A 57,076-nucleotide genomic window follows, 5' to 3' on the forward strand; every position below is an offset into this window, starting at 1 on the left:
GTGCGGGACGGCCAGCACCCGCCGGCTGACCCGGGCGACGGCCGCGTACCGCTCCCCCGGTTCCAGATGCTCCTGGTGCATCTGCGGCCCGGGCGCCAGCCAGTACCAGAACAGGTCGGACAGGCCGGCGCCACGGCTGCGCCCGTCCGCGGCCGGATGCTCGTAGACGCGCGCGAAGTGCTCCGCGCCCACCAGCGGGCCGGGCACCGGAATCCCCTCCGTGCCGTTCACCCGCGTGAAGATCCACTCACGCAGCCGGACCACCGCCGGCGGCAGCAGCCGCGGCAGAAACCAGAGCACCACCAGCAACGGAGGTACGACCAGGGCGCTCATGCCGCGCTCCCCACCACGCCGCGGTATCCGTGTGGCCGGCGCTGAGCCGATGATTCGCTCGCAAGCTCGCTCATGCCGCGCTCCCCACCACACCGCGGTATCCGTGTGGTCGACGCTGAGCCGATGATTCGCTCGCAAGCTCGCTCATGCCGCGCTCCCCACCACACCGCGGTATCCGTGTGGCCGGCGCTGAGCCGATGATTCGCTCGCCAGCTCGCTCATGCCGCCAGCAGATCCCGCGTCAGGTCCGCCACGGTGGCCGCTCCGCAGAGCGCCATCGCGCCGGTCAGTTCCTCGTGCAGCAGGCTCAGCACCTGCCGTACGCCGGCCTCCCCGTCGTGCGCCAGGCCCCAGATCACCGGCCGGCCGACGAGCACCGCGCTCGCGCCCAGCGCCAGCGCGGTCAGCACGTCCGTGCCGCGCCGGACGCCGCCGTCCAGCAGCACCGGAATCCGGCCGTCCACCGCCCCCACCACGGCCGGGAGCGCGTCGATCGCGGCGACCGCGTTGTCCAGCTGCCGGCCGCCGTGGTTGGAGACGATGATCCCGTCCACGCCGCGCGCGACCGCCTCGCGCGCGTCGGCCGGATGCAGCACCCCCTTGAGCAGCACCGGCAGGCCGGTGCCCGCGCGCAGCCGGTCGATGTCGTCCCAGCCGAGCGACGGGTCCATGACGATGTCCCGGACCTTGCCGGTCACCGGGTCGCGCAGGTTCTCGCAGGCCAGCCCGGGCGGCAGGTCCAGGAAGCCGTTGCGCAGGTCGCGGGCGCGGCGGCCGAGGACCGGCGAGTCCACGCTGACCACCAGCGCCGTGCACGCCCGCTCGGCCCTCTTCACCAGGCTCGCGGTGAAGTCCCGGTCCGGCTGCGGGTAGAGCTGGAACCACAGCCGCGCGCCGGTCGCCGCGATCTGCTCCAGCGGCCGGGTGGCCGCCATGCTGACCGTCATCACCGTCCCGGCGGCCCGGGCCGCGCGCGCCGTGGCCACCTCGCCGTCCGGGTGCGCCAGCCGGTGGAACGCGGTCGGCGCGATCAGCACCGGCCCGCTCAGCTCCGTGCCGAACAGCTCCACCCGCGGGTCCGGGACCCCGGCCGCCCGCAGCACCCGGGGCCGCAGCCGCCACCGGTCGAACGCGGCCCGGTTGTCCCGGAGCGTGCGTTCCTCGCCCGCGCCCCCGGCGAAGAAGTCGTAGTGCGCCGGTACGAGCCGGCGGCGGGCGCTGACCGCCACGTCCCGCAGGCTGACGAGCGTCATGCCGCGAGCCGGGCGGCGACGAAGGCGCGCAGCGGCGCCACGTGGACGTCCGGCCGGTCCCAGCGGTTCTCCAGGTTCTCCGCCAGGTGGTGGGTGCCGGTCAGCGTCCCGTCCCGGTAGTGCCGGACGACCGGATGCAGGTAGGCCGCGTCGTGTGCCTGCCCCGGCGTGTCCTGGCTGATGCGGGCGACCTCGATGTCGAACGGGTCGACCGCGTCGTGCTCCGGCCCGTACTCCAGCGTCACCACGAACGCGTCCCGGTGCGCGCCCAGTCCACCGTGGGCGTGGTACGCGACCGGCACCTCCTCGTGGTAGCCGGCGCGGTCGCCGTCGGCGGTGACCACGTCGGCGAGCACGCCGAACTGCTGCCACAGGCCGGAGCTGCGGTTGACCCGGGCCACGACGGCGTCGGCGATCGCGGCGGGGTCGACGGCGAGCGGGGCCGCCGGCCAGCCCTCGCCGGCGTACCGCTGCCGGAGGATCTTGTGGAGCGCGCGGACCGCGTAGCGGAAGCCGTGGATGAACCCGTTGGTGGACTTCTTGAAGTCTCGCTCCTGGCTGAGCGTGCCGGCGACGTAGAGGCCCGGCACGCTGACCGACTCGAACGCCGGGGTCTGCGCCGGGAAGCGGTCCCGGATGGTCAGCGCGGGCCGGGCGCCCTCGCCGAAGACGCCGGCGTCGAACGCGAACCCGGTGCAGGCGATCACCCGGTCGTAGCGCAGCTCCTTGGTCACCTCGTTCACCCGGGAGAAGGCGAACGTCACCCGGAAGCCGTCCGCGTCCTTCTCGATGGCCCGGACCGTGCCGTCCAGCACCGCGTTCGCGGACTTCAGCTGGTACGTGTCGAGGAAGTTGTTGTTCACCGCGCGCAGGTGCCCGACGTAGTGCGTGCGCCAGGCGAACCGGACCGGGCTGGGGCCGGCCACGTGAATCACCGCGGTCGTCTCCATCAGCGCGTCCGCGGTCTCGAACGCGGAGTTGCCCTTGCCGATGATCAGCACCCGCTGGTCCCAGTAGTCCTTCGGGTCGGTGGAGATGCCCGCGTAGTTCTCCGCCAGCTCGATGCCGGGGATCGGCGCGGTGTACGGCTTCGACACCCCGGTCGCGACGATGAGCCGGCGGCCGCGGAAGGTCCTGCCTGACTGATCGGTCAGCGTGAAGACGCCGTCGTCGGCGCGCTCCACCCGTACCACGTCGGTGTTGTAGTGGATCCGGTCCTTGAGCGGCTCGGCGAAGTCGGCCAGGTAGCGGACCAGGTCCTCGGCGTCCGGGAAGTAGCGCTCGCTGTAGCGGGTGAAGCGCAGCGACGGATCGCCGGACAGCAGCGAGTTCCAGTCCATCCGCAGGTTCAGCTCCGGATCGTCCGAACCGGTCCGCGGCTTGTTGATCGAGATCAGCGTCCGGTGCCGCGGATAGCGGGTGAAGAACGCCCCGGGCACCGGCGCCCGCTCCAGCACCAGGAAGTCGTCGCCGGCGGCCTTCATGAGGGCGGCCAGTTGCAGACCCGCCGGGCCGGCGCCGAGGATGAGGTAGTCGCGCGTCGATTCGTCCACCTCGGCGACGCTAGGGACGCGGTTTCAGAGAAAACTCAACGGCCGCGTCCTCGCACAGGCCGGCCGCCAGGCGCACGTCCGCGTCGAGCGGACGGTCCGGGTCGACCGGCGCGATCGCGGCCTCCAGGCGGGCGAGCACGGCGGCGCAGGCGGGCGCGGTCGGCCGCCGGGCGCCGACGTGCACCGCCTGGCGCAGCCCGAGCGCCAGCGAGCCGCAGAGCAGGTGCAGCAGCTCGGCCTGGTCGTAGGCGCGCAGCGCGGCCTGGGTGCCGAGCGGCACCACGTCCTGGTTGTGCAGGTTGGTCGGCAGGCTCTGCATGCCGGCCGGCGTCGCGTCCCGGCGGATGTGCGCGGCGAACGCGGTGGTGGCCAGCTGCACGCCCTGCAACCCGTGCTGCCGGCCCGGCCCGGCCGCGAGCATCGGCGGCAGGCCGGTGTTGCGGGCCGGGTCGACGAGCAGGTCCAGCTGCCGTTCGGCGAGGTTGGCGAGCTGCGCGACGACCACGGCGAGCAGATCGGCGGCGAACGCGGCCGGCTGGCCGAAGAAGTTCCCGCCGTGCAGGACCGCCTCGTCGCCGGGGAACAGCAGCGGGTTGTCGCTGACCGAGGCGAGGTCGGCGTCGAGCACGCCGTCGACATAGGACAGCGCGTCGTGGGCGGCGCCGAGCAGCTGCGGCGCGCAGCGGATGCTGTACGGCTCCTGCAACGGCCGCGTGCCCGAGGCGGACATGCCCGCGAGCGCCGCGCGCAGGTGATCGGCGACCACCGCGGCGCCCGGATGCGCGTAGGCCGCGATCAGCCGCGCGTCGAGGAACTGCGGGTCGCAGCCGAGCAGGTCGGTCAGCAGCGCCGTCAGCAGTTGCAGCGCCAGATGCGATCGCCGGGCGGCGCGCTGGGCCAGGCCGAGCGCGGCCGTGGTCACCGAGACGCCGTTGACCAGCGCGAGCGCGTCCCGGCCGTCCAGCACCAGCGGCGTCAGGCCGGCCTTCGCCAGCGCGTCCGCGGCCGGCATGCGCCGCCCGTCGAGGTAGGCGTCGCCCCGGCCGCGCAACGCCTGCGCCGCGTACGCGAGCGGGATCAGGTCGCCGGACGCGCCGACCGACCCGAAGCGCGGCACCGCCGGGGCGAAACCCGTGCCGAGCGCCGCGGTCAGCGCGGTGATCACGTGCGGGGAGACGCCGGACAGCCCGCGGGCCAGCGACCCGGCGCGGACCAGCAACGCGGCGCGCACGACCGGCGGCGGCAGGTCCGGGCCCTGGCCGGCGCCGAGGTGGGCGAGGGTGTTGTCGGCCTGGTCCGCGGCGGTGTCCCGGCCGGCGTAGCCGACCAGCGCGCCGAATCCGGTGGTGGCGCCGTAGATCGGGCCCCGGGCCGCGGCGAGGAAGTCGCGGCCGGCGGCCACCGCCTGCGACACCGGCTCGGGGAACTCGACGATGATCGGGAGTGCGGCCGCGTGCAGGTCGTCGACGCGCAGCGGTCCGGGCAGGGCGATCGGCATCCCGGCGAGGCTAGGCGCGGATTATCAGAGCGGTCTCAGCGAGCCCCGGGTCTGAATTCGCTCTGAGAACCGTTGCCTAGCGTCGCCGGGCATGACGCGCGACTATCTGATCATCGGTGCCGGACCCGCTGGTTTGCAGCTCGCCGCGCTGCTGGAGCGGGACGGCCGCGACTTCGCCGTGCTGGAGGCCGGGCCGGGGCCGGGCACGTTTTTCCGGACGTACCCGCGGCACCGGCAGCTGATCTCCATCAACAAGGTCTACACCGGACAGTCCGATCCGGAGCGGGCGATGCGGATGGACTGGAACTCGCTGCTGAGCGACGATCCGGCGCTGCGCTTCGCGCGGTACAGCCGCCGCTACTTCCCCGCGGCCGACGATCTGCTGCGCTACCTCGCCGACTTCGCCGCGCCGCTGGCGCACCGGATTCACTACGACACCGCCGTCACCGGCGTGCGGCGCGCCGCCGACGGCACCTTCGAGCTGACCGATCAGTCAGGTGAGGTGCACCGGGGCCGCCGGCTCGTCGTCGCCACCGGCGTGTCGCGGCTGTACGTGCCGGAGATCCCGGGCGCGGAACTGGCCGAGCGCTATGACACGGTCAGCGTGGACCCGGAGGACTTCGTCGACCAGCGGGTGCTCATCATCGGCAAGGGCAACTCCGCGTTCGAGACCGCGGACGCGCTGATGGAGACCACCGCGGTCGTGCACGTGGCCGGCCCGCACTCGATCCGGTTCGCCTGGCAGACCCACTACGTCGGGCACCTGCGCGCGGTGAACAACAACTTCCTCGACACGTACCAGCTGAAGTCCGGCAACGCGGTGCTGGACGGCACGGTCGAGCGGATCGAACGGGTGCCGGCGGGCGGGTTCCGGGTCGAATTCCGCTACGCGCGCACGGTCGAGGCGGTCCGGGTGCTGCACTACGACCGGATCATCCTCTGCACCGGGTTCCGGTTCGACGCCTCGATCTTCGACGGCACCGCCCGGCCGGAGCTGGCCATCAACGACCGGTTCCCGGCGCAGACCCCGGCGTTCGAGTCGGTCAGCGTGCCGGGCCTCTACGTCGCGGGCACGCTCACCCAGCAGCGCGACTTCAAGCGGTCCACCAACGGTTTCATCCACGGCTTCCGCTACGCGACCCGGGCCCTGCACAAGATCCTGATGCAACGGTACGAGGACACGCCGTGGCCGGCCGCGACGCTGGACCCGGCCGGGGTCGCCGATGCGATCATCACCCGGGTCAACCGCTCCTCCGGCCTGTGGCAGCAGTTCGGCGTGCTCGGCGACGTGGTCACGGTCGACGGTGAGACCGCGGCCTACCACGAGGAGGTGCCGGTCGCGTACCACCGCGAGGGCGGGCTCGGCGAGCACCGGCACGCGTTCGTGGTCACCCTGGAGTACGGCCCGGACCACGACGCCGTCGACCCGTTCGACGTGTCCGTGCCGCGCATCCCGGAGAACGACCCGCTCGCCGCGCACGACGCCTCCTACCTGCACCCGGTGGTGCGCCACTACCGGGACGGCCTGCCGGACGGGGAGCACCACCTGGCCGAGAACCTGGAGAACCACTGGGACCTGCCGGCCGTGCACCGGATGCCGCTGGAGGTCTTCGTCAAGCAGTGCATCGGCGATGACTGACCGGCCGTACCCCCAGGTGATCCTGGACGTGCTCCGCGCGGCCGGCGACCGGACCGTGTTCGAGGACGGCGACCGGCACACCAGCGGCGCGCAGCTGCTCGACCTCGTGGGCCGGGTGCGCGGCGGCCTCGATCGGGCCGGCATCAAGCCGGGCGACGGCGTCGCGCTCGCGGTCGGCGTCACCGCGGAGGCGTTCGCGGCGATCGTCGCGGCGCACACGGCCGGCGCCCGCGTCACCGGCGTCCGCCCCGGCCTGCCCGGCGCGCACCTGGCCCACGTGATCGGGGACGCCACCGTGGTCGCCGACGCCACGCGCGCGGCGGACCTGCCCGGCGTGGACCCGCTGCCGCTCGGCGCGCTGCTGGACGGGCCGGCCGTGGACCCGGTGCCGGCCGCCCGGCCCGGCGACATCGCCCGGATCATGCACACCAGCGGCAGCACCGGGCTGCCCAAGGGCTGCCTGCAGACGTACGCGGCGATGGCGGCCGGCTGGGCCGCGCACCCCGGCCGATGGCCGCTCGCGCTGCGCCGGCTCGGGCCGCGGCTGCGCCGGCACCTGGTCTTCGGCACCCTGGCGAGCCAGGTGATGTTCGAGTACGGCGTGATGGCGATCGCCGCCGGCGGCACCCTGGTCGCCGCCCGCCCGGACCTGCCCGGCGCGATCATCCGCCACCGCGCCACCTCCACCGTGATCACCGTGGCGAAGCTGCGCGCCGTGGTCGAGGCCGCCCGCGCCGACCGGTCCGGGCTGGAGTCGCTGCGCGCGCTGATGGTCTCCGGCTCGCCGCTCGACCCGTCACTGCTGGCCGACGCGCTCGACGTGCTCGGCCCGGTCGTCTTCCACGGGTACGGCCAGACCGAGACCGGGATGATCGCCATGGTGTCGCCGGAGGAGATGGGCGAGGCGCGGGTACGGGCGTCGGTGGGCAGGCCGCCGCCGGAGAACGCGGTCGAGATCCGCGACGCGGACGGGCGCCCGGTGCCCGCGGGCGAGGTCGGTGAGGTGTTCGTGCGTACCCCCGCGCAGGCCTGCGGCTATCTGGACGATCCGGTGGAGAGCGCGGCCGTGTTCGCGGGCGGCTGGGTGCGCACCCGCGACCTCGGCTTCCTCGACCCGGACGGCTACCTGCACCTGGCCGGCCGCGCCCGGGACGTGATCATCGTGAACGCGACCATCGTGTACGCGGTGCCGGTCGAGCGGGTCCTCGCGGCGCACCCGTCGGTGGCGGAGGCGCACGTGGTCGGCGCGCCGTCCGAGGCCACCGGCGAGGCGGTGCACGCGTTCGTCGTACCGGCCGGCGGGGTCGTCGATCCCGCGCCGCTGAGGGAGGCGGTGCGCGCGGAACTCGGCGAGGCGGCGGTGCCCGCGACCGTCACGGTGATCGACCGGACGCCGTTGACGGCCGCGGGCAAGCCGGACAAGCGGGCGTTGCGGCGCCCTATCGCGGGTCGGTGAACGACCACTCGACGGTGACCGTCGCCGTCAGCGCCTGCGTGCCCGGCTCGATCGGCACCGCGGCGTCCGCCGCGCCCGCGCCCAGGGCGTAGGACTGCTTGTCCGCTCCCGAGTGACCGGGGGCGTCCTCGGTCACCCTGACCACCCGGTCCAGCGCGCGGCCGGCCTGGTGGGCGTACAGCTCGGCCTTGGCGCGGGCGTCGGCGAACGCCCGCTGCCGCGCCTTGGCCAGCACCGCGGCCGAGTCCTCGATCACGAACGACACGCCGTCCAGCCGGGCGGCGTCACCGCCGGCCGCGATCGCCGCGGACATGATCGCGCCGGCCTTCGGCAGATCCCGCACGGTGGCGTCGAGCTCGTACCGCGCGCTGTACCCGGTGACCTTCTGCTCGTCGTCGACGGTGGAGTCGACGGTGACGTCCGACGTGCGCAGGTCGGCCCGGGCCACCCCGGCCCGCAGCAGGGCGTCCCGCATCCGGACCGCCGCCGCGCTCGCGTCGTCCATGGCCTTCGCGACGGTCGGCGCGCTGGTCTCCACCGCGAGGCTGACGGCGGCCGTGTCCGGCTCACCGTAGGCCTCGCCGGTGCCGGTGACGACCACGCCCTCGACGGGCGGAGCGGTGGTGGAGGCGTGCGCCGGGGCGGCGGGCAGCCACGCCGCGGCCAGGAGAAGGGTCGCCAGGGCAACGCGCATATCGTTCATTTCCACCCTCTAGTGTCGATTTACCCCCATTTAACGCCGTGGACGGCGACTTCATCGGCTTTTCGGCCACCGCCGTGCCGCCGCCGTCCCGGGACAACCGGTCAGGCGGGCTTCTTGCCGGCGGGCTTGCCGGGCTTCTTGTCCGTGGGCTTCTTACCGGCCGGCTCCGGCTTGGCGGCGGGCTCCGGCACGGCGGCGGGCCCCGGCTCAGCGGCGGGGGCGGGGGCGGGGGCCTGCGGTTCCGTGCCGGTCGCGGCCGGTGGCGCGGACGACGGGGCCGACGTGGGTGGGGCCTGGACCGACATCTCGGCGCCGCAGACCACGTCGTTGACGGTGAAGGACGCCGGGAGCATCACCGTGGTGCGGTAGGAGGCGTCGAACGAGGCGCTGGTGGCGGCGCCGGGGGCGAGCGCGGCGCCGGAGGCCTCGACGAGGTCGCCGGTCTGCCGCCAGGTGACGTCGGAGCCGCGCAGCAGCTTCTGCTCCCCCGGCAGCCGGAACGACAGCGTCCACCCGTCGACGGCGCCGGAGCCGGTGTTGGCGACCGTCACCGCGGTCTCCGCCTCCCCGGCGGAGGTGATCTGCGTGGTGTAGGTGACCCGGCAGGTCAGCGCCGGCGCGGCGGCGGCCGGCTCCGGCCTCGGCCCACCGGGCCAGTAGATGACGGCGGTCGTGGCCGCGGCGGCGAGCAGGGCGCCGCCCACGGCTATCCGGTGGCGTACCGGCAGGTGTGGAATCTTCCGGGCGCGGACGGTCGGCGGCCCGGTCACGGGCGCGGTGGCCTCCCGCTCCTCCAGCCCGGTGCGCAGCGTCGACGGCGGCAGCCCGGTGATCAGCGTGGACGGCGGCAGCCCGGCGGCCCGGCGGAGCACGCGGACCGCGGCGATCGCGGCGGGGCGCTGCGCGGGCGCCTTGTCCAGGCAGTGGCGCACCAGGTCGACGACCTCGTCCGGAAGGCCGGCGATCTCGGGCAGCGGCGCCGGCTCGCGGTAGCGGTGGGCCTTGAGCATCTGCGTCGTCGTGGACGCGTTCCACGGCATCCGGCCGGCCAGCATCAGGTAGAGCAGCAGGCCGAGCGCGTACACGTCGGTGGCGGGCCGGACCATCCCGCCGGCCAGGCGCTCCGGGGCCAGGTAGGCGGGGGTGCCGAGGATCTGGCCGGAGTCCGCCTCGAGCTCGCCGACGGCGGCGGAGATGCCGAAGTCGACCAGCTTCACGCCGCCGGAGTGGACCATGACGTTGGCCGGCTTGACGTCGCGGTGCACCACGCCCCGGTCGTGCGCGGCCGCCAGCGCCGCCGCCACCTGGGCGCCGATCACGACGGCGACCTGCCAGGACAGCGCGCCGGCGCGCAGCAGGGCGCTCAACGGACGGCCGCCGACGAGCTCCATCACCACGTACGGCATGGGCACGCCGTCGATCTCGGTCTCGCCGTAGTCGTACACCTCGACCACGTTGTCGTGGCGCAGACTGGCGGCGGCGCGCGCCTCCGCGTACATCCGGCCCAGCGCCTCGGGATCGGCGGACACGTCGGCGGAGAGAACCTTGACCGCCACCTCACGCCCGAGGACGGTGTCCTCGGCCCGCCACACGACGGACATGCCGCCATCACCCAGCGGCTCACGCAGCAGGTAGCGCCCGCCGACCTGTCGTCCATCCCACACCGCGCTGCTATGCCCCCGCCGCGGTGCGGGCAAACGCGCCCACGTTTGCCGCCCGGAAAGCGTGGTAACCGACGGCTCCTGACCAGTGATTTCTCCACTCAGCGAAGAGGTGACGGCATGAACCTCGACAACCTGCGGCCACTACTGCTCCGCCCCGGCACCTGGGCATCCGTCTACCTGGACGCCACCCGGGCCGGCGAGAACGCCGGCCACGAGATCGAGCTGCGCTGGCGCGCCCTCCGGGAACGGCTGGCGGAGCAGGGCGCCGACGCGGCCACGCTCGACGCGGTGAGCACGGCCATCTCCGACCATCCCTACCAGCCCGGCCGGTACGGACTCGCCGTGTTCGCCTGCGACGGCGAGGTGGCCATGGTGGAGACGCTGCCCGCTCCCCCGCCCGCCGACGAGGCCGAGCTGGCACCGCTGCCACACGTCATGCCGCTGCTCAGGCAGCGCCACGCCCAGGTGCCGTACGTCCGGGTCCTCACCGACCGGACCGGCGCCGACCTCGAGGCCCTGTCCGCCGGCGGCGTACCCCGGCACCAGCAGGTCGAGGGCAGCGCCACGTTCCCGCTGCGGAAGGTGCACGCCGGCGGCTGGTCCCACCGGCACTACCTGCAGGCCGTCGAGGAATCCTGGAAGCGCAACGCCGGCGACGTGGCCGCGGCCGCGGCCGATCTCGCCGACGCCGTCGGCGCCGAGTTCATCGTGGTCGGCGGCGACGTCCGGGCCGTGCAGACCTTCACCGGCCGGCTGCCGAAGCGCTGGCAGGACCGGGTCATCGCCACCGACGCCGGATCCCGGCACGCCGGCGCCGACGAGTCCGCCCTGGACGACGTGATCATCCAGGCCGTCGCCGACCGCTCCGACCAGCACACCCGCGAGATCCTCGACCGCTACCGGGCGCAGGAGGCCGACGGTACGGCCGGCAGCGGCCTGACCGACGTGGTCGCCCGCCTCCAGCGCCGCCAGGTCGACACGGTCCTGCTCGCCGACGACCCCTCCTCCACCGACACCCTGTGGATCACCCCCGACGACCCGGCCCTCATCTCGGTCGACGACCACGTCCTGCGCGAGGCCGGCGTCGAGAATCCCCGGAAGGTACGGGCGGACGCCGCGCTGACCCGCGCGATCGCCGCCTCCGGGGCCACCCTCGTCCTACTCGACCCGGACGACACCCCACTGGACCACGGCATCGGCGCCGTCGTCCGCTACCCGGGCGGCTGAAGCCACCTACCCCGTTCCTCGGCCGCGCGGCGATACTCCCTGTGTGATCGAATTGCCGCACGGCCCGTCCGGGCTCTCCCGGGCGACCTGGACGGATGCCGACTTCGCCACCATGGGCTGGCACGACTGCCGGATTCACGCGATCAGTATCGGCGAGTACGACGACGGCACGCTCCCACCCGCGAGGATGCTGCTGGACGTGGACTACATCGTGCGCTGGGTGCCACCGGCCCGCGGAGCGAAACACTTCACGTTCTGGATCGCGCCGGCGACGCTGGTGTTCCACCAGGCGTGGGCCATCAGCGGCGACCTCGGCCCGCTGCACGAGGCGCTGGAGATCTCGGGCATTCACCGGACCGACGCGACCGACGGCACCGTCGATCCGGTCTGGCACATCGAGGGCCACAATTTCGATCTACGGCTGCGTGCCGCCGGTTACACGCAGTTCATCAGGATGCCGCCCCGGCACGTCCCCCGGCAGGTTCTCACCTCGGCCGAGCGGTCCGGGATCAGTTTCGCCGAGCGGCCGTTCGCCTGACCGCGCCGAACGGTTCGGTCCTACGCCGGCCAACCGGCGGATCAACGCGATCACTTCGGCGGCGCGGTCCCCGCGCCGCCGAAGTACGCGTTGCCGCCCCGCCGGTAGCGGAACGGGACCGGTTCCTCCCACCGCGAACGCCCGCGGAGGCTAGAGCGCGAGCGACACGGTGGGCTGCACGTCGAACGCGAGCCGGCCCTCGTCCTCGGCCAGGATGTACGGCGTGAAGAACGGATGCCGGGTGCCGACGGCGACGTCCCGCCAGAAACGCTGCAGCGGGTTGTCGTCCGCGAACCCGCTCGCCCCGTGCAGGTCGAGCAGCAGCTCCATCGCCTCGCGGCACTCCCGGGCGGCCGTCGACAGCTCGACGCGCAGCTCGACCCGCTCGGCGACCGGCAGCCGTCCGCCCACCGGCAACTCGTCGAGAACGTCGGCCACCCGGACCGTACGCCGCATCGCCGTATCGGTACGCCGCATCGCCTCGGTGAACCAGTACCGCCCGAGCGGGGAGTCCGCGACCCGGGCGTAGGTCGTCAAGTACGGTGCCCGGCCGCCGGCGACCGCCGCCGCGACCAGGTCCCGGGCTCCACGGGTCGCCCCGATCATCGGGGCGAGCGCCGCCAGTCCGCCGGTGAACATCGATTCCGGCGGAATCGACCGCGCCGGGCCGGCAGCACCCGGGACGTTCACGAACCCGTCCGGCACGAAAACGTCCTCGGCCACCAGAGTGTGGCTGCTCGTACCGGCGAGGCCGGCCGCCCGCCAGGTCCGCTCCACCGACAGGTCGGAGACCGGCACCAGGGCCATGGCCACGGCCGGCGTCTCGCCGTCCGGCAGCGGCACCCCGACCATGGCCAGGGACGCCAGTTCGGAACCGGACGCCATCGCCCATCGCCCGGAGACTCGCAGGCCACCGGGCACCCGTACCCCGCTGCTCTGCCGCGACATCACGTTGGAGGCGCAGCACACGGCGTCCGGGTCGGCCAGGACGGCGTCCTGTCCCTCGGCCGACAGCATCAGCCGGGCCACGCCCTTGTTCGAGGCGTTCAGGCCGACGACCCACGCGGTGGACGGGCAGCCGCGGCCGAGTGCGGCGAGCACCTCCACCAGCGTACGCAGATCGGCCTCCTGCCCGCCCGCCGCGCGCGGCACCGTGAGCGCGAACAGTCCGGCGGCCCGGACCGCCGCCACACTGTCCGGCGCCGGCATCAACTCGCGTTCGGTACGCGCCGCGTTAGCCGCCAGCGTGGGCACCGTCTTGCGGGCGGCGTCCAGCAATGCTTCGTTCATGGCAGTCGTGTCTTCCTTCGTACGGGGGAACGTCAGCCCAGGCGGTTGTGCTGGGCCAGGGCGGTGGCCAGGCGTACGGCGTCGATCGAGCCGGGCTCCGCGGTGTACACGACCGCACGGAGGTCACCCTCGTGGATCGTCATGATGTCGCAGTCCACCGTGAGCTCGCCGACGACCGGATGACGCGTGGTGAGCCGATGGGGCCGGTCCTCGTAGTCGACCCGTGACTCCCACATGGCGGCGAACGGCTCGCTCACCGCCCGCAGGTCGACGACCAGGTCCGTCAGCCAGTCATCGTGCGGATAACGCAGGGCGGTGGCCCGCAGGTCGGCGACGATCGCGTGCTGGAATCGCAGTTCCGTCGCGTCCCTCGCCTCGCTGGTGAAGGCGCGCCAGGCCAGGTTGCGCCGCCGGCCGTCGGCCAGCATCGAGTCGGCGCACAATGCCTCGCAGGCCGCGTTCCAGGCGAGCAGCGTCCAGGCGGCGTCCAAGACACAGATCGGTACGTCGCCGAGCCGGTCGAGCAGGTGCCGCGCGCTGGGCCCCACCTCGTACGGGACCCGGCCCGCGCGGGACGGCACGTGCCCGGCGAGCGAGCAGAGGTACTCGTACTCGGCGCTGGACAGGCGCAGGGCCCTGGCGAGCGCGTACAGCACCTGGGCGGACGGCCGCCCGTGCCCCTGTTCGAGCCGCTTGACGTACTCGGCGGACACGCCGGCCGCGGCGGCCAGTTCGTCCCGGCGCATTCCAGGCGTACGCCGGCGCGAGGCCGAGCCGAATCCACCCGGCGACGGGGTCGCGCGCTCACGCCAGCGCCGGAGCGCGGCGCCGAGATCGTTGCCTGGGATCACCCAAGAATGATCACCCACCGCCGCCGCCCCAGCCTGGCCCGGAAACTACCAGCCTGCCCCGACGTCACCGGCGAACCGACTCGGCCCTGGATTGGTGCTGATCGGCCGGCCCGAGCTAAGCGCGATCGGCGGGGGAACTTCCGCCCTCCGCCGATCGTCTCGCCGAACGAGTATCGTTTTTACATGTTCCGGCGCCGGAAGGTTGTGCAGGACGAGACCGTGGCACGCTACATGCGGTCGTTCTTCCGCAACGGCGTCATCCTCGGCTGGCCCACGCCCGAGGCGGTCGCCACAAGCTACGGCGAGTTCATCTGGCACCGACTGCAGGACGGCGCCGACGGGCGCGGCCCCCGCGCGCCGCACCGGTCACGATTCAGCGTGAACCTGTCCGCCCCGGGAGACAGCGCGCTGACCTTCACGCAGCTGACCAAGCGCGTCTCGCTCGTGTCGGACACCCTGCTGCTCACCCACGACAAGGCGGGCCCGTTCCGTCAGCTCGGCTTCCTGGGCGGCGACAGTACGACGGCGGTGGCCACGCCGCTCGGGACGCAGTTTCCCGCGTCGACGTACGACCCCGACGGCCCGTCGACGAGATACGGCATGTACTGCCCGGACCTCGCCGCCCTGGGACAGTGGATCCTGGACTTCAAGCCGCTGCTCAAGGCGGGCCTGGCCTGGTACGTCCCGACCTACTCGATCCTGCGCACCGGCGGCGTCCTGAAGGGCGCGACGCACACCGAGGACCGGGACTTCCGGGCGGCGGTCGACTTCCTCGTCGCGGACGGCCGCGCGGTGGACGGCTCCGGCGCCGACCCGATCAAGAGCCAGTTCGTGCGGCCGATTCTGGAGATCGACCTGCCCTTCATCGAGGGCGTCGACGCCCGGACCTTCAGCAAGGTCACGATCGGCGAGTTCGGCGCGTACTCGGCCTTCCGCGACTACCTGCGCCGCAGCCTGCTGGAGATGGACGACTCGCTCAACGCGGTCCAGTCCGAGCGGGAGATGATCAAGCTCGGGCTGGAGATCAAGGACCAGATCCGGGCGGTACGCGCCGACATGCGCGCCACCCGCCGCAAACGCGTCCTCGACGCCAGCGGCGCGGTGGTGGGATCGTCCGGTGCGATGCTCGTCGCGGTCTACGGCCCGGCCCTCGCGGCCGTCGTCACCGCCATCGGCGCCGGCAGCGTGTGGACCATGCTGCACGCCGCCGCACAGTCCAGCCCGCGCGTCCTCGGCGAAGACGCCTGGTACTACGTCTGGGTGCTGGCGAAGAGGAGCAACACCCACACCATCTGATCCGGCGCCACGACGGTGACGCTCGACCCGGACGTTGTAGTGATCGAGGGCCGGCCGGTGCACGACTCTGCCGCTGACAGCGCTTCCACCGCGACGCGGAATCGGCGACTCCACATCGGAAGCGGCTTCGCTCTATCCGGTCTTCTGCATCGGTGCGGCCTTCGTATCCCGGCGCGGCCTGGGGACCATGCGCTCCACCATGTGCGAGACCGCAGCACCAACGATGAGCGATCCTATGAGCACCACCAGATCGAGCCACCCGAAGTCGGGACGCGACAGACGGATTTCGGCCAGTTCCGGACAGCGGTTGACGGGAACGTCAATCACGGTGACGCCCGGCGGCAAGTCGCTGGATTCCGGAAGGCAGACGCGTTGCGGCAACAGACTGACGGCCTCGATTTCTATACCATGAACCTTCACCCTATGGCCCGCCACGATGCACAATGTACTGCCACGAACCTCGACTCGCAGAACGTCACGGCCGGTAGTTCCGTCGCTCCTTTCCCTGTATGCGTCCAGCGGTCGTATTTCCCCGCACTCTCGTTCAACATCCGCCGATTTGCTGTTGACTCGAAAGCTTCCGGTCGCCTTTACGCTTACGGACCCGTACGAGTCCGCCTGCGACGTCTTATCGCTTGAGGGCACGACGATTACTGCGGTCGACGAGTCGGATGCCTTATCTCTGTTGACGATCACGGCAATCGCAAGTGCAGAAAGAAGAATGACGGTGACTGAAATCAAACCCCGATTCGCCACGAGCCACCGTTTCACGCTGCTGGTGGACGTCTCACCCATGCACGCTCCGCTCACGAAACTATCGATCGTCACAGCCGACCGCGGCGAAGATACTTTCTCCGCCGCGCTGATTCCCGCAGGAGCGTATGGCGCGACGTACAGGTATCGGCCGGTTCTTGCACATCACTCGCAGGCCGGCAAGAAAGCCCGCGGAGGTCAGCGGTCCGTGCTGTCCAGCACGTGGCGCGGTTTCCTCAACCACCACGCCGCCGCAACCCGAACGGCGGGCTCACCCGCGGGATCGGAGCTGAGTCGCCGCAGCATCGCGGTGTCGCGGCTGACGCCGAGTCCGTACACCAGACCCCGCGTGGCCGACCGCGCGAGCAGCGACGGGCCGGCCGGGCGAATCGTGATCTGTCGCGCGAGTGCCGCAGCCCAGAAGGCGGCCGGACTCTTTCCGCGGAGGTGTCCGAGGGACCACGCTGCCGCCTCGGTCACCGCGGGCGGTACACCGGTGTCGAGAACAAGGCGCTCCACCAACGGCCGAGCATCAGGGTCACCAAGCGTGCTCAGCGCCTGAAGGATGGAACAGACCAGACCGACGGATGACGAAGCGATCCGATTGCGCAGTTCGGCGATCAACGCGGCGGCAACCGGCGTGCGATACGGCGTGGCCTCGATGAACTGCGCGGCAAGGAGCCGCCGGGAGATCTGCGGATGGAAGAGCATCTCCTCGAGCAAGACCTGAAGCACCGGGTCCTCGGCGAACCCGTCCCGCGGCAACCGGCTGATCGCATGGGAGGCGAGGCGGTCGGTCACGATCGTCGCCGTCTCGGCGGCCGCCATCTGACCACGGCGCAACACGTGCCGCGTCACGTCGTCATCGGCGGCAGCCGTCCGCAGCACTCGAGCGATCCCGGGCGCGACAGGCGCATGGGCCTGCCGCAACAAGTCCGCCGCGGCAACCCGACAAGCGGGGTGCGTCGTCTCACCGGTCAACAGCTCGGCGGCCTGACGACTCAGCCGGCTCAACTCGGCAGGGCTGAAATGACCCCGCCGGATCTTCTCAGCGGCCGAGCACCAGGCCCCGCGCAGAGCGTGCTCGTTCGTCGGATTGACGATCTGGCGCAGAAGGTGCCTGGTGGCGTCGGGGTGGGAGACCGATTCCAACAGAGTCAGCGGGTCGACGAAGATCTGGTTGGTGCCGTCCCCGATCAGGTCACCGACGGCGCGGATCACCGCCGGCTTACCGTTGGGGTGCACGAGCAGGCGGTGCAGCGCCTCGATGCGCTGCAGATAGCCGGTGCTCTCCGCGATGATCATCTCGCCGAGCAATCGCTCCGCGAGCCGCGCCCAGGCGTCTCGCGGAAACAACACGATCTGCGGCATAGCGAGCAGGCTGTCGGCCAGATCGGCCCATTCGCTGCCGTCCATGACCTCGCCGCCCACCGCCCGGTACAGCAACTCCTCGGTGCGTCGCGGCACTGCCACACCGCCCTGACCCGCGGCGCGCCGTGGCGCAGGCCCTCCATCCAAGGATTGCGCGGCGTCCGCGACCGCTACCAATAGACGGTCGGGCAGCCCAAGGAGGTGTTCATAGGCGCGGAGCACCAACTGGTCAGCCGGGCGGCGGCCCGCCTCCCAATGCGCGATCGTCGGCCCGTCCACCGGACGCCCGAGGCACGTGGCGCCGAAACGCCGCCCGAAGCCTGCCGCGACCGCGGCACTCTCGTCCCGCCCGAACAGGCGGTTGATCCGCAGCAGCCACCCGATCCGCGGGCGATAGCCGCCGGAGACCGGAGGCGGCGGTTTAGGCGGTCGGCCACGGCGGGCTTGCGAGGACGCCATGACCACATCGTATCGAGCATCGAAGATACGCAGGTGTCAGCTCGCGCCCGGCGGTCGTCGTCACCTCGCGTGCCTCCACGGCAGCGGATATGGCGTCGCCACTGCGCCTCGAATGCACGGTGGTCCCCCTCCAGGCGGCCGGGCCCACACCGCGCCAGGGCCAGACCCACCGCTGCCCGGTACATCGATCGAACACGCTCGGCTTTCATCGAACCTCCGCCACTTCGGCGAGTGGCCGTCCGCCAGTAGGCCGAGTCTGTCTGACTTCCGACAGTTAGCATGTTCGCCCACCTCTGCATTGCGCGGGTGAGATCTTTGGTCGTATCGGGCTGACCGGAAAGCCGCCAGCACAGACTCCGCTTTGACCGTTCACCGCGTCGCTGGTGAGGTGAATAATGCGTATCTTTGCACGGCATCATGGCCGCAGCGATCCTTCGCGGCCCTTTCCAGGGCGTCACCGCCTCTTCTCCTTTCGCGGCACACCCTTACCTAGCTCGGTAAACGACCTGCCCATTGCCTAACAGAGGTGCAATCATGGCGAACCGCAAGAATCTCACGTTGTTCCTGGTTTCAGCTCGACGGTCGGCCGTTGTGGCGGCCGCGTGGCTGACCGTGCTGGTTTCGGCGCCCGCGGTCGCCGCACCAGGTGACCGCTCCTCACCGGAGGCGGAAGGGCGGGCCGCGGTGTCCGCAAAGACGGCATACTCGTCGTGCACTGGAGGTCAGTGGACCCAGGTGCATTGGTATGTGACACCATTTTGGACGGCGAGCTATCAATATCGCGTAGCAAGTGGCGTGTCCGTACGGTGGCGGTGGTTCTCAGCCGGTGTTCCGCCGTACTGGGAGGGAAGCTTCACCGGCGTGGCGACGATCTGGACCCCGCCGAGCGGGTACACCAGCCTCGAGTTTCTCTGCAGTCAAAGCTCGACTGTGGCAATCACGCCAGCCTGACGTAAGCCACGGAACCGCGACACCGGCCCGTTGAGGCGCGACGTGCTTCCTGAAAGGCGAAGTCGCCTGTTGGCCGCTTCCGCTTTCGACTCGCATCAGTCAATCGTGACTGTCTTGAAACCTGTGCACTCTTCTGGCCACGGTCCGGGCGGCCACGCCGGTCCGCCGCCGCCAGCGCGAGGCGGCGGATCGTGTCTACGGTGGGGGGATGACGAGCACTCCGACCGGCGTCGCATGGCGCCTCTACCTACGCACTCTCGCCGAGGCCGGGCTTGACGTTGCGTCCGTCGGCGCCTGGATCGCCGCCGGCGAATTGCGCCCGGCCCGCCGGCGCCTCGCCCGCGGGGCGTTGGTGGCGGTCACCGTCGCCGCGGCGATCCCGGGGGTCCGTGCCATCCGTGCCGATCTCCAGGGCGCCGCCGAGCCGGTGATTCCGGGCGCCCACTCCGGACTGCCGTTCGTGGACGCCGGTATCAGGGTCCCCGCCGGTGAGCCGGCCGCGGGGAAAGCATCAGCGCGGCGGCAGGTCGTCCTGACCGGCGCCGCCGGACTCACCACCGCCGTGGCCATCTCCGCCGGCGCGGCCATGGCCGTCCGCCGGCTGGAGCGACGCTGGTTGGAGCGGCTCACCCGACAGGGCCACCCACACCCGCACCGGGCGCTGGGCGTGCGGATGGCCGCGTTGTACTCGGTAGTCGTCGTGCCCAGCCGGCTGCTCGCAGCCCGGAAAGCCGCGGAAGCCGACCGCCGAGAGAACGCGGCGGGCGGCAGACACACCACCACCGGCACCGAATGACCTGCTGCGGGTGACGTGAGCCGCCGGGACCGTTGCCGATACGAGTGGGCCCGTCCGGCCGTGCCCCGAGAGGAGACAGCCGGGTTTGCCGCGACCGCGCGAGTTCCTCGCGTCGACGTGATGCACGTTCACGTGGATCTCGACGTGCACGATCCCTCGATAGCGCCGGCGAACAGCTGCGCCGCCCCGCACGGGTGACGGCCGACGAGGTACAGCCGGTGGTACGGCAGTTCGCCGTCCGGCTCCCGGTCGCCTCGGCATCACTGGCCTCCTACGACCCGCACGGCCGGATGGCACATGCCGCCTTGGATCTGCTGGCGCTGCTCGCCTGCCTTGCCCACGAGCCAACAGTCTGAGCTGGTCTCGCTGTCCTCAGCGGATCTGGATCGTGGTCGGCGGTACGGCGCCGTGCTGGAGGCCGCCGGGTCCCTCGACGTAGCCGGAGGCACTCCACGTCGCCGTCGCCCGGCGGAAGGCGCTGCCGTCGACGGTGGTCACGCCGGCCGCGAACCATTGCGGGGTACCGTCGCACACGGTGGGGGTGAGGTATCCGGTGCCGCGGCGGATCGCGCCGTTGACGCGCTGGTCGACGCTCAGGTCGATGACGCCGCGGTCCGGGACGCCGCCCGGATACGGGCCGCAGGTGTACTTTCCGACCAGGGCCACCGTGGCGGGATCGTCGCTGAGCAGGGCCCACTGGCCGCTGACCGTGAGGTCGGCGTCGGGGACGGCGGTAGCGGCCGGTGCAAGGGTGAGGACGAGGGAGAGGGACAGCATGAGGGTGGTCGCGATCCGGCGCATCACACCCCTCCTATCTGGTCTCGACGGCTGAGGTTCATCAGGTTCGGCACCGAAGCATCAGGCGGCCACGCGATGACACCGGCGTCGCCGTCGACCTGCGTGCCGACGAAAACGCACGACGGTGCCACCTTTCGACGTCGTGGTGGTCGGACTTCGATCGACGCCTTCAGGCGATCGCCCAGCGCTGGCAGTTTATCCACAGTCGTGGATTGTTCGGGTCGGCCGTTCGGCTCGCATCCGTGAGGAACGGTCGTGCTGGCCGCGCTTGATCGCACATCCGCTCATGCCGCGACCCGCGCATCGGCGGGCGATGCGGGTGCTTCCCGAGGCCGTTAGGTTTATCGGGCGCCCTGTCCACCCGTCAACTGCACCACGTATCCGGCGAACCTGAGGTCACCGCGGTCGGGTATCCAGCCGTCCGCCGACCGAACGGTGTCGACAACACCGGATCCGGCCACCGGAACAAGCCGAGTCCCCGCTTCGTCGGATAGCGGGGCATAGCGGCAATGCACGGCATGGATCGCGACAACGGTCCCCACGGTGGGCACAGCGTCCTCGCTCACGCCTCCATGATGTTCCTCTGCTCCGCCGATGCCGCCGGCCACGTCCTTGTCGAGCACCGCTTCCAGCCAGGCGGTGTCCGGTTCTCGTAACGTCCACGACACCTCGTCGCCTACGGAAAACGGCGCGCCGCAGCACTGCATCTGCCAGTCGTCGACCCAGACCTTCAGATCCACCACGCCATTCTGGCACTCGACAGGTCGCACCCCCATCTAATAGGACAGCCCAGACTCGCGATCATCCACATCAGGGGGTCTCGCTGGTGCCGGAACTCAGCAACGTCCGGTGCCGGCACCAGCGAGCGACACCGGTCAGTCGTTCTCGCCGACGACCACCCGTACCCGTGAGTGCCGGCGGCGGATGTCCTTCAGCGGCTGGTACTCCGGCGAGTCCCAGAAACGCTGGACGGCGGCCCGGTCCGGGAACTCGTGGATCACCAAGGTGGACGGCCGCCAGTCGCCCTCCAGCACGAGGGTGTCGGGCTCGGTCAGCACGTTGCGGCCACCGGCCCGCTCCATCAGCGGGACGACGCCGTCGAGATATTCCTGGAAGCCCTCGGGGTTGTCCACGTCGAGATCGATGACGACGTACGCGGTCATGTCCTTCTCTCCTTGCCGTATCGTCCGGTGATCTCCACGCTAAGCCGCCCCGGCGGGCGTTCCCATGCGTCAGACGCGAGCAAACATACGCGATCGTCCCGCTATCCTGGACGCGTGGATGTGCTCAGTGACGTCATAGCGTCGATGCGGACCGGGCGTGCCAAGTTCGCCCGCACCCGGCACCTGGGGCGGTGGGGCAACCGCTTCGGGCCGTACCCGGGAGCCGGTTTCCACGTCGTGCTCGCCGGGTCCTGCTGGCTGCTGCCGCCCACGGGCGAGCCGGCCCGCCTCACCGCCGGTGACGTCGTGTTCCTGCCGCACGGCGCCGTGCACGGGCTCAGCGACACACCCACGCGGGCCCTCGACCGGCTCGCACCGCAGCTCCCCGACGGCCCCGACCTCGGTGACGGCGACCCGGACGCCGGTGACGCCCTGTTGCTGTGCGGCGCCTACCGGCTGGACCACGGCAACACGCACCCGTTCCTGCGCCAGCTGCCGGAGGTGATCCACCTGCCCGCGCAGCTCGGCCGGCACCCGGCGCTGCGGGCCGCCGTCGACCTGCTCGGCGCCGACCTCACCGCGTCCCGGCCCGGCGCCGACGCCGCCCTGCCGGCACTGCTGGACCTGTTGCTGATCTACGTGTTGCGGGCCTGGCTGGACGAGCAGACCGGCAACGGCGCCACCGAGGGCTGGTCGGCGGCGCTGGCCGATCACGCCGTGGCCACCGCCCTGCACCACATGCATCGGGACCCGGCGCGGCCGTGGACCGTGCAGCAGCTCGGCGCGCTGACCGGGCTGTCCCGGACCGCGTTCGCACGCCGGTTCACCGCCACCATGGGCCAGGCACCGCTGGCGTACCTGACCTGGTGGCGGCTGAACACGGCGGCTCGGCTGCTCAGCCGCGACGACGCCGCGCTGGCCACGATCGCGCGCAGGGTCGGTTACTCGTCGGAGTTCGCGTTCGCCGCGGCGTTCAAACGGCAGTACGGCGTGTCCCCCGGCCGGTACGGCCGCGAGCACCGGGCGCATCCGACACGGTCCGATCAGGAGCTGGACGACGCGAGTGTGCTGTCGTAAACCCTACCGGCAGCCCGGATCCATGGCGTAGACGTCGTAGTCGCCGTTCGTGTCGTCGGCGGTCAGCGCGGCGGCGGTCTCGAAGACGACCGTGGCACCGTCCGGCGTGAGCCGCGGGCTGTATCCGTAGCCACCGTAACCGTTGCCGGTCAGCCGCGTGGTGGTGCCGGCGACGCGGTCCCGGACGAAGATGTCGTAGCTGGCGTTGGTGTCGCCGGGGACGAGCGTGGTGGCGCCGGACGCCCAGACGACGCACCTGCCGCTGAGACCGACCGACGGATCGCGGCTCTCCGCGTCGCCCTGCGTGCCGTCGTCCGCGACGCTGATCAGCTCCGTGACACCGGTCCGCAGGTCCCGGAAGAAGACGTCGGGCACGCCGTTGACGTCGCCGGGCACCACGCCGGACGCGTCCGTCTCGAACGTGAGGTAGCGGGTGTCCGGGGAGATCGTGTACTCGAAGATGCCCACCGCCGGGCTGCCGGTCGAGGTCCGCGCCGCACGCGTGGTGATCCCGGACGACATGTCGCGGATGAAGACGCCGTACCCGTACGTGGCGTCGCCGACCAGGTCACGCGAGGACGAGATGAACGTGATGTACCGGCCGTCCGCGCTGACCTGCGGATTGAGGTGGGTGCCGGTGCCGCCGAGCCCGTTCGGGTCCAGGCTGACCTGGGTGGTGGTGCCGAGCAGCAGGTCGCGCACGACCACGTCCGGCAGGCGGGTGCCGTTGCGGTGGCTGGTGAGCAGGTTGGACGCGTGGGTGGAGAAGGCCACGTAGCGGCCGTCCGCGCTCAGCGACGGCGTGTAGCTGTTCCGGTTCGCCTGCGCGCCGCCGCTGGTCAGGCTGGCCAGCACGGTCGTACCGGTGAGCCGGTCGTAGACGAAGACGTCCGCCTCGCCGTTGACGTCGCCGGGCACCAGATTCTCCGCGTACGAGTCGAACGCCACGAACCGCCCGTCGCCGCTGATCGCCGGGCTGCTCGCCCCGTCCGGATTGTCGCTGCCGTCCCAGGCTGCGCTGACCAGCACCGTCGTGCCGAGCACGCGATCGCGGAGGAACACGTCCCGCACCCCGTTGGTGTCCCCCGGGACCAGATCGCCCGCGGCCGACTCGAACGCGACGAACCGCCCGTCAGCGCTGATCGACGGCTCCACGCTGCTCCCGGCCGCGCCACCACCCCCGTCCACCACGCTGATCAGCTCAGGAACACCCGGCGCGGCGACCGCGACCCCCGGCGCCACCACCAGCAGGACCGCCGTCGCACCGGCCACCCACAAGCTCGCCCGCATAACGACTCCCCTCGATCGGCCAGTCCACAGTAGGCAGGTTCGCCGACGGCCGTTGTCACCTTGCCGACGGTCATCACCAGCCATGGGTACGCCGTGACTGCGGACGGCCGGCCGCGGATAGCGTGGTGGGTCAGGTGATGCGGTGGGTGCGGTAGGCCCAGATGGCGAGTTCGACGCGGTTTCGGGTGGCCAGCTTGGTCATCAGGCCGGCCAGGTGGAATTTGACCGTGCTCATGCTGATGTGCAGATCGCGCGCGATCTCGGCGTTCGTCGCGCCTCGGGCGACGCGGCTCAGGACGTCCTCCTCCCGGTCGGTCAGCGGCACGACGGGTTGCGCGGGCGGGACGGCGGGGTCGGTGGCGGCGAACGTGGCCAGCAGCCGGCCGGTGACGGCCGGGTCGATGAGCGCGTCGCCGTGCACGGCGGCGCGGATCGCCCGCACCAGTTGATCCGGGTCGGCGCCCTTGAGCAGGAAGCCGCGGGCGCCGGCCCGGAGGGCGCCGTAGATGTGCTCGTCCGTGTCGAACGTGGTGATCACGACGACGGCGAGCGGATCGGCGACGTCCGGTCCGGCGAGCAGCCGGGTGGCCTCGATGCCATCCAGGACCGGCATCCGGATGTCGAACAGGCACACGTCCGGCCGCAGGCGGCGGGCGAGCGCGACGGCCGCGCGCCCGTCGGCGGCCTGGCCGACGACCTCGATGCCCGGCTGTCCGTCGAGGATCGTCGACAGCCCGGCGCGGACGATGTCCTGGTCGTCGGCGATCACGACGCGGATGCTCATGCCTCGGCGCCCCGGCGGGGAAGAACGGCCCGGACGCTCCAGCCACGATCCGGATTCGGCCCGGCGGAGAGCGTACCGCCGAGGAGCGCGACCCGTTCGGTCATGCCGATCAGCCCGAAGCCGGACCGGACGGCGGCGGGCACGACCCGTGCGCCGTCGTCGGTGACGGTCAGCCGGACGTCGGTGGCGCTGCCGATCACGTCGACCTCGACCCGGGTGGCCAGCCGGGCGTGGCGCTGCGCGTTGGTTATCGACTCCTGCGTCACGCGGTAGAGCGCGCCCTCGACGGCCGGCGGCAGGTTCGCCAGGTCACCGCGGAGTGCCACGTCGATCCGCAGCGCGTCGGTGCCGCCGGCGGCGAGGTCCGCGAGATCGGCGATCCGGCGCCGCACCGCCTCGGCCGGCTCCCGCTCGCGGTCACGCAGCGCGCTGACCATCGTGCGCATCTCCGCGAGGGTCCTGGCCGCCTCACGGTCGATGATCTCCAGGGCGTCGGTGGCCCCGCTCAGCGACGACGACCGCGCCAGGAAGAGGCCCGCCTGCGCCTGTATCGCGATCGCCGACACATGGTGGGCGACGGTGTCGTGCAGCTCCCGGGCGAGCTGCTCGCGTTCCTGGAGCTTGGCCTGCACGATGAGCTGCGCGCGGGCGGCGTTCCGGTACCGCACCGACGCACCGAGGGCGACCACCATCAGCACCAGCGCGACCCCGGCGACGGCCTCGGCGATCCCGGGGAAATCCACGCTCACGATCACGGCCACTCCCGCGATCAGCACCGCGACCCCGACGGCCACATCGTGGCCGACGCCCCACCGCCCCAGCGAGTACGCCAGCAGGAGCACGACCCACCCGCCGGACAGCTCCACCGGCTCGCTGCCCACGGCGAACGCGACGAGTTCGAGCACCGCGAACCCGCCGAAGGCGAACACCACCGCCCCCAGCGGATGGGTACGCCGGACGAGCGCCGCCAGCGCCAGCCCGCAGCCGAAGAGGACCGCCACCGGCGGCCACACCAGCTCCCGGAAGGCCACATCGAGCACGAGCGCGGCCAGCACCAGCGCGGCGAAGCCCCAGTCTCCCCGGGTGTACGGCGAGGTTGTGGCGTTCGGCACGAGTGCCACGGTACCGATCGCGGGCACGCGATCCACCGGCCGCGCGACCAGTCTCCGACCTGGCCGATGAGCCAGGACAACGCCGTCCGGAGGGCCCGGGCGCCCCGCGCCGGTACGGCCGAGACTGGGACGGCCCGCCCCTACCACGAGGAGAGCACCTCATGAACGGCCAGCTCCAGGACAGCAGGATCGACGTCAAGGTCGTGCTCTGCGGCTTGTGGGTCACCACGCTGCTCGTCTTCGCCTACGTCGACATCTTCGGCTTCTACCGCGCGGACCTGATCAACGGCGTACTCGCCGGAAGGGTCGCCGGCCTCACGATCGACCAGGTCTTCCTCGTGCTCACCACGCTCTACATCGCGGCCGCGGCGCTGATGGTCACCGTCTCGCTGCTCGCACCGGCCCGCATCAACCGAATCACCAACATCGCCGTGAGCCTGTTCTACGTGGCGACCGCGGGAGCCTCGCTCATCGGCGAGACCTGGGCGTACTACATCATCGGCATCCTGATCCAGATCTCACTCCTGCTGGTCATCACCCGGGTCGCCTGGACCTGGCCCCGCCACACCCCGGCGAATCCGTGACCCGGCACCGCCGGCGAGCCTCTCGCCGCCCCATCACCATGCTGGTATGGACGGCAGGGCGGCGGCGCCAGCCTTCTCACGAGATCCGGCGACGGCGCGGCGTCGATGCCGAGCGCGGGGTGGGCCAGGCGCACCTCGGCGTCGTCGTCGAGCGGCGCGGGGGCGTCGCCGGCGTCCGCGAGCGTGCGGTCCTCCGCGATCCGGAACGCGGTCCCGTCCGCGGTGACCCACAGCAGGTGGCGGCCGATCGGCGAACAGCAGCGGTGGGCGGCGAGCACACGCAGCTCCGCGCCGGTCCACCGGCGCTGCTCGGCCAGCGCGGCCTCCAGGCGCTGGACCGTGTCGGCCGCCGCGCCGGGCACATCGGGCATCCGGAGCACGGCGCGCTCGCGTACCGTGCGGGTCTTCATGGTTGTCGCGATCTCGGCCGGTCGTGGTCAGCGCGGTCAGCGGCGGCTCGCCCGGGGCCAGGAACGATGCGACCACCCGGTGCTACACGCCGGCCGTCCCGCGCCGCCCTCCGGCACTTTCCTTGTCGCGCTCGCGCAGGTGCGCGCGCAGCCCGGTCACGCCCGGCGCGATCTCCGGGCGCAGCACGAAGCGCTCGTCGTAGTCGCCGCCGGTCTGCGTGCGGTACGGGAGCGGCTCCGTCACCGGCATCGTGCGCAGGCGCTCGCGCAGCTCCTCGGCCGCGGTCTCGGCGTTGGCGGCGGTGAACCGGTCGGTGCCGTGGACCAGCACCGGCGGAAGCACGGTCGCGCCCGCGTAGAACAGCAGGCCGTGCTGCAACGGGAACAGCAGGTCGTCGACGGCGCCGTGAATCCCGCGCTCGCCGTAGAACCACGGCGGCCCGCCCATCGTCACCACGGCCAGTGCGCGCTTGCCCGCCAGGAAACCGTCCCCGTAGCCGATCCATTCGCCCCGCGGGCCGCGATGACCGTACGCGTAGCCCTTGTGCCAGACCCGGTCGAACCAGCCCTTGAGGATGGCCGGCATCCCGAACCACCACATCGGGAACTGCACGACGATGGTGTCCGCCCGGTCGATCTTCCGCTGCTCGGCGCGGATGTCCTCGCTGACCGTGCCGCGGGTGTGGGCACGGCCGGCGGCGTGGGCGACCTGGAAGCGCCCGGCCGGGTCGTGGCCGTAGTCGGCGGCGTCGACGACCGGGTTCCAGCGCATGGCGTAGAGGTCCGACACCTCGACCCGATGGCCATCGGTACGCAGTGCGCGCCGGCCCGCCGCGGCCAGGAAACCGTTGAGGGAGCGGGGCTCGGGGTGGGCCTGAATCCAGAGAACGTCCATGGCTTCGATCGTCGTGCCTGTGGATCGCCGCCACGACTGGCCTGATGGCCAACATGTGCGAACATCGGGCCATGGTTGTTGCCGCCGGCGAAGAGGTGCACCGGGTGGCCGTCCTGGCCCGCCACGGGGTGCTGCCCTTCGAGCTCAGCATCGTCCACCGGCTGTTCGGCCAGGCCCGCTCGGCCGCCGGCGCCGCGCTGTACGAGGTGGTGACGTGCGCGCTCGAGCCGGGCGCCGTCCGTACCGACTCGGATTTCGCGATCTTCGTCAGCCACGGCCCGGAGGCGCTCGCCGAGGCCGGCACCGTCGTCATCCCCGCGTCCGACGCCGACTACGAGCCGCCGGACGGGCCCCTGGAACCGGCGCTCGCCGCGGCGCTGGCCCGCATCCGGCCCGGCACCCGGATCGCCTCCATCTGCGCCGGCTCGTTCGTGCTGGCCGCGGCCGGGTTGCTGAACGGCCGGCGGGCGACCACGCATTGGCGCTCCTCCGCGCGGGCCCGCGCGCGTTTCCCGGACGTCACGTTCGACCTCGGGGTCCTCTACACCGAGGACGACGGCGTGTTCACCTCGGCCGGCGCGGCGGCGGGCATCGACCTGTGCCTGCACATGATCCGCAGCGATCACGGCGCCGCGGTCGCCAACGAGGTGGCCCGCGGCACCATCGTCCCGCCGCACCGCGACGGCGGCCAGGCGCAGTACCTCAACCGGCCGATACCCGAGCCGCGCGTCTCCTCGACCCGCCGGGCGCGCGCATGGGCGCTGGAGAACCTGCACCGGCCCGTCACCCTGCGGGAACTCGCCGCTCAGGAGGCGACCAGCATCCGGACGTTCACCCGCCGCTTCCGCGACGAGATGGGCACCTCACCCGGACACTGGCTGCTCCAGCGGCGGGTGGAGCGCGCCTGCGCCCTGCTGGAGCGCAGCGACCTGCCCGTCGACGACGTCGCCGCCGCCACCGGGTTCGGCACCGCCGGGTCGATGCGGCTGCACTTCCAGGCCCACCTGGGCGTCTCGCCCAGCGCCTACCGCATCACGTTCCGCGGACGTAGCCGTGATCGGCACCGGGGTCATGGTCAGCGGCCAGGGGAAGTCCGGCGCGACCCGCCTGCCCCACGCGTACAGCTGCTCGAACATCGGTTGTGATGCGACGCCCACCTCGGTCAGGGCGTATCCGCCGGTCGGCAGCCGCTCGATCAGGCCCAGGTCCGCCAGCTCGCGCAGCTCCCGTGCCAGCGACGGGTTGCCGATCGGCGCCAGGAGCCGCCGGATCTCGGTGAACCGCCGTGGGCCGCCGGTCAGCGTGTGTACCACCCACACCTTCCACCGGCCGCCCAGACTGACCAGCCAGTCCGTGTCGGCGCGGGCGCCGAACCACTCGCCCCAGGCGTGCAGGTGACGCAGGATGGGCTCCTGCTGCCGTCCCGCCGGCGTCAACGAGTACTCCACGCGGATTCGGCGCTCAGGGAAGACCACGCGCCGGACCACGCCCGCCCGCTCCAGCGCGCGCAGCTGAGCGACGAGCAGCTGCCGGCCCGCGCCCGGGATGCGCCGTTGCAGGTCGGACAACCGCTTCGGGCCGTCGAGCAGGTGGAACATGCTCCAGAACATCCATTTGCCGCCCACGCCCGAGCCGCCGTAGGGGCACACCAGCAGCTTGCTCACCCGTCCCATCACGCGCCTCCGCAAGGTCGCATAGATTTGCCTTATTCTGCGCCGCCGTTTCCCGCAATACCGTCTGACCGTATGCGGAAGCGAGCAATGCGGAAACCGATCGGAATCGCGGCGGTGGTGGTGGTGCTGCTGTTGGCCACGGCGCTGATTCTCTGGGAGCCCGGCTCGGTTCCCGAGTTCGGCCGGGCGGAAACGGCGCGCGGGCCGATAGCCTATGACCTCGACGGTACGGACGGTCCGGTGGTCCTTTCCGTCCACGCCGGTCTTGGCGGCGCCGACCAGGGGCGGCTGTTCGCCCGGTTTCTCCGCCGGGAGGGCTTCCGCGTGCTCAGCCCGTCGCGGCCCGGCTATCCCGGGACGCCGTTGAGCAGCGGCCGCACCGTCGAGGAGCAGGCCGATCTGCTCGCCGCGCTGCTGGACACCCTGCGCATCGCCCGGGTCGGGGTCTTCACCGCCTCGGCGGGCGCGCCCGTCGCGTACACCTTCGCCGCGCGCCACCCGGACCGGGTCTGGGCGGTCGTCGCGGTCGCGGGCGTCAGCACGGCGAATCCGGACTGGGCCCCGTCCAACCCCGTTCGGCGCTTCTTCGTCGACAAGGTCGTCCAGAAGATCGCATATCTCACCGGCGCGGTCTCGCTCGACACGATCGTGACCGGCACGCTCGACGCCACCAGCCTCTTCACTGCGGACGAGAAGGCCCGGCGGCAGGATCACATCGTCAACGACCCCGGCGCCAGAGAATTCTTCACGGCAATGGTCGAGACCACCTTCCCGTACGAGAAGAGGATGCCGGGTACCCGGAATGACGCCCTTCAGCGGGCGAGCCTGGCGCTTCCGCTGCGCGGGATGACGACTCCCACGCTCGTCATGCACGGCAGCGCGGACGGCGACGTCCCGTTCCACGATGGCCAGAACGCCGCCGCCCTGATCCCCGGCGCGCGGCACCACTGGATGCCGGGCGAGGACCACCTCGGCTTCTGGCTGAGCCCGCACGCCACCGACCACCAGCGCGTCGCCGCGGATTTTCTGACCGCTCACGCGCCCCGGTAGCGGCAACGCCGGCTCACCCGGTCGCCGGCAGGGGAAACCAGCGCAGCTTCTCGACGTCGGCGGGCAGCGCCGACGGGCCGAGTGCGATGCCGGGGTCGGCATGCCGGGCGATGATCCGGCGGGCGTCGTCGAGGTATCCGGCCAGCGCCTCTTCCCCGACGACCGGTCGCGGCGGTGGGAACGTCACCATGCCGTCCGCGCCGAGGGACATCCCGGGAAGGTCCGGTGGCGTGGTGCCCCGATGTCGCCACAGGCCGGTGCGCGGGTCGAACCGGTAGTCCTCCAGCAGCCGGCGCGCGCCGTCGACGAGGATCGCGACCGCCTCGGCGAGGTAGTCGGCGACGGTGTCGGAGATGAAGTAGTTGACGTTGATCCGGATCCAGCCCGGCTTGATGCCCTCGTAGCCGCGAGCGATCTGCGCGGCGTACGCCCGCGAGACGGCCTCGTCGATGCCCAGCAGGCGGTGACCGTAGGGGCCGGCGCACGAGCACCCACCCCGGGCCTGGATGCCGAACAGGTCGTTGAGCAGGGCGGTCACCAGGTTGTGGTGCAGCCAGCCGTCGCCGTGGCGCAGCCGGAACGAGATGATCGACAGCCGGTCCACGGCGGGATTGCCGAGCACCTCGATACGGCCGTCCGACGCCCATCGGCTCATGACGCGCTGCCACAGGCGGCGTTCGCGGGCGACGATCAGGTTGGTGCCGACCGCCTGTTTGAGCCGGAACACCAGCCCGGCGCGGACGGATTCCACGATCGCCGGGGTACCGCCTTCCTCCCGGGCGACCGGGTCGTCCAGATAACGGTGGCCGGCCGGTCCGACGTACGACACCGTGCCGCCTCCGGGGCTGCTGGGCGCCCGGGCGGCGATCAGGTCGCGGCGCACCACGAGCACCCCGGGCGTCTGCGGACCGCCGACGAACTTGTGCGGTGACAGGAACACCGCGTCCTTGCCGTCCCCGGCCCCCGGCGAGGTCTCGGTCATGCGGATCGGCACGTACGGGCCCGCCGCCGCGTAGTCCCACAGCGACAGCGCGCCGTGGCGGTGCAGGAGCGCGGCGACCGCCGTGGTGTCGGTGAGCACGCCGGTGACGTTCGAGGCGGCGGAGAAGCTGCCGATGCGCAGTGGACGGTCGGCGTACCGTTCCAGTTGCCGGGCGAGGTCGGCGAGGTCGACGTGGCCGTCGGTGTCGCAACCGATGGTCACCACGTCGGCGATGCTCTCGCGCCACGGCAACTCGTTGGAGTGATGCTCGTAGGGGCCGACGAAGACGACGGGCCGGCGCTCGGGCGGGATGCGCTCGGCCAGCCGGTACCGCCGGTCCAGTGTGTCCGGCAGGCGCAGTCCCAGGATGGCGACCAGCCTGTTGATCGCCGCCGTGGCGCCCGAGCCGCAGAAGATCACCGCGTGCTCGTCCCCGGCGCCCACCGCGTCCGCGATGACGGCCCGCGCCTGCTCGCGGAGGCGGCCGGTGTGCAGCCCGGTGCCGGACGACTCGGTGTGGGTGTTGGCGTACCGGGTCAGCACGTGCGTGCGGATGAAGTCCTCGATGAAATCCAGCGACCGGCCGGAGGCGGTGTAGTCGGCGTAGGTGATCCGGCGCGGACCGTACGGACCGTCCAGCAACTCACCCTCACCGATGATGCCCGATCGGATCCGGTGCAGCAGGGATGACGGCGTCTCCGTGCCCGCGGTGCTTCCACCGTCGGCGATGCGGCATGTCATGGTCGGCCTCCCGTCGGTCGATCGTGCCCCGGCGCGCGTTGCCGCCTCCCGGGCATCCAGCGGAACCGCGCCGGATCCGATCGGCGCGACGGTCACCCGGTGCGGCGGCTGTTCCCACGCGTTCCTCCTCGCCGATGCCGTCGGGTCGTCGACGGTGGCCACGAAGACCTGGTACTCCGGGGGTCTCCGGCCAGCGTAACGCGACCGAGTCTCCACTCAGGATTTCCAATCGGCCGATGTGGACGGTCTCCGATAATCCGGCGCACGACCGATTTTCCGGCGTGAGGGGCGCGGGCCTTCGATCGCCACGTCGATCGCGGCGGCGGCCGGTCGGTGCCGGCACGGGCGAGCAGGGCCGTGCCCTCGGGCCCCACGAGCAGCAGCCGGGCCCGCGCCTCGGGGGCGGACGCGCTGGCCACCTCGCCGCAGCGCTGCGCGTCGCGACGCCCGCCGGCCACCACATCCACGAATCGGCGGAACGCCTCGCGGACGATCGTGGACGCTCCTCCGCCGGCGCCGTCCTCGCCGCCGGCGGAGGCCGCACCGCCATCTGACGCACGCCACCATCGCGGTCCGGCTCGTCCGCTCGCACGGGGCCTATGCGCCGACGCCGACGGGAGCGGACAACCCAATACGTTGATTCACGCGAACCGTGACAACCCGGCCGTTTACCATATTCATCACGGGCCGGAAGGACCCAGTGCGGGGGTACGGCGTTGATGAGCGACCGGGGCGGCAACGCCGGACCACACGCCCGCACGAGCGGCCCGCCCGCCCCGCGGCCTCACCCGGCCCGCGACGTTCCGCCGGACCACCTGCCGTCTCCCGCACGCACGGGCCTGACATGGCGCACGTGATCGCGGCCGAGGACGAGCCGGAGATCCAGCAGATCCTGCGCATGATCCTCGAACGTGCCGGGCACACCGTCACCGTCGTCGGCGACGGCGCCGACGTCGTCGACGCGGTCGGTGAGCACCGCCCCGACCTCGTCCTGCTCGACCTCGGCCTGCCGCACGTCGGGGGTCTGGACATCTGCCGCGCTCTGCGCGAGGACCCGGCGACCAGCACGCTTCCGGTCGGCGTCGTCAGCGGGCAGATCACCCCGCCGTTCACCGCGGCGTTCGCCGCCGGTGCCACGGCCGTGCTGGCCAAGCCGTTCACCAGGGCCCAACTCCTGGAACTCGTCGACACGTTGCTGACCGCGCCGTCCGCACCGCCGTAGGCGGGACCGGCGCCCGGCCGGCGAGCGCGGTGCACCCGGACGGTCGCGGGGAGGACGCGCCGGCGCCCTACGGCGCGGCGGATCCGGTGATGACGTGTTCCGCGGCGATGCGCAGGCTGATGCCGCTGGCGGCCGCGTGCAGCCGCAGGCACACGTAGGCGTTCTCGGCGCTGGAGGAGCCACGGTGCATGATCACCTGGAGGGCGAGCTGGATGGTGGCGCGGATGGTCAGCGCCGCCGCGAGTCCCGACAGCAGTTCCTCGCCGCCGGCGTCCAGCACCCGCACCGCGAGTTCGCCGGGCTCGAGCCGGCCCGGGTCGTAGATGGTCCAGACGCCCTTGATCAGGGGCGCCATGGCGTCGCCGTCGCGGCCGTAGAGGTTGAGTGTGGCGATCGCGGTGCCGCTGCCGGCGAAGAGCGGGATCGACACCGAGCACTCCAGGCCGAGATCGACGGCCTTCTGACGGAAGCCGGGCCAGGCCATCGTCGTCGCGATGTGGGGCACGGTGACGGGGGTGTCGTCGTCGAGGGGCTGCAGACACGGTCCCTCCCCGTCGGCGTACTGCGCCTGGTCGACCGCGGCGGCGAGTTCGCTGCTGGTCGCGACCGTGGTGAAGGCGCCGTCGCGACGGCGGGTGACGGAGGCGTAGTCGACGGCGCCGACCTGTGCGGCGGCGAGGGCGACCAGGTTCTCGAGCTGTTCGTCGATTCCGGGTGCGTCGTCCGGGGTCTCGGCCAGCGTGATGAGCCCTTCGGTGAGCGGGCCCCGCGCCGGCGAGGCCGACGGCACCTCGTTGTCGGGTGCGTCGCCGACGGCGGATCGGACCGGCGGATACCCCGGTCCGCGCCGCATTCCGGCCGGCATCGGGTCGGGGCCGTGCGGTGCGCTCGCGTCGGTGTGCAGCGGAAGCCGGACGTGCATGGTGGTGCCCGGTGCCGTTCCCGGGTCGACCCGGATGACGCCGCCGTGCAGGTCCACGATGGTCCGGGCGAGGCTGAGCCCGAGACCGGCGCCGGACCTGCCCTGATGGCGCACGTTGCCGGCCCGGTAGAAGCGGTCGAACAGCCGGTGGCGGTCCTCGTCGGGGACGCCGATTCCGCCGTCCGTGACGTGCAGTTCCGCGGCGGCGTGCCCGCGTGCGAGGCGCACGTGCACGCCGCCGCCCGGTGCGCTGTACCGGATGGCGTTGGTCAGCAGGACGTCGACGACCTGACGCAGCCGGGCGGCGTCGCCGTCCACGGCCAGGTGCGCGGGCAGGTCGGTGGTCAGCCGCAGACCGCCGTGCTCGGCCTCGGGGCCGGCGGCGCCCACCGCGCGGGCGACGATCTCGGCGAGGTCGACCTGCCGGACGGTCAGGGGAAGGTGGCCGCTTTCCAGCCCGGCGAGTTCGAGGAGGGTGTCCACCATGTCGCTGAGGTCGGTGCCGTTGCGGGCGATGGTGTCCAGCATCCGCCGATGCTCGTCGTCGAGGCCGGCGAGGTCTTCTCCGAGGATGCCGGCGTAGGCGACGATGGACGTCAGCGGGGTGCGCAGCTCATGACCGACCAGCGTGACGAAGTCCTCCTTGGCGTGGCTGAGCTGCCGGGCCAGTTCCTCGGCCCGGCGCCGCGCCAGGTAGGCGCCGATCTGTGCGGCCACCCCGTCGAGGAGCACGGTGAGCAGGTCCTCGTGATACTCCGGCGTCCCGGCGTAGCAGGTGAGCACGCCGAGCACGGTGCCCGCGTCCCGCACCGGCACCGACACCACCGTGCGCAGCCCCTGCCGGATGCACGCGTCCCGTCGCGCCTGTGACTGCGGCGTGCCGAGGTATCCGGTTCTCGTCAGGTCGGGCACCCACAGCGGTGTACCGGTGGCCCAGGTCCGCCCGGTGATCCCCGCGCCCTTGACCACGACGTAGTCCCGCAATTCGCCGAGTCGCAGCCCGGCCCGGTCGAAGGAGCCGGCCGGCCGTAGCGTGTCGGTGACCTCATCCAGGATCCACAGTTCCGCGTACGGCCATCCCAGGGTACGGACCACCGCCTCCAGCACGGCCGGCGCCGCGTCGGAGATCGTCTGCGCGGCGGCGAGCGCCTTCGAGACGTCGGTGTGGCAGGCCCGGAAACGCTCGGCGCGGCGCATCTCGGTGACCTCGTGAGCGGCGACGACCGCACCCCACCGGCGCCCGTCGGCACCGACGATCGGCCGGGCGTTGGAGGCGAACGTGCGGTCCGGCCGCCCCGGAGCCCGGACCACCACGTCGACGTCGTGCACGTCCTCGCCGTGGAAGGCGCGGTGCAGCGGAGCCTGTTCCCGCGTCATCGGCGTGCCGTCCGGATGGTGCAGCATGGCCAGTGCCGCCGCGGTGTGCGCGTCCCCGAGGTCCCCGGTGGCCGGCAGCAGTTGTGCCTCCCGCAGCGCCGCGTTGACCACCACCACCTTTCCCCGCGCGTCACAGGCGATCACGCCCACGGAGAGGCTGTCGAGCAACCCGGCCAGGAAGCTGAGCTGCCAGTCAGCGTCGTGCTCCGGGTCCGCCCGCCCGGACAGGTCGGTCAGGAACACGCAAGCCAGCGCGCCGCCCGCGCCCCGGATCACCGACATCGCCGCGCGGACGGGCAGCTGATGGCCGTCCCGGTGCCGGACCTGTAACCGCCGGAACAGCCGCCGCCCGGCCGGCGCGGTGAACAACCGCGCCACCTCGGCTCCGAGTTGGTCCGGCCGCAGGGTCTCATCCAGATGCCGGCCGCACACCTCCTGCGCGGTGTATCCGAGCAGCGCCTGCGCCGCCGGGTTCCAGCCGGCCACCACACCGTCCGCGTCGATCGCCAGGAACGCCTCCTGCACTCCGTCCAGCAGAGCGCCGCTGTCCAGCGACGCGGGAACGGCGGACCGGGACTCGCCGGCGGCCGCGACCGGATGCAGCAGATGCGCGATCTCCACCAGCGCGTCCAGCTGCCGGCCGGACCACTCACGCGCCGCGACGTCCAGCACGGTCAGCGCACCCACCGGCTGATCGGCGCCGTCACGCAGCGGCACCCCGACGAAGGCCCGGATGCCGTGATCCATCACGAGAGGATGGTCACGCAGGGGTCCGTCCACGGCGGCATGGGCGTCGTCGCATCGCACCGGGTGATCGGCACTGACGACGAACGTGCTCACCGAACACGCGATCGGTGTCCGCCGCTCCACCGTCAGCGCCGCCGGCAGTCCGTGGATGCCCGCGAGGTACTCGTCGGTCTCGGCGACCAGCGCCACCACGCCCATCGGCGCGTCGAGCAACCGGGCGGCCAGCCCGGCGATGCCGTCCAGCGGCATCGGCAGCGCGGGAAACGCCCGCCGTGCGCGGTCCACGGCCGCGAGCCGCCGCGGATCACCGATCAACCGCTCATCGAACGTCAGCACGAGACTATCCCGATTCTGCCGCCGGGCCGCCCACGCTTGCGGGCCCCGACGATTACCCGCTCAAAAGCGAACGAAACGGGCTAATTCCGTGCGGGAGGAGCCCCGTGGGGCCGACTCAGATCCGGCCGTGGTCCAGGAGCAAGCCGACGGCGGTGAGGGCGGCCGCCGCGGCGAACTGCTGCATCGTGGCCAGCGTCCCGGCCGCCCGCGACACGGCGCCGGGAGCCGATCCGGCCAGGGCCGCCGCGGTCAGCGCGGGCAGCGTCAGCCCCATCGCCGCACCGCACAGGACGAGCGGTATCCGCGGGTCCGCGCTCGCGTACAGCAGCGCCAACCCGGCGCCGGCCAAGGCCGGCCCGGCGACCCAGGAACGGCTCGGCAGCCGCGGCCCCATCAGCGAGACGAGAGCGAAGCTGACACCGTAGAAGAACAGACCCGGCGGGTCCGGACGCAACGACACCACCAGGATCAGCACCGCCTGACCGGCGTAGACCCCACCGGTCCCGGCCGCCGCGAGCAACGGCCGCCACCCCGCGAAAACCAATCGGCGACGGCGACCGGCCATCACCCGCAGCCGCCGGTGATAGCCCCACCCCAGCGGTACCACCGCGATCGCGGCCGCCAGCACCCACGCGGTGCCACCGGCCAGACGCAGCCACGCGAGCGGCCCCAGGACCGACAGCGGCAACAGCACGCCCAGCACCACGCCGGCCGCGTCGACCCGGTTCCCGGCCACCGGACCACCGTCGGGCAGGCGGCACACGATCAGCAGGCCGACAGCGATCTCCACCAGGAACAGCCAGCGCCAGCCGACCGGCAGACCGCCGAGCAGTTGCCCGCAGGCGGCGGCCGCCCCCAGCGTGGCCGCCATCAGCGGGTACGCCCGAGACCCGCCCCGCCAGATCAGCACGAATCCCTGCGCCACCATCGCCGCGGCACTCACGCCCTGCACCAGGCGTCCGCCGAGCAGCACGGCCGCGGTCGGCGCGCTCGCGCAGACCACGCACGCCGCGAGGTACCCGCACGCCCCGGCGGCGATCAGGCGGCGGGCGCCGAACCGGTCGCCGAGCACCCCGCCGGCCAGCAGACCGGCGGCGTACCCGAACGAGAACGACGCCGGCACCAGCTCGGCGCCCCGGCTACCGCCGGTCAGGTCGTGCTGCACCACCGGCGCCGCGACGCCGAGCGCGAAGAAGTCGAACACCGGCAGGAACAGCACGACCAACGCCAGGAACACCGCGGTCAGCCCAGCACGGCCAGGGCGTCGACCTCCACCAGCATGCCGGGCGGCAGCGGCATGTACATCGTGGTCCGCGCCGGATACGGCTCGCCGACGATCGCGGCGTACGCCGTGTTCATCTCCGGCAGGTGGCCCGGATCGGTGAGGTAGACACGCAGCATGACCACGTCGGCGAGGCTCGCCCCGCCCGCGTCGAGCACCGCGATCACGTTCCGCAGGGCACGGTCGGTCTGCTCGGCCACGCTCCGGCCGCTGATCGCACCGGTGGTGGGGTCGAGCGGAAGCTGCCCGGACACCTGCAGGACCGGGCCCTTGCGGACGCCCTGCGCCAGCGGCGCCGGCAGCACCGGAGCACCGGTGGTGGTGACCACGGCCCGCGAGTCCGGGTCCCGGGACCAGGCCCGCCGTTGCGGCCCGCGCGGGTCGTCCAGCCGCTCCCAGACCTCGCCGATGCGCATGGTGGTGCGGCGGACGGTGTCGTACGGCGGCCAGCCGGGGTCGCCGGTGCGGGCGAAGCGGATCCAGGCGTGATGCACGCGTGCGGCGAGGTCGGCGGGCGGGTCACCCGCGCCGAGCAGCCGGTTCTCCCCGCGTACGGCGGCATGGTCGAGGTTGTCGAAGACGAACGGCAGCTCCACCGCGTGCGCGGCGCCGAGCGCGGGCGAGCGCCAGGTGAACTCGTACGCGAAGGTCGCGCGGTCCGCCCGCCGGGCATGAGCGTCGAGCAGGGCCCAGGTCCCGGCGCCGAACAGCGCGTCACCGAGGACCGCGGCGCGCAACCGCGGGGCGGTCACGGCCGGGTCCTGGCTTCGGTACGCGGCCAGCAGGCGCGCCGGATCGGGATGGGCGGCCGACGCCACCGCGTCCACGTCGGCCGCGGTCGACGTGGCATATCTGCCGACCGGAATCAGGTAGAGGTTGCCCTCCTCCGCGTTGACGCCGGCGAGCAGGTCCACGTCGGCGGCGAGCGCGTCGGCCGGCTGGGCGTCCAGCACCAGGCTGAACGGGCTGAGCCCGACCAGCGGGTCGAACGCCGTCCGGGTACGCAGATCGAGCCCGGCCAGCCGTCCCGCGGCCTCGACCAGGAGCTCGTCACCGACCTCGGCGAACGCGTCCGCGTGCGCGGGCACACCGAGGATCTCGGCGGCGGCCGCGGTGACGCGGGCGCCCTGTTCGCGGGTGAACGCGCCGAGACCGCTGCCGCTCTGGACGATCGCGCGCCGCATCAGCCCGGCGGCCTCCGGCGTGGCCAGGACGCCGCCGACGATGGTGGCGCCGGCGGACTGGCCGAACAGCGTGACGTTGTCCGGGTCGCCGCCGAACGCCGCGATGTCGCTCCGGACCCAGCGCAGCGCGGCGATCACGTCGAGCAGGCCCCGGTTGGCGGGCGCGCCGGGCAGGTCGAGGAAGCCCGCGATGCCCAGCCGGTAGTTCACGGTGACCAGGACGACGCCGTCGCGGGCGAACGAGGAGCCGTCGTAGAGGGCGGCCCGGTTCGACCCGGCGACGAAGCCGCCGCCGTGCACGAACACCATGACCGGCAGGCCGGTGGCTGCCGGGTCGGGCGTACGGACGGTGACGGTGAGGTAGTCCTCGCCCCGGTGCCAGCCGTCGAAGTAGGCGCTCATGTCGATGTCGCCGAGCCTGCGTTCGGCCTGCGGCGCGGTCGGGCCCGGCACCGTGGCGTCGCGGACACCGTCCCAGGGTGCGTGCGGTTCGGGGGCGGCGAACCGGCCGGCGCCGACCGGCGCCGCGGCGTAGGGGATGTCCAGGAACGCGACGTGCCCGTCCAGGCGCAGGCCGCGCACGATGCCGTTGGTCGTGCTCACCTCGGTCACCGGAAGGCCGCCCATTCCTTGATCGCGAACCGGTCCGCGTCCCGGGTGACCTCCAGGGCGCCGTTGCCGGGGAAGTGCGCCGGCAGGACCAGGGCGTCGTTGTCGGCGGCCCAGCCCAGCAGCCGGCGGCGGGTGGCCCGGGCCTCCCGCGGGTCCTCGCAGAAGCAGCTGTTGACGTCCGGTTCGAGGATCTGGACCGGGCTGTGCATCAGGTCGCCGACGAACAGCGCCCGGTCGGTTCCGGAGGTCAGCGTCAGGACGCAGGAGCCCGGCGTGTGCCCCGGTGCCGGCTCCAGCAGCAGGTTGCCGTCGATGCGGTGGCTGCCCTCCCACAGCAGGGTCTGACCGGCCCGGTGCACGGGGGCGACGCTGTCCTCGAAGACGTTCTGGTTGCCCCGGCCGAGCACGGTCGGACGGTTGTTCGCCGGGTTCCAGAAGTCGAAGTCGGCCTTCGGCATCACGTACGTCGCGTTCGGGAAGGTCGGGACCCATTCCCGGTCACGCAGGCGGGTGTTCCAGCCGACGTGGTCGATGTGCAGGTGGGTGTTGACGACCAGGTCGACGTCCTCGGGGGCGACGCCGGCCCGGGCGAGGTTGTCGAGGAAGTCGGTCTCGCGGCGGCTCCAGACCTGTGCGTACGGGCGCTCCTTGTGGTTTCCGACGCCGGTGTCGACCAGGATCGTGCGGCCCTCGCTGCGTACCAGCCAGGTCTGGAGCGCCGAGTTGACGCCGTCCGTGGCCGCGTCGTGGAAGTGGGGCTGAAGCCAGCTCGCGTTGTCCCGCCAGACCTGGCGGGAGGTGTCCGGGAAGAAGACGTCGGGCGTCATCTCCACCGGCCCGAAGTACTCCCACACCCGGGTGACGGAGACGTCACCCAGCTCGATCGTTTCCAATGGATCTCCCTGCGAATGGTGTCGAGGCGACGAGGGAGATCGTCCGCGGGACGGGGTACGGGCAGCCAGTCCCGGCTTTGTCTACCCCTGACAGGTACATGCTGCGGACGTCCCGGGCACGCATACTCGAAGGTATGGACGTCAGATCGTCACTCGGCGAGTTCCTCCAGGCCAAGCGGGCACGGCTGCGCCCCGGCGACGTCGGGCTGCCCCGCTACGGCGACCGCCGCCGGGTGCCCGGCCTGCGCCGTGAGGAGCTCGCCATGCTCGCCGGGGTCAGTGCCGGCTACTACGCCCGGCTGGAGCAGGGCCTGTCGCTGCACGCCTCCCGCGAGGTCCTCGACGCCATCGCGGGCGCCATGCGGCTGACCGCCGCCGAACGCGAACACCTGCACGTCCTGTCGTCCCTGGCCGGTCACCGGGTCAACCCGGCGCCACCACCCACCGAACACGCCGCCGCCGGCCTGAACGCCCTGCTGGCCGCCATGCCCGGCGTACCCGCGCTGGTCACGGGCCGCCGCAACGACGTCCTCGCCTGGAACCGCGCCGGTCACGCCCTGTTCGCCGGTCACCTGCCCGTCACCGCCCCCGACCACCCGGACACCCGCCCCAACCTGTCCCGGATGGTCTTCCTGGACGCGCACACCCGCGGCCTCTACCGCGACTGGGAGCGCAAGGCCCGCGCCGTCGTCGGCAACCTGCGCGCCATGACGGCCCGCAACCCCGGCGACACCGGCCTGGCCGCCCTGGTCGGCGAACTGGCGATCGAGAGCCCCGACTTCGCCCGCCTGTGGGCGGAACACACCGTCACACCCTGCGGCTCGGACGTGTACGAACTGGCCCACCCCCTGGTCGGCGACCTGACCGTCACCCAGAACACGCTGACCGTCACCCAGGAACCCCACCAGTCCCTGATCACGATCACCGCCGAGGCCGGCTCATCCTCCGCCGCCGCCCTCACGATGCTCCGCCAGGCCTGCGGCGGGTAACCTCCCACCGCGTCGGCATCCACGCGGCCTCCCTATTCGCGGTCCGCGCCGAGCGCGTGCGGCATCCGCGAGAGCACCGCCCGTGGCCAGGGTCACGGCGAGCGGGTCACCGGGAACGGTCCGCTGGAACGCGTCGACCGCGGGGCCGCGATCTCCCCGGCCGCTCCGGCGATGTCCTGGGCGAGGGCGAACGACCGCACGACGGGATGCAGGTGGTAGTGCCCGGCGGCGGCCGACTGGAGCAACGCCAGGTCGACCAGTTCCTCCAGCAGGTCTTCGCTGTCCGGCTCCGGCCGGTCCAGCATGCGCGCCGCGAGGGGCAGCGCCACGTCCGGCAGGTCGGTGGCGGCCAGCAGGACCAGTGCCCGCTGCTGCTCCGGGGTGAGCTGCCGCCAGCCGGCCAGGAAGGTCGCGCTCACGTCGAGGTCACCGGCTCGCAGCGTGCCCAGCCCGCGCCCGCCGGTGAGCCGGTCGCGGAGCGTGCCGATCGACCAGCTCGGCCGGGCGGCCAGCCGTGCCGCCACGATGCGGACCGCCAGCGGCAGCAGTCCGCAGGCGACCACGAGTTCCCGTGCGGTGCCGCGCTCGGCGGAGACCCGGTCGTGGCCGATCACCCGGCCCAGCAGCTCGATCGCCTCGGTCTCGTCGAACGCCCCGAGGTCGACGTGCACGGCGCCGGTCAGGCCGGCCAGCCGGGATCGGGAGGTGACCAGGACGCCGCAGGTGGCGGCGCCCGGGAGCAGCGGGGTGATCTGTGCCAGGCGGTGCGCGTCGTCCAGCACCACGAGCAGCCGGCGGTCGTGCGTCACCGAGCGGAACAGCGCCGACCTGCTGTCCATGCAGTCCGGGGCGGACTCGACCCCGAGCGCGTCGAGGAAGCTGTCCAGGATGTCCTGCGGCGATGCGGGCGTGGCGTCGCTGCCCCGCAGGTCCGCGTACAACTGACCGTCCGGGTACTGCGCGCCGAGCCGGTGGGCGACGTGCCGTACCAGCGTGCTCTTGCCGAGACCGCCCATCCCGGCCACGGCCACGACCGGCAACGAGCCGCGGTCGGGCCGGCTCAGCGCGTCGGCGACGAGGCGGGCCACCGCCTCGCGGCCGGTGAAGTCCGCCGTGGTGGCCGGGACCTGGGCCGGGCGCGGCGCCGGCTCCTCGTTTCGCGGCTGCTCCTCGCTCCGGGCCGGCGGGGCGGCGGGCCCGTCACTGGCCAGGATCCGGCGGTGAGCGTCGGCGAGTTCGGCGCTCGGTTCCAGCCCCAGCCGGTCCACGATCCGGCGGCGGGCGGCCGGGAACACCGCGGCGGCCTCCCCCGGCCGGCCGCTGGCGTGCAGCGCCCGGATCAACAGCACGGAGAGGCTCTCCCGCAGCGGGTTCTCGTCGCTGAGCGTCCGCAGTTCGGGTACGCACCAGGAGGCGCGGCCGAGGTCGATGTCCAACGCCAGACGCGCCTCGAGCAGGTCCAGGTGGAACTCGCTCAGCCTGCGACGGTGCCGTTCCGCGAACGGGCCGGGCACCCCGGCCAGCGGCTCGCCGTTGAAGAGGGCGAGCGCCTCGGCCAGCATCGCGCGGGCGCTCCTCGCGTCGCCCGCCCGGCGGGCGCGGCGGGCCAGCGCCTCGGCGCGCCGCACGTCGACGGCGTCCTCGGGCGCCTCCAGGCGGTAGCCGTCACCGACGGTCGTCAGCAGCCGGGGCTCGGTGGCGTCGCCCTCCAGCACCTTGCGCCAGCGCCAGGCGTACGTGCGGAGGATCTTCGTCGCGGTGACCGGCGGTTCGTCGCCCCACAGCGCTTCCATCAGCACGGCCGCGCTGGCCCCCTGGCCGGGCCGCAGCAGGAGGACGGTGAGCAGGGCCTGTTGCTGCGGACTCCCCATGTCGAGTTCGACGGAGCCCCGGCGGCCGCGCACGCCGCCCAGCAGAGTGAACCGAAGGGGGTCCACATCGACCGCGGACGACGCATCGGCGGCGTTTCGGGAATCGACCCTCATCTCGCCATTCTGGCAAACCGGAGTGGCCGGCGGCCGCTGTCTTCAGTGAGCCCGTGCGCTGGTCAGCCGTCCGCTGAGCAGCACATCGGGGGTGCGAACAACGGTGCCGGGAATCGACAACGGTGTCTGACTGCGGATATATCCACCATTCATTCGGCATGGATCGGCGTGCACGAGGCTCGGTCCAATGCTCCGCTCGACGCTCGATGATGGAGGTAGCACATGGGACTGCACGACGCGATCTACCGGGCACAGAAGGACAAGCCCGAACTCGCCGAGACCGAGCAGCGAATCCTCGACGAGCTGACCGAGCGTGACCGGGATTCCGAGGTGGAGACGGCCGAGCCCGCCGCCTGAGTCGACGTCACGGGGCCGGGCGGATCACCCGCCCGGCCCACCCGGTCCCGGAGTGTCGGTGCGTGCGGTCGGAGGTGGCGTGATGTCGGGGACGAATCTTGCGGTCGGCGCCGTGGTTCAGGACGGTGAGCGGGCACTGAGCCTGCCCGAGGCCCATTCACGGGGTATGGCGGCGGTGGCCGAACTGGGTCTCCGGGTGGACTGCACGGCGGTGCTCGACGGTGACCCCGCCGTGTGGACGGCGACGTTGTGGCGTGACGACGATCCGGTGCCCAGCGGGCTTGGGCTCGGCAAGGGAGATTCGGCGGCGGCGCGGGTCGGCGCGATCTTCGAGGCGCTGGAGCACCACCTCAGTGGGCTGCGGGGCCTCGCGGGCGGCGGGACGACGCTGCGCCCCGCGAGTGAGATCGCCGGCGACGCGACGCTGCGGCGCGACGTGGCGCTCGGCCTGCTCGGGGAACTGCCCGACGGGCCGGTGGGCTGCCTTCCGTTCCGCGTGGTGACCAGCGGCGCCGAGGTCGGCGTGCCGCTGTTCCTGTCCGTGCCGGACTACCTCGACGAGGGCGCCGACCCGCTGCGGGAGAGCCTGGGCGACCACTACGACTACGCCGGCGTGAGCCGGTACTCCTGCAACAACGGCTGGGCGGCGGGCACCGACCCGGTCGAGGCGGCGGTCCACGCGCTCAACGAGACCATCGAGCGGGACGCGCTCTCCCTGCTGCTGATCGACCAGTTCCTGGGGCGGCGCAGGTCCCCGCTCGTCCTCATCGACCCGGGTACGCTGCCGGACGACCTCGCGGCCCTGATGTCGGCGGCGCAGACCATCCTCGGCCGGCGGCCGCACCTGATCGACATGACCACCGACCTGGGCGTGCCGGCGATCCTCGCCTACCTTCCCGCGCCGGACGGCGAACCGGCCCGGGTCCGCGGCTGCGGCGCCTCGCTCTCCCGTCACTATGCGATCGCGCGGGCGGTGAGCGAGCTGGTCCAGGTGCACCTGGCGTCCTCGCTCGGCGACGTCCACTCCGCGTTCGCCGCCATGACGCCGGTCCGGCACGACTGGACGGCGCCGTATCCGGCGCTGCACGCCTGCTACCTGAGCGACTTCAGCACCCGGCTGGGCGGCGCCACCCTGGTGCCGTACCGGGACACGGACGCGCCGGGCACGGCCGCCGGCCACTTCGGCGCGCTCGTCGACGCCCTGTCCCGGCGCGGCCTCACACCGTTGCGGCGTGACCACTACGTCACCGGCAACCTGGCCGTGGTCAACGTCTTCGTCCCCGGCCTGGAGCGGTTCATGCTCGTCACCGACGGGCAGGTGGTGGTGCCGGGCGAGCGAGGCATGGCGGTCAAGAACAACGGCGTACGACGCGAGCCCGGCACCGAAGGTGACCGACGCTGATCATCGCGCCAGCCGGCCGTCACCGAGCACTCGACGAACCATGCCCCCTGCGCGAGTGCGAACGCCGTCTCCGCCCGGCCGTGGGGCGGATCAGGTGGTGTGGGTCAGGGTCGCGCCGGTCCGGAAGTCCTCCAGCTCGGCGGTCATGGAGATGTGCTCGACCACGCACGTGTAGCCGCTGACGCCCAGGCCCTGCACCCTGAGCGGCACCGTGGCCGGCCCCTCGACGGTGCCGTCGAAGCTGATCAGGTAGTCGCTCGTCCGCAGGGACGACGCGGTCCGGTGAATGTGCAGCGTCGACTCCTCATTCGTGCACACCGCGTCCACCTCGGCGGTGACCCTGGTCGAGATCGTGGTGACGTTCGCGTCCAGCTCCACGTCCACCTCCAGGAAGGCGACGGTGGCGGTGGTGCCGTTCCACCTGATCTTGGTCGCCTCGGGCACGAAGTGCGCGTCCGCGGTCGCCGATGCGGCACTGAAGTCGCCCAACAGCAGCGCCGCGGTGGCCACCACGGACGCCCCCACCCGGGCCGGCGCTTTCTTCATGAATAGCATCTTGCCCCCTTTCGAAGAGAACGAAGAACGGCGACTGGTGTGGGTCAACCGCACCGCACCAATCGCCGCCCTCGTCAAACAATGATCGGCAGATCAGTCGAATGATCTGTCCGAGGTCCGATCAGAACTCCTCGAAGTCCACCGGAATGTCGTTGTTGTTCTGGTCCTTGGCACCGCCGGATTCACCGTTGACGACCGTGAAGTCCTTGGTCGTTCCGGCGACCTGGAGTCGCAGCGTCTCGAACCCGACGCGAAGGGTCGAGACGCCGTTCAAATTGGCCGCTGAAACCTTGAACTTGATGTCGATGACGACGTCGACGGTGTTCGACTCCTCGAACGTCTTCTTCAGGACACTCCGGCTGGCGTCCGCCTTGAACCTGGCTCCCCACACGCTGAACCCGGCCGAGTACGGCAGGTTGTAGACGTCGTAGAGGGCCCGGTAGTCGTGGGTCCTGATCGTGCCCCTGATGGTTCCCTCGAGGTCGAAGCCCTGCGACTGGATCACGATGTTCTTGAAGCTGCTGAAGCCGTGGAACGCGGTCACGTTCTCGGTGGCCACACGGCTGCCGGCCCGGTTGTCGGGCAGCAGGATGGTGAAGCCGTCGTTGGTGACATTGATGATCGACACTTCCGCCGGGCTGGCGGCACTGGCCGGGCTGGGGGCGGTCAGTGCCCCACCCGTCAATGCCAGCACACTGGCGGAGACGACCACCGCGTTGCGGACTTTCCCTGCACGAGAGCGCATTTTGACCCCTTCAGGTCGAGTGGACGGCAATCATGCGGCGTAGATGATTGGGGTTCACCCGGCGACTGCCGTCAATTGCTTTGAACGTAACGGCGGAAACGACCCGTGTCTATGCCCCTACTCGGGGTAGGTCCACAGTGGCCGTGCATTTCCCGGCGTACCGCATTCTCATTAAAGATGACCTAGGTCGCCTAGGACCGGGCTACCACTCGCCGATCCGCCGCGATCGTCCGATTGGACCCGAAATATTGCCCGGAGATAACGAGATTTGCCCTCTCGGTCGGGCCTCATCAGCCTTCGGCACGAAATCGGCGAATAAGGCGTGCGGGCGGCCCGGCCCAGTGACTCAAACATGCATTCTTGTCGATATTCAGACAACCAAATGCGGGCACGGTGGATTCCGGAGCCCGGGCTTTTGTGCCTTCAGGGCGCGAGAACGGGCCGGCGGCCACCGCCCCGGCGGACCGTAGGCGCCGGTCAGCGCGAGGGTCGAGCGGCGGCGATGCCGATGGGGAGCAGATCGATCCCGATGACTCTCGAAGCTCCCGCACGTGCGGGACGGGACCGTGACGCGATCGGCGCCGCGGTTCCTTCTCTGCGCGCGATGGTCGCGTACGGGACTGCCTTCTGCCTCCGGTGCGTCGCCTCGGCCTTTCGGTGGGGCGGCACCTGCTTACCTACCGACCTGACCGCGGGGTCCGGCCGTGGCGGTGTGCGAGGCGGAGCGGCGCCCGGACCTGGTCCGTCAGGAGCTGTCGTACCCGAGCGCTAGCCTCTCCGCGAATCTCGCCCCGAACTTTAGGAGAACGCGTGAAATCCTCCATCAGGGCGGTGGTCGCGCTGGCGGCAACCGTGGTCGTGGCCGTGGGGCTGACGCCCGGCAGCGCGCTCGCGGCGGGCCAGGGCTGGTGGCCGGTTCCCGGCTTCACACCGGGTAACAGCGGCTACAACCCGGCCGAGACGACGATCACCGCCGCGACCGTCAGCGGCCTCGATCGGGATTACTCGCTGCTCCAGGACCGCTTCGTCACCGCGCCGGTGGTGGGCGGGAACCGGATCTACGTCGCCGGGTGGAGCGGGCTCCACGCGTACGAGGAGGGCACCGGTCAGCTGCTGTGGTCCACGGTCTGGGACACACGCCCGGTCGCCCGGGAGACCACCTCCCAACTGGCCATCGCCGGCGACCGGCTGATCTCTTTACGGAACCATGCGGACGGCGGCAGCAGCCTGCTCCAGGTCTTCGACCTCGACGGCCAGCCGGTGGCCCGGACCGAGCGCATGCCCGGCACCTACACCGGGATGGCCGTGCTCGGCGACACTATTGTGATCTCTGCGCCGGATCTGTCCGTCACTACCGCGTACCGGATCGAGTGCGTCGTGGCCTGCGAGCTGACGCCGGTCTGGTCCACGGACGCCACCATGGCCCGCTCGGTCAGCGCGAACGGGCGGGTGCTGCTCGCCGGCACCCGGGACGGCCGATACCGCAGCGAGATCCGCGACATCGCCACCGGCACGGTCACCTGGAGTCTCGCCGGACGTGCCTACCAGGCGCTGGCCGCGAACGACGCGGGGACGAGGTTCTACGTCTCCTGGTGGGACACCTTCCAGGTCCTGGACGTGGAGACCGGCACGGTGACCCTGCTGGGGTCGAACGTGTTCCCGCAGGAGGTGGCGATCACCCCGACGCGGATCTACACCGTGTACGCCGGCCGGATCACCGCGTTCGACGCCACCGACGGCACCCAGCTGTGGCGCCGCACGTTCCAGGACGACTTCCAGAAACCGGCCGTCGCCGGCGGCGTGCTCTACCTGGCGACCGCGTTCGGCCGGACGCACGTTCTGGACGCGGAGACCGGGGACGACCTCATGTCGCCGCTGGCGTGGATCCTCGATCGGCCGGTCGTCACCGACGGCAAGGCCTACCTGACCGACACCAAGGGTTTGCACGTCTACGTGGTCTGACAGCCGGTCACCACGGAGTGGCGGTGGAGCTCACCGCCACTCCCCCGGATCGCCGACCGCCAACTCCTCGGTCACCTTTCGATCCGCGCGGGCACCGACGCCGGCGGGCGACCCCGTCGGCGTGGACCGGCCGGTGCGTCCCGGCTGGGTTGCCGGCGGCGTCGTGGGCGCATCAGAACGGCGTGCCGCCCTCGTGGATCGCGATGTCGCCGACCGTCATGGTCCTCGGCAGCGTGGTCATGGCCGGGCTGGTGCCGGTCGCTACCGCCACGTTGAGGATGAGGAACTGGTCGCCGCCGAACGGCCAGGTGCGGCCGGCGGAGATCGCGTCCGCGGCCCAGACCGTCATGGTGGGCTTGCGGTCGATGTAGAAGCGGACCACGTTGCGGTCGAAGTACACGCCGTACCGGTGCGGGCGGGCGTCCAGCGACTCGCCGAGGTTCGTGGTGCCGCCGGCCTCGCCCCAGCCGTAGGGCATGTCGACCTTGGGCGCGCCGGCCTTGGCCAGGTGCATGGCGCTGTGCGCGAGCGTGGGCGTGGCACCCCAGCCCTCGAAGATGTCCAGCTCACCGCCGGCCGGCCAGCCCACGGTGCGGCTGTTCACGCCGACGGTCCAGAACGCGGGCCACACCCCGGCGCCGACCGGGGCGACGATCTCCGCCTCGACGTACGAGCCGGCCCGGACCGTCACCTTGCCCTCCGTGGTCAGGCGGGCGCTGGTGAAGTCGCGGACGACGCCGTCCGTACCGCGTACCCGCTGATGCCGGGCGGTGATCGCGAGCTTCCCGGTGCCGGTCAGCGCCGCGTTGTCCGTGCTCCGCGTGTAGGTCTGCACCTCGTTGTTGCCCCAGCCGTGCCCGCCGGTCTCGAAGTTCCAGTCCGCGGCGGACGGCGACGTGCCGGCCCCGCCGGCGAAGGAGACCACCCGCTCCGGGACGGTATCGGTCCGCGCGGGCAGCGCCGCGGAGAAGTCCTTGACGCTCACCCCGGTCACCTCGAACGCGAACCCACCGTTCGCCGGCAGGCCCAGGTAGACCGAGGTGTCCGCCCAGCCGGGCGCGGTCGCCACGAAGGTACGGGTGATCAGGTGCCAGGCCGCGTCGGTGTACTTGCCGTAGACCGCGGCGTCGGCGGGCCGGTGACCGTAGTTGCCGTTGGCCAGCAGCATGCCGATCGAGGCGCCGGACGCACGGGTGTCCCGCACCCACGCCTCCATCCGGTAGACCTTGCCGACCGCGAAGAACGTCTGCGGGCTGCGCAGCGGCACCAGGGCGAACGCCCAACCGCCCGTGCCCGGGCCGGCCGCGGTGCGCGACAGCGCCATCGCGGTCTTGGCGGTGAACGGGCCGGAGACGCCGGTGACGCGGCGCACCGCGATCGGGCCCGCGCTGGAGGCGGCGGTCCAGCCGGGGTTCGTGGTGGCGCCGGAGCCGTCCAGCACACCCTCGGTGCTGCCCGCGACAGGGACACCGGAGGTGACGGTGAGCGCGCGGCTGCTGTACCGCTGGACCTGCGGATCCGCCGCCGCGATCGATGCCGCGGACGCGGGAAAGGCGAGTGTGACGGCGGCGAGCGCGACGACGGATATCGTGCGTCGCGCCCCGCGCCAGGACTGGTGGGTGCGCATGGGTGAATGACCTCGCGATACAGGGGTCGGTCCGAGGGGATCTCGTTCGTGGGGTGACCAGAGCGCCCTATCGGGAGAACCGGGCACCCGTTGAGCACCGCACCGAACCGCAACCCGGAAGCACCACGCCTACCGCGGGTACGGACGTGCCCCATCGAATCGGATCACCACCGTCGCTCGAGAAACGCCTCAACCTGCGGCACACGCGCGACCACCGACTCCCCAGCATCGGCCGGCCGTGCCCGCAACCGTCCCGCCAGATCAGGACGGCCGGACCAGAACACGGCCGGCACCCGCAGAACCGCCGCCAACAGATCGCCCTCCAACAGATCACCCTCCGCCAACGGATCGTCCTCCAGCAGCCGCACCGCCAACGGCACCACGACCCCCAACGCCACCTCCTGGCCGACCAGCAGCCGAAGATCCTCCACCGTCAGCGCGCCGACCGGCACCCGGCGCAGCCGATGTATCTCTTCCATCAGACTCGGCAGGCGCGTGCGTACCCCGCCGCCGGGTCTCGCCGCACGCCGATCTACGTATCGGGGTTGAGGGAGACCAACTCCAGGATGACCTGGGTGAGCAGTGCGACGGCCGTGCCGGGCTGGCGGTCCGTGAGACGGCGGGCGTGGTCGAGTCGCGCCTGTAGCCGGGACCGGTGACCGGAGTCATCGGCGATCGCGGCGGCGAGTTCGTCGGCCTCGGTCATCAGCTGGTGGGCGAGGGCGAGCGGTGCCGCGAACGGGACGGTGCCGCCGTCGGACACCAGAACGGCGTGGGTGAGGCCGTCGGTCACCCGCAGCAGGTGGCGCCAGTCCGGTGCGAGGTGCGCGCCGGGTGCGACGTGCTCCCACAGCACGTCGGCGAGGTCCTCGTACTGCCGGCGGAGCGGGCCGTTGTCGGTGAGTCCGGCGGCGTGCAGGAGCACCGCGAACAGGTCGGGCAGGACGGTGCCGACGCCACGGACGAGATCGTCCCGGTGCGGGGACGGCGCGGGCACCAGCTCCGCACCGGCCCGCGGTCGTACGGCGGGCGGGCCGTCCAGCGGGGGACGAACGACGCCATGCCGGCGGCCGATGTCCGCGCACGCGCGCAGCAGATAGGCCAGCGGGACGTCGGGGCTGCCCCGCCGGCCACGGAGATTGTGGGCGGTGAGCCCGGCCACCGCGACGGTATGGCGGTCACCGGTCGAGCCGTCCGTCGCCGTCCATGGTCCACGTTCGAGGGGCCATCGGTGGTCACCGAACGTCGCGACGTTCGACCAGTAGTTCCGGGCGAGGTCATACCGCAGTTGCAGGGCACGGGACAGCCGGTTCTGCTCCTCGTCCAGCAGCGTCAGCAGCCGCGTTCGCTGGGAGAACAGGCCGGTGATCGCCTCGACCGCCAGAAGGGTGAGGCCGGGGTCGGGGTGGTCCCGCGCGATCCCGGCCGGCTGGCGCGCGGTGACCGGCAGCGTCTCGACCTGCGGCGCATCGCTGATCACACCCCAGGTCCAGCCCATGTCGAACATCGCGGGCGCCGATGCCAGGCTCTCCGCGGTGAAGTTGACCCCGATCAACATGTCGAACACGCCGACGCGAATCTCCTGGAGCGCGTGCGTCAGTTCGGCGAGGACGGCCGGTTCGGAGCGGCCCTGCTGGTGGACGAGTGCCCGCAACCGGTGCCCCGCCGGAGACTCCTCGTCGAAGAAGTGGACGCTGAACGACCGCAGCAGGCCCACCATCGCGGCGGTCAGTCGCATGGAGGCGAGCCGGATGATCTGCGGAAGCAGCGTGTCCGGCCGGACGGAGTGCAGCACCTTGCAGAAGCCGATCGCGGCGAGGCTGAACCGCACGGAGATCACGTAGCCGTCGAGCAGGTCGGCCCCGGGCGCGGCGGGCAGATATCGGCCGCCGCTGAAGACGGGATCGCCGCGTTCGTCACGCCACCGCAGCAGGTACTCGTGCATCGTCCGGGCCAGCCGGATCGGCACCTCGTCCGGCGCCCCGAGCAACTGGAGGGCGGCCAGGTTCGCCGGGTCGGTGGCATCGGGCCGGTCCACCAACATGCTCGGCAGTTCGGTAGCGGGCGCCAGGATGCACAGTAGTTGCTCGGCGTCGTTGACGGAGTCGCCGGTACGCGGATCGCCCCAGATGAAGCCGCCGTCGCGGAAACAGTGCCGGGTGACGGTCCGCCAGATCGCCCGTATCTCGTCCTCAGGCCGCAGCCGCATCCTCGTCCCCCTGACCTGGAGCGTCGCCGGCCGGCAGTTGCGCCGTATCGCGTTCCTGCCGGGTCAGTGCGCGTCCCTCGTACCGTGCCGCGATGCCGATGAGCCGGTCCGGCCGCGTGCCGTGCGGCCAGATCCGCACCACGTCACCGGCGGCCACGGCGAGACGTCCGCCGGCGTCGAAGGCGAGCGCCCGGACCGGGCCGGACGGCTCGGCGATGATGTGCAGCCGCTGCCCGTCGGCGGTCCGCACGATCACGGTGCCCTCGTCGTCGCCGGTGGCCAGCCGCCCGTCTGCGGCGATGGCGGCGGCACGGACGCAACCGTCGTGAGCGCCAATGGTGCGTTCCTGGCCGTCCGGCTCATGCAGTTGTACGAGGCCCGTGCGGGTGCCGGCGAGGAACCGCCTGCCGTCGGTCGCCACCGCGCTCACGTGCGCCCCACGCAGCCGGTCCATCCCGTCGAGGGCGCCGGCCGGGTCGGCGGCGGGGGTGTCGATGAGCAGTCGCCCGGTCGAGTCGAACGACAGCTGCTCGGCCGGGGTGTCCGACACGTGCACGACGAGCCGGCCGCGGACGTCCCATTCCCGGATGACGCCGCCGGCGTATCCCGCCGCGAGCCGTCCGTCTTCGGCGAACGCCAGGGAGCGCACCGGCCTGCCGGCACCGTCGGTCAGCACGTGCAGCAGAGTGCCGCCGGCCGACCAGACCCGTACGGTGCCGGTGTCGTCGCCGGCAGCGAGCGTGCCGCGCGTGTCGAACGCGACCGCGTGTACGGCCCCGCCGCACGTGTGGGCGGCGAGCAGTCCGCCCGCCGGATTCCGGACGAGGACGCGGCGATCTCGCGAGCCGCTGGCCAGCCGGCCGTCCGGCGCTACGGCGGCCGCGAGCACGCTGTCGGTATGACCGCGCACGACCATGGCCGGGGCGCCGCCGCCGGCGGACCACACGGCGAGCGCGCCGTCGGCGCAGGCCGCGGCGAGGGCACCGTCCGGTCCGGCGGCCAGGTGGTAGACCGGCCCGTGCCCGCTGGCCGACACTCCGAGGCTGCGGCCGGACTCGTCGAAGGACGCGATAGAGCCGTCGACCGCGGCGACGGCGACTCGCCCGCCGCCGGTGAACGCCACGGCCGTCAGCCGTTCGGTACCCGCCACGAACCGCCGGGCGTGGCCGTCGGGTGGTACGACGCACACCTCACCCGAGCGCCCGGCCAGTGCGATGCGGCCGTCGGAGTCGGTAGCGATCGCGGTCGCCTGGCCGTCGCCGGGCCCTGCGGTATCGGACCGCACCTCCAGCCGGCCGTCCCACCGGACGGTGGCGAGGCCGTCGGAGCCGCCGGCGACGAAGAGCCGGTCGCCGACACCGAAGGCGACCAGCGCGCCGCCGCCTGTCCTGGACACCGTGCGCAGCAGGCCGGAGGCCGTGGCCGCCTCGAGCGCGTAGGCGGCGAGGGGGGTGCAGGCGAGTTCGGTGCAGGCGGCCAGCGCGAGACCGCGGGCCAGATCCGGCGCCTCGGGCAGGGCCGCCAGGGCCTGGCGGGCGGTACGGTCGGCCCGCCGTTCGAGTTCACCCGCCTGGTTGCGCTCGGCCGCGTCCAGGAACTCCCGGAGTTCCGCCTCGACGTCCTGCTCCTCGCGGGCCCAGGACAGGGCGTCAGCCAGCCGCGAACCGGAGATGAGATAGTCGGTGTCACGGCCGGAACGCCGCCACGCCCGGGCGAGCGGTGCCAGCTCGGTGAGCCGCCGCAGGTTGTCCTCGTGCAACTGGATGTGCTCGCGCAGCGGCGGCCACTGGCGCAGCAGCGCCTCGTGCGCGATGTCGTACATGACCGGACCGCCCTCGGTGCGATCACTGATCAGCAGCCGCGCGTCGACGAACGCCCGGACGATCTCACGCTGACGCTCCGTCAGCGCCGTGGCGGGTACACGTTTGCGGGTGGCGCCGCCGGCCGCCAGCGTCACGAACCGCAGCAGCGTGTGCAGACACTCCGCGAGCGCGTCCGCGCCGAGTTCCCGGGCCGTGGCGTCGGCCCGCCGTGCGATGGCACCGGCCACGCCGCCGCTGGCCTCGTACTCCCGCCAGGACACCCGCCGGTCACGGCCGGCGGTCTGATACAGGTCGCTGAGCAGGTAATTCAGCAACGGCAGCGCGTCGCCTCCGCCGGTGTCCCGCACGATCTCATCGATGAGGCCGTCGTCGAACCGGGTCCCGGTCAGCCGGGCCGGCTCCTCCACCACGACCCGGATCTCGCGTGGGCCAAGGACGTTGACCATGACCGGATCACGGAACAAGCCACAACCGGGGCCTTGCTGGAACTGGCCGACCGTGTCCGACCGCAGCGTCGCCACCACGCGCAACCGCGGATCATGCTCGAGCAACGCCTCCAGGACCGTGAGAAAGGCGTGCCGGTCGTCCTCGACGCACTGGGTGACGGCCTCTTCGAGTTGGTCGACGACGAGCAGCAGGCGGCGAGCGCCCTGCCGAAGCCGGTTCAGTGCGGCCAGCGGCGCATCGAGCCGCGGTGGCCGCTCCCCCGCTCGTGCGGCTCGCAGCGCCCTCCGGGCGTCCTCGGTGAGCTCGACGCCGAGCGCCACGGACAACTCACCGGTCGCGTCGTTGCCGGGAGTGAACGCCGGTAACACCCGGCATCCGTCACCGAGCACCGGCACCAGCCCGGCGAGCACCAGGGACGACTTACCGGATCCGGATGGTCCGACCACGGGCACGAACCGTCCGGTCACGCCGCGGGCGTCACGCACCCGGCTGTGCAACTCGGCCGTCTCGCGGCCCCGGCCGAAGAACATCGCCGCCCAGCGCGAGGTGTAGGCGACCAGGCCCGGATAGGGGTTGCCGTCGCGCCACTCGGGACGGCGATGTCCGGTCCCCCACACATCCCACGCGGCCTTCGCCCCGACGGCGACGATGAGGGCGGCACCGATCGCGGGCGAGTACGTCGCGACCGGTTGCAGAACCCGCGGCCACCGGTCGAGGTCACCGGTGATCAGGTTGGTGATCAAACCCATCCCGGTGCCGAGGACGAACACGCCGAAACCGGTGCTGCGCCACCGGCTCATCGGCGACTCCACTCCCACAGTTTCATCACTCCGCGTGGGCACAGCATAGCCATGGGCAACAACCCGTGCCCCGTACGAACGGGTGACATCGCCGCGCCGCCACGGTTCGCCTGACGGCCCGAACGCGATCACCGGCAGCGCGGACCTGCCGAGAACCCGCCGTCCGGCGACGCGGGCAGCCACCCGTACCGGACGGCACGGGCCACCGCCGTGGTCATCGGGACGCCACCGGCCGGCCCGGCGACCGCCGCTCGGGGAGCTGTGCGGGCGTCCGGGGTCGCGGTCGGCCGCCTCGCACCCGGCCCCGCGGCACGTCCCGAGCCCCCGGCGTCCCGGGAGTCGCGACGCGGTTCCGATCGGCGGTCCGATGTGCACGTTCACCGGGGCTCGGGACGATCGCTGCCGTGAGCGAGTTCCGCGTGCGGACGGATCTCCGGACGGTGCCGCACGGCGGCGTCATCGCGTGATGCGGTACGTGTGGCCGGCCCGGACGGCGAACTCGACCACATCGGTCTCGGGGCGGGCGGTCGCGGGCGTGCCGCCGCCGGTCAGGTCGGTGATCGTGTGGCCGCCGGTGAACAGCCGTGCCCGCAGCCGCACCGTGCCGTCCCGGTCGGCCCGGACGGCGAATTCGCCGGCCTGCCCGCCGCTCCACGCCATCGCCACGGTGTAGCCGCCGCGGGCGCGCAGGCCGGTGACCCGCCCGGTGGGCCAGGCCGCGGGCAGCGCGGGCAGCAGGTGCAGCTCGCCCAGGTGGCTGTGCAGCAACATCTCGGCGATGCCGGAGGTGGCCCCGAAGTTGCCGTCGATCTGGAACGGCGGGTGCAGGTCGAACATGTTGGGTGCGAGCCGGTCGGTGCGCACCAGGTCGCGCAGCAGCTTGTGGGCGCGGGCGGCGTCCTCCAGCCGGGCCCAGAAGTTGATTTTCCAGGCGAGTGACCAGCCGGTGCCGTCGTCGCCGCGCAGCTCCAGGGTGCGGCGCGCGGCCTCGTACAGCTGCGGGGTGCCGCGCCGGGAGATCTGGTTGCTCGGGTGCAGGCCGTACAGGTGCGACACGTGCCGGTGGGTGCGCTCGGTCTCCACCCAGTCGGCCAGCCACTCCTGGATGTTGCCGCGCGAGCCGACCCGTGTCGGGGCCAGCCGGTCGCGGGCGGCGCGGACCCGGGCGCGCAGGTCGGCGTCGGTGGCCAGCACCTCCGCGGCCCGGTCGCAGGCGTCGAAGAGGTCGCGCAGGATCTGGTTGTCCATGGTGGGCCCGGCACAGACGCTGACGTCCGGGTGGTGCGGCAGTTCGGGCGAGTTCGACGGGTTGGTCACCAGGTAGCCGCGGGCCGGGTCGGTGACCAGCGTGTCCAGGAAGAATTGGGCGGCGCCGCGCAGGGCCGGGTAGTGGGCGCGCAGGAACTCGGC

The 57,076-nt window shown here is 72.2% G+C and carries 48 protein-coding genes and 1 pseudogene (2 of these 49 only partly in view); 16 read left to right on the forward strand and 33 right to left on the reverse strand.

The annotated features are described in order from the left end of the window. The 4 genes from J2S41_RS19405 to J2S41_RS19420 form a co-directional block, all read right to left on the reverse strand. Nucleotides 1-333: the start of a cytochrome P450 gene (locus J2S41_RS19405; protein WP_310369307.1), read on the reverse strand. It extends 996 nt beyond the left edge of the window; 333 of the gene's 1,329 nt are visible here — the first part of the coding sequence; the start codon lies at nucleotides 331-333; the stop codon falls past the left edge of the window. A gap of 218 nt (nucleotides 334-551) precedes the next feature. Continuing rightward, a complete protein-coding gene (locus tag J2S41_RS19410; protein WP_310369308.1) occupies nucleotides 552-1,586 on the reverse strand; it encodes an alpha-hydroxy acid oxidase in 1,035 nt (344 codons plus the stop codon). Then, on the reverse strand, nucleotides 1,583-3,139 hold the full coding sequence (locus J2S41_RS19415; RefSeq protein ID WP_310369309.1) for an NAD(P)-binding domain-containing protein: 1,557 nt from the start codon (nucleotides 3,137-3,139) through the stop codon (nucleotides 1,583-1,585). The genes J2S41_RS19410 and J2S41_RS19415 overlap by 4 nt, the downstream gene beginning before the upstream one ends. A 10-nt stretch (nucleotides 3,140-3,149) precedes the next feature. Next, on the reverse strand, nucleotides 3,150-4,637 hold the full coding sequence (locus J2S41_RS19420; protein ID WP_310369310.1) for an aromatic amino acid ammonia-lyase: 1,488 nt from the start codon (nucleotides 4,635-4,637) through the stop codon (nucleotides 3,150-3,152). A 91-nt stretch (nucleotides 4,638-4,728) separates the two neighbouring features. Between J2S41_RS19420 and J2S41_RS19425 the strand changes: the two genes are divergently transcribed. Both J2S41_RS19425 and J2S41_RS19430 read left to right on the forward strand, forming a co-directional pair. After that, a complete protein-coding gene (locus J2S41_RS19425; protein ID WP_310369311.1) occupies nucleotides 4,729-6,276 on the forward strand; it encodes an NAD(P)-binding domain-containing protein in 1,548 nt (515 codons plus the stop codon). Beyond that, nucleotides 6,269-7,732 (forward strand): class I adenylate-forming enzyme family protein, encoded by a 1,464-nt coding sequence (locus J2S41_RS19430; protein WP_310369312.1) that lies wholly within the window; start codon nucleotides 6,269-6,271, stop codon nucleotides 7,730-7,732. The genes J2S41_RS19425 and J2S41_RS19430 overlap by 8 nt, the downstream gene beginning before the upstream one ends. Here the strand turns inward: J2S41_RS19430 and J2S41_RS19435 are convergent. Both J2S41_RS19435 and J2S41_RS19440 read right to left on the reverse strand, forming a co-directional pair. Then, nucleotides 7,716-8,426 carry an SIMPL domain-containing protein gene (locus J2S41_RS19435; RefSeq protein WP_310369313.1) on the reverse strand — a complete coding sequence of 237 codons (711 nt, stop codon included), beginning with the start codon at nucleotides 8,424-8,426 and terminating at the stop codon, nucleotides 7,716-7,718. The genes J2S41_RS19430 and J2S41_RS19435 overlap by 17 nt on opposite strands. A 110-nt stretch (nucleotides 8,427-8,536) precedes the next feature. After that, nucleotides 8,537-10,099, reverse strand: coding sequence for a serine/threonine-protein kinase (locus J2S41_RS19440; RefSeq protein ID WP_310369314.1), 1,563 nt, complete (start codon nucleotides 10,097-10,099; stop codon nucleotides 8,537-8,539). Nucleotides 10,100-10,216: 117 nt separating this feature from the next. On the opposite strand from J2S41_RS19440, the gene J2S41_RS19445 reads away from it, so the two are divergent. Together J2S41_RS19445 and J2S41_RS19450 are read left to right on the forward strand one after the other, a co-directional pair. After that, nucleotides 10,217-11,326 carry a baeRF2 domain-containing protein gene (locus J2S41_RS19445; protein ID WP_310369315.1) on the forward strand — a complete coding sequence of 370 codons (1,110 nt, stop codon included), beginning with the start codon at nucleotides 10,217-10,219 and terminating at the stop codon, nucleotides 11,324-11,326. Between the two features lie 43 nt (nucleotides 11,327-11,369). Continuing rightward, nucleotides 11,370-11,864 carry a hypothetical protein gene (locus J2S41_RS19450; protein ID WP_310369316.1) on the forward strand — a complete coding sequence of 165 codons (495 nt, stop codon included), beginning with the start codon at nucleotides 11,370-11,372 and terminating at the stop codon, nucleotides 11,862-11,864. A gap of 150 nt (nucleotides 11,865-12,014) precedes the next feature. On the opposite strand, the gene J2S41_RS19455 is transcribed toward J2S41_RS19450, so the two are convergent. Next, on the reverse strand, nucleotides 12,015-13,154 hold the full coding sequence (locus tag J2S41_RS19455; protein ID WP_310369317.1) for an acyl-CoA dehydrogenase family protein: 1,140 nt from the start codon (nucleotides 13,152-13,154) through the stop codon (nucleotides 12,015-12,017). A gap of 32 nt (nucleotides 13,155-13,186) precedes the next feature. Then, nucleotides 13,187-14,005, reverse strand: coding sequence for a helix-turn-helix domain-containing protein (locus J2S41_RS19460; protein WP_310369318.1), 819 nt, complete (start codon nucleotides 14,003-14,005; stop codon nucleotides 13,187-13,189). A gap of 183 nt (nucleotides 14,006-14,188) precedes the next feature. On the opposite strand from J2S41_RS19460, the gene J2S41_RS19465 reads away from it, so the two are divergent. Continuing rightward, nucleotides 14,189-15,301 (forward strand): hypothetical protein, encoded by a 1,113-nt coding sequence (locus J2S41_RS19465; RefSeq protein WP_310369319.1) that lies wholly within the window; start codon nucleotides 14,189-14,191, stop codon nucleotides 15,299-15,301. A 132-nt stretch (nucleotides 15,302-15,433) separates the two neighbouring features. On the opposite strand, the gene J2S41_RS19470 is transcribed toward J2S41_RS19465, so the two are convergent. Continuing rightward, entirely contained in the window at nucleotides 15,434-16,096 is a 663-nt protein-coding gene (locus tag J2S41_RS19470) for a hypothetical protein (RefSeq protein WP_310369320.1), read from the reverse strand. 156 nt (nucleotides 16,097-16,252) lie between these two features. Further along, nucleotides 16,253-17,884, reverse strand: coding sequence for a hypothetical protein (locus J2S41_RS19475; protein WP_310369321.1), 1,632 nt, complete (start codon nucleotides 17,882-17,884; stop codon nucleotides 16,253-16,255). Nucleotides 17,885-18,418: 534 nt separating this feature from the next. On the opposite strand from J2S41_RS19475, the gene J2S41_RS19480 reads away from it, so the two are divergent. Continuing rightward, complete coding sequence (locus J2S41_RS19480) at nucleotides 18,419-18,835, forward strand: hypothetical protein (RefSeq protein ID WP_310369322.1); 417 nt, start codon at nucleotides 18,419-18,421, stop codon at nucleotides 18,833-18,835. A gap of 208 nt (nucleotides 18,836-19,043) precedes the next feature. After that, the gene (locus J2S41_RS19485) at nucleotides 19,044-19,631 is read left to right on the forward strand and encodes a hypothetical protein (RefSeq protein ID WP_310369323.1); all 588 of its coding nucleotides are present in this window, start codon (nucleotides 19,044-19,046) and stop codon (nucleotides 19,629-19,631) included. A gap of 372 nt (nucleotides 19,632-20,003) precedes the next feature. On the opposite strand, the gene J2S41_RS19490 is transcribed toward J2S41_RS19485, so the two are convergent. The 4 genes from J2S41_RS19490 to J2S41_RS19505 all read right to left on the reverse strand — a co-directional run bounded on the left by J2S41_RS19490 (nucleotide 20,004) and on the right by J2S41_RS19505 (nucleotide 21,592). Further along, the gene (locus J2S41_RS19490) at nucleotides 20,004-20,432 is read right to left on the reverse strand and encodes a hypothetical protein (RefSeq protein WP_310369324.1); all 429 of its coding nucleotides are present in this window, start codon (nucleotides 20,430-20,432) and stop codon (nucleotides 20,004-20,006) included. Then, entirely contained in the window at nucleotides 20,432-20,632 is a 201-nt protein-coding gene (locus J2S41_RS19495) for a hypothetical protein (RefSeq protein ID WP_310369325.1), read from the reverse strand. Before J2S41_RS19495 ends, J2S41_RS19490 begins: the two co-directional genes overlap by 1 nt. 138 nt (nucleotides 20,633-20,770) lie before the next feature. Further along, nucleotides 20,771-21,169 (reverse strand): DUF6578 domain-containing protein, encoded by a 399-nt coding sequence (locus J2S41_RS19500; protein WP_310369326.1) that lies wholly within the window; start codon nucleotides 21,167-21,169, stop codon nucleotides 20,771-20,773. 135 nt (nucleotides 21,170-21,304) lie between these two features. After that, complete coding sequence (locus J2S41_RS19505) at nucleotides 21,305-21,592, reverse strand: DUF1330 domain-containing protein (protein ID WP_310369327.1); 288 nt, start codon at nucleotides 21,590-21,592, stop codon at nucleotides 21,305-21,307. Nucleotides 21,593-21,706: 114 nt separating this feature from the next. Between J2S41_RS19505 and J2S41_RS19510 the strand changes: the two genes are divergently transcribed. After that, entirely contained in the window at nucleotides 21,707-22,669 is a 963-nt protein-coding gene (locus tag J2S41_RS19510; RefSeq protein ID WP_310369328.1) for an AraC family transcriptional regulator, read from the forward strand. Between the two features lie 3 nt (nucleotides 22,670-22,672). Here J2S41_RS19510 and J2S41_RS19515 read toward each other — a convergent pair whose 3' ends face one another. The 3 genes from J2S41_RS19515 to J2S41_RS19525 form a co-directional block, all read right to left on the reverse strand. Continuing rightward, nucleotides 22,673-23,959 carry a TolB family protein gene (locus tag J2S41_RS19515; protein WP_310369329.1) on the reverse strand — a complete coding sequence of 429 codons (1,287 nt, stop codon included), beginning with the start codon at nucleotides 23,957-23,959 and terminating at the stop codon, nucleotides 22,673-22,675. Between the two features lie 130 nt (nucleotides 23,960-24,089). Continuing rightward, nucleotides 24,090-24,743, reverse strand: a complete 654-nt coding sequence (locus J2S41_RS19520) for a response regulator (RefSeq protein WP_310369330.1) — start codon at nucleotides 24,741-24,743, stop codon at nucleotides 24,090-24,092. Further along, on the reverse strand, nucleotides 24,740-25,855 hold the full coding sequence (locus tag J2S41_RS19525) for a sensor histidine kinase (protein WP_310369331.1): 1,116 nt from the start codon (nucleotides 25,853-25,855) through the stop codon (nucleotides 24,740-24,742). The genes J2S41_RS19520 and J2S41_RS19525 overlap by 4 nt, the downstream gene beginning before the upstream one ends. A gap of 161 nt (nucleotides 25,856-26,016) precedes the next feature. Here J2S41_RS19525 and J2S41_RS19530 point away from each other — a divergent pair, with 161 nt between their 5' ends. Further along, nucleotides 26,017-26,439, forward strand: a complete 423-nt coding sequence (locus J2S41_RS19530) for a DUF6326 family protein (protein WP_310369332.1) — start codon at nucleotides 26,017-26,019, stop codon at nucleotides 26,437-26,439. Here J2S41_RS19530 and J2S41_RS19535 read toward each other — a convergent pair. Further along, nucleotides 26,346-26,849, reverse strand: coding sequence for a DUF4132 domain-containing protein (locus J2S41_RS19535; RefSeq protein WP_310369333.1), 504 nt, complete (start codon nucleotides 26,847-26,849; stop codon nucleotides 26,346-26,348). The genes J2S41_RS19530 and J2S41_RS19535 overlap by 94 nt on opposite strands. 82 nt (nucleotides 26,850-26,931) lie before the next feature. Next, nucleotides 26,932-27,744: an NAD(P)H-dependent oxidoreductase gene (locus tag J2S41_RS19540; protein ID WP_310369334.1), complete on the reverse strand. Its 813-nt coding sequence runs from the start codon at nucleotides 27,742-27,744 to the stop codon at nucleotides 26,932-26,934. A gap of 71 nt (nucleotides 27,745-27,815) precedes the next feature. On the opposite strand from J2S41_RS19540, the gene J2S41_RS19545 reads away from it, so the two are divergent. Beyond that, on the forward strand, nucleotides 27,816-28,889 hold the full coding sequence (locus J2S41_RS19545; RefSeq protein WP_310369335.1) for a GlxA family transcriptional regulator: 1,074 nt from the start codon (nucleotides 27,816-27,818) through the stop codon (nucleotides 28,887-28,889). A gap of 15 nt (nucleotides 28,890-28,904) precedes the next feature. Here the strand turns inward: J2S41_RS19545 and J2S41_RS39850 are convergent. After that, nucleotides 28,905-29,417 (reverse strand): annotated as a pseudogene (locus J2S41_RS39850) (winged helix-turn-helix transcriptional regulator); the annotation flags it as partial. Between the two features lie 114 nt (nucleotides 29,418-29,531). On the opposite strand from J2S41_RS39850, the gene J2S41_RS19550 reads away from it, so the two are divergent. Then, entirely contained in the window at nucleotides 29,532-30,467 is a 936-nt protein-coding gene (locus J2S41_RS19550) for an alpha/beta fold hydrolase (RefSeq protein ID WP_310369336.1), read from the forward strand. Between the two features lie 13 nt (nucleotides 30,468-30,480). On the opposite strand, the gene J2S41_RS19555 is transcribed toward J2S41_RS19550, so the two are convergent. Next, a complete protein-coding gene (locus J2S41_RS19555; RefSeq protein ID WP_310369337.1) occupies nucleotides 30,481-32,190 on the reverse strand; it encodes an aminotransferase class V-fold PLP-dependent enzyme in 1,710 nt (569 codons plus the stop codon). A gap of 844 nt (nucleotides 32,191-33,034) precedes the next feature. Between J2S41_RS19555 and J2S41_RS19560 the strand changes: the two genes are divergently transcribed. Then, on the forward strand, nucleotides 33,035-33,412 hold the full coding sequence (locus J2S41_RS19560) for a response regulator (RefSeq protein WP_310369338.1): 378 nt from the start codon (nucleotides 33,035-33,037) through the stop codon (nucleotides 33,410-33,412). 67 nt (nucleotides 33,413-33,479) lie between these two features. Here the strand turns inward: J2S41_RS19560 and J2S41_RS19565 are convergent, their stop codons facing one another. The 4 genes from J2S41_RS19565 to J2S41_RS19580 all read right to left on the reverse strand — a co-directional run bounded on the left by J2S41_RS19565 (nucleotide 33,480) and on the right by J2S41_RS19580 (nucleotide 40,765). Continuing rightward, a complete protein-coding gene (locus J2S41_RS19565) occupies nucleotides 33,480-36,794 on the reverse strand; it encodes a GAF domain-containing protein (RefSeq protein WP_310369339.1) in 3,315 nt (1,104 codons plus the stop codon). Between the two features lie 115 nt (nucleotides 36,795-36,909). Continuing rightward, complete coding sequence (locus J2S41_RS19570; protein WP_310369340.1) at nucleotides 36,910-38,031, reverse strand: MFS transporter; 1,122 nt, start codon at nucleotides 38,029-38,031, stop codon at nucleotides 36,910-36,912. Between the two features lie 5 nt (nucleotides 38,032-38,036). Further along, nucleotides 38,037-39,863, reverse strand: coding sequence for a carboxylesterase family protein (locus J2S41_RS19575; RefSeq protein WP_310369341.1), 1,827 nt, complete (start codon nucleotides 39,861-39,863; stop codon nucleotides 38,037-38,039). A 5-nt stretch (nucleotides 39,864-39,868) separates the two neighbouring features. Then, the gene (locus tag J2S41_RS19580; RefSeq protein WP_310369342.1) at nucleotides 39,869-40,765 is read right to left on the reverse strand and encodes an MBL fold metallo-hydrolase; all 897 of its coding nucleotides are present in this window, start codon (nucleotides 40,763-40,765) and stop codon (nucleotides 39,869-39,871) included. Between the two features lie 134 nt (nucleotides 40,766-40,899). Here J2S41_RS19580 and J2S41_RS19585 point away from each other — a divergent pair, with 134 nt between their 5' ends. Beyond that, on the forward strand, nucleotides 40,900-41,754 hold the full coding sequence (locus J2S41_RS19585) for a helix-turn-helix domain-containing protein (RefSeq protein ID WP_310369343.1): 855 nt from the start codon (nucleotides 40,900-40,902) through the stop codon (nucleotides 41,752-41,754). A 92-nt stretch (nucleotides 41,755-41,846) separates the two neighbouring features. Here the strand turns inward: J2S41_RS19585 and J2S41_RS19590 are convergent, their stop codons facing one another. Then, nucleotides 41,847-43,739: an AfsR/SARP family transcriptional regulator gene (locus J2S41_RS19590; protein WP_310369344.1), complete on the reverse strand. Its 1,893-nt coding sequence runs from the start codon at nucleotides 43,737-43,739 to the stop codon at nucleotides 41,847-41,849. Between the two features lie 222 nt (nucleotides 43,740-43,961). Here J2S41_RS19590 and J2S41_RS19595 point away from each other — a divergent pair, with 222 nt between their 5' ends. Both J2S41_RS19595 and J2S41_RS19600 read left to right on the forward strand, forming a co-directional pair. Further along, nucleotides 43,962-44,096: a hypothetical protein gene (locus J2S41_RS19595; RefSeq protein WP_310369345.1), complete on the forward strand. Its 135-nt coding sequence runs from the start codon at nucleotides 43,962-43,964 to the stop codon at nucleotides 44,094-44,096. A 166-nt stretch (nucleotides 44,097-44,262) separates the two neighbouring features. Further along, nucleotides 44,263-45,498 (forward strand): YcaO-like family protein, encoded by a 1,236-nt coding sequence (locus J2S41_RS19600; RefSeq protein ID WP_310369346.1) that lies wholly within the window; start codon nucleotides 44,263-44,265, stop codon nucleotides 45,496-45,498. Nucleotides 45,499-45,588: 90 nt separating this feature from the next. On the opposite strand, the gene J2S41_RS19605 is transcribed toward J2S41_RS19600, so the two are convergent. Both J2S41_RS19605 and J2S41_RS19610 read right to left on the reverse strand, forming a co-directional pair. Continuing rightward, nucleotides 45,589-46,044 (reverse strand): hypothetical protein, encoded by a 456-nt coding sequence (locus J2S41_RS19605; RefSeq protein ID WP_310369347.1) that lies wholly within the window; start codon nucleotides 46,042-46,044, stop codon nucleotides 45,589-45,591. 130 nt (nucleotides 46,045-46,174) lie between these two features. Continuing rightward, on the reverse strand, nucleotides 46,175-46,798 hold the full coding sequence (locus J2S41_RS19610; RefSeq protein ID WP_310369348.1) for a hypothetical protein: 624 nt from the start codon (nucleotides 46,796-46,798) through the stop codon (nucleotides 46,175-46,177). 810 nt (nucleotides 46,799-47,608) lie between these two features. On the opposite strand from J2S41_RS19610, the gene J2S41_RS19615 reads away from it, so the two are divergent. Continuing rightward, nucleotides 47,609-48,760: an outer membrane protein assembly factor BamB family protein gene (locus J2S41_RS19615; RefSeq protein WP_310369349.1), complete on the forward strand. Its 1,152-nt coding sequence runs from the start codon at nucleotides 47,609-47,611 to the stop codon at nucleotides 48,758-48,760. Between the two features lie 172 nt (nucleotides 48,761-48,932). Here J2S41_RS19615 and J2S41_RS19620 read toward each other — a convergent pair whose 3' ends face one another. The 5 genes from J2S41_RS19620 to J2S41_RS19640 all read right to left on the reverse strand — a co-directional run. Further along, nucleotides 48,933-50,387: a glycoside hydrolase family 16 protein gene (locus tag J2S41_RS19620; RefSeq protein ID WP_310369350.1), complete on the reverse strand. Its 1,455-nt coding sequence runs from the start codon at nucleotides 50,385-50,387 to the stop codon at nucleotides 48,933-48,935. Between the two features lie 164 nt (nucleotides 50,388-50,551). Continuing rightward, on the reverse strand, nucleotides 50,552-50,866 hold the full coding sequence (locus tag J2S41_RS19625) for a contact-dependent growth inhibition system immunity protein (RefSeq protein WP_310369351.1): 315 nt from the start codon (nucleotides 50,864-50,866) through the stop codon (nucleotides 50,552-50,554). 53 nt (nucleotides 50,867-50,919) lie between these two features. Further along, entirely contained in the window at nucleotides 50,920-52,596 is a 1,677-nt protein-coding gene (locus J2S41_RS19630) for an SCO2524 family protein (protein ID WP_310369352.1), read from the reverse strand. Further along, entirely contained in the window at nucleotides 52,580-55,666 is a 3,087-nt protein-coding gene (locus tag J2S41_RS19635; protein WP_310369353.1) for an nSTAND1 domain-containing NTPase, read from the reverse strand. The genes J2S41_RS19630 and J2S41_RS19635 overlap by 17 nt, the downstream gene beginning before the upstream one ends. A 456-nt stretch (nucleotides 55,667-56,122) precedes the next feature. Further along, nucleotides 56,123-57,076 carry the 3' portion of a glycoside hydrolase family 95 protein gene (locus J2S41_RS19640; protein WP_310369354.1) on the reverse strand. 1,452 nt of this gene lie beyond the right edge of the window, so 954 of the gene's 2,406 nt are visible here — the last part of the coding sequence; its start codon lies off the right edge, out of view; its stop codon occupies nucleotides 56,123-56,125.

Origin of the sequence: Catenuloplanes atrovinosus (assembly GCF_031458235.1) — a bacterium.
In the GTDB taxonomy this organism is placed as follows: domain Bacteria; phylum Actinomycetota; class Actinomycetes; order Mycobacteriales; family Micromonosporaceae; genus Catenuloplanes; species Catenuloplanes atrovinosus.

Excerpts from the sequence above, each read along its gene's own strand:
- J2S41_RS19410 (WP_310369308.1), bottom strand. The coding sequence starts at position 1,586 with ATGACGCTCGTCAGCCTGCGGGACGTGGCGGTCAGCGCCCGCCGCCGG.
- J2S41_RS19420 (WP_310369310.1), bottom strand. The coding sequence starts at position 4,637 with ATGCCGATCGCCCTGCCCGGACCGCTGCGCGTCGACGACCTGCACGCG.
- J2S41_RS19425 (WP_310369311.1), top strand. The coding sequence starts at position 4,729 with ATGACGCGCGACTATCTGATCATCGGTGCCGGACCCGCTGGTTTGCAG.
- J2S41_RS19430 (WP_310369312.1), top strand. The coding sequence starts at position 6,269 with ATGACTGACCGGCCGTACCCCCAGGTGATCCTGGACGTGCTCCGCGCG.
- J2S41_RS19435 (WP_310369313.1), bottom strand. The coding sequence starts at position 8,426 with ATGCGCGTTGCCCTGGCGACCCTTCTCCTGGCCGCGGCGTGGCTGCCC.
- J2S41_RS19445 (WP_310369315.1), top strand. The coding sequence starts at position 10,217 with ATGAACCTCGACAACCTGCGGCCACTACTGCTCCGCCCCGGCACCTGG.
- J2S41_RS19455 (WP_310369317.1), bottom strand. The coding sequence starts at position 13,154 with ATGAACGAAGCATTGCTGGACGCCGCCCGCAAGACGGTGCCCACGCTG.
- J2S41_RS19465 (WP_310369319.1), top strand. The coding sequence starts at position 14,189 with ATGTTCCGGCGCCGGAAGGTTGTGCAGGACGAGACCGTGGCACGCTAC.
- J2S41_RS19470 (WP_310369320.1), bottom strand. The coding sequence starts at position 16,096 with ATGGGTGAGACGTCCACCAGCAGCGTGAAACGGTGGCTCGTGGCGAAT.
- J2S41_RS19475 (WP_310369321.1), bottom strand. The coding sequence starts at position 17,884 with ATGGCGTCCTCGCAAGCCCGCCGTGGCCGACCGCCTAAACCGCCGCCT.
- J2S41_RS19480 (WP_310369322.1), top strand. The coding sequence starts at position 18,419 with ATGGCGAACCGCAAGAATCTCACGTTGTTCCTGGTTTCAGCTCGACGG.
- J2S41_RS19485 (WP_310369323.1), top strand. The coding sequence starts at position 19,044 with ATGACGAGCACTCCGACCGGCGTCGCATGGCGCCTCTACCTACGCACT.
- J2S41_RS19490 (WP_310369324.1), bottom strand. The coding sequence starts at position 20,432 with ATGCGCCGGATCGCGACCACCCTCATGCTGTCCCTCTCCCTCGTCCTC.
- J2S41_RS19505 (WP_310369327.1), bottom strand. The coding sequence starts at position 21,592 with ATGACCGCGTACGTCGTCATCGATCTCGACGTGGACAACCCCGAGGGC.
- J2S41_RS19515 (WP_310369329.1), bottom strand. The coding sequence starts at position 23,959 with ATGCGGGCGAGCTTGTGGGTGGCCGGTGCGACGGCGGTCCTGCTGGTG.
- J2S41_RS19520 (WP_310369330.1), bottom strand. The coding sequence starts at position 24,743 with ATGAGCATCCGCGTCGTGATCGCCGACGACCAGGACATCGTCCGCGCC.
- J2S41_RS19530 (WP_310369332.1), top strand. The coding sequence starts at position 26,017 with ATGAACGGCCAGCTCCAGGACAGCAGGATCGACGTCAAGGTCGTGCTC.
- J2S41_RS19535 (WP_310369333.1), bottom strand. The coding sequence starts at position 26,849 with ATGAAGACCCGCACGGTACGCGAGCGCGCCGTGCTCCGGATGCCCGAT.
- J2S41_RS19540 (WP_310369334.1), bottom strand. The coding sequence starts at position 27,744 with ATGGACGTTCTCTGGATTCAGGCCCACCCCGAGCCCCGCTCCCTCAAC.
- J2S41_RS19545 (WP_310369335.1), top strand. The coding sequence starts at position 27,816 with ATGGTTGTTGCCGCCGGCGAAGAGGTGCACCGGGTGGCCGTCCTGGCC.
- J2S41_RS19555 (WP_310369337.1), bottom strand. The coding sequence starts at position 32,190 with ATGACATGCCGCATCGCCGACGGTGGAAGCACCGCGGGCACGGAGACG.
- J2S41_RS19560 (WP_310369338.1), top strand. The coding sequence starts at position 33,035 with ATGGCGCACGTGATCGCGGCCGAGGACGAGCCGGAGATCCAGCAGATC.
- J2S41_RS19585 (WP_310369343.1), top strand. The coding sequence starts at position 40,900 with ATGGACGTCAGATCGTCACTCGGCGAGTTCCTCCAGGCCAAGCGGGCA.
- J2S41_RS19590 (WP_310369344.1), bottom strand. The coding sequence starts at position 43,739 with ATGAGGGTCGATTCCCGAAACGCCGCCGATGCGTCGTCCGCGGTCGAT.
- J2S41_RS19595 (WP_310369345.1), top strand. The coding sequence starts at position 43,962 with ATGGGACTGCACGACGCGATCTACCGGGCACAGAAGGACAAGCCCGAA.
- J2S41_RS19600 (WP_310369346.1), top strand. The coding sequence starts at position 44,263 with ATGGCGGCGGTGGCCGAACTGGGTCTCCGGGTGGACTGCACGGCGGTG.
- J2S41_RS19605 (WP_310369347.1), bottom strand. The coding sequence starts at position 46,044 with ATGAAGAAAGCGCCGGCCCGGGTGGGGGCGTCCGTGGTGGCCACCGCG.
- J2S41_RS19610 (WP_310369348.1), bottom strand. The coding sequence starts at position 46,798 with ATGCGCTCTCGTGCAGGGAAAGTCCGCAACGCGGTGGTCGTCTCCGCC.
- J2S41_RS19620 (WP_310369350.1), bottom strand. The coding sequence starts at position 50,387 with ATGCGCACCCACCAGTCCTGGCGCGGGGCGCGACGCACGATATCCGTC.
- J2S41_RS19625 (WP_310369351.1), bottom strand. The coding sequence starts at position 50,866 with ATGGAAGAGATACATCGGCTGCGCCGGGTGCCGGTCGGCGCGCTGACG.
- J2S41_RS19630 (WP_310369352.1), bottom strand. The coding sequence starts at position 52,596 with ATGCGGCTGCGGCCTGAGGACGAGATACGGGCGATCTGGCGGACCGTC.
- J2S41_RS19635 (WP_310369353.1), bottom strand. The coding sequence starts at position 55,666 with ATGAGCCGGTGGCGCAGCACCGGTTTCGGCGTGTTCGTCCTCGGCACC.